Below are 55,944 nucleotides of genomic sequence, written 5' to 3' on the forward strand. Positions count from 1 at the left end.
AAAGTGACCCGCTGTAAGAGCGGAACCATAAGCCGCCATCACCGCAGCAACGGATATGTACACCACCACCACCCACCACCCCAACGGAACTTTGCCAAGAAATAACCGCCTGAATCCGGTAGGCTCACCCTTTTCATTCAAGGAGTTACTCCCCATGGCCAAAGCCACCGCCCGTCACATCCTCGTTTCCACTGAAGACAAGTGCAACGAACTCAAGGCCCAAATCGAAGGCGGCGCCGATTTCGCAGAGATCGCCAAAGCCAACTCCAGCTGCCCATCCAGCCGCGACGGCGGCAACCTGGGTTCGTTCGGTCCAGGCCAGATGGTCAAGGAATTCGACACTGTCGTCTTCAGCGCCCCGGTCAACACCGTGCAAGGCCCTGTGAAAACCCAGTTCGGCTACCACCTGCTGGAAGTCACCAGCCGCCAGGACTGATCCAGTCTGCGCTGATGCTCTAAACAACGGCCCGCCTTTAGGTGGGCCGTTGTGCATGTGATGACTGGCGACGCTGATGCCGTTAGCGTACAAATCCCTTATCTACTTCACACGGCGTTCAAGGCTGACAATGCGATTGGCTTTTTCCTACATTTTTAGTTCGACCCTGGCCCTGCTGCTGACCAGCACGGCCGTGATCGCGGCACCGCAACCGTACCTGACCGTGTACGGCGAACCGGCCAAGTACCCCGCCGGCTTTACCCATTTCGACTACGCCAACCCGAATGCCCCCAAGGGCGGTAGCCTGCGCCGCTCGGCCATCGAGATCGGGCGCTTTGACCACGTGTTGCCCTATATCGACAAAGGCATCGGGGTTTCCCAGGTCGACGGCTGGCTGTATGCGCCCCTGGCCCAGCGCTCCCTGGACGAGCCCTACACCGTTTACGGCCTGGTGGCCGAAAAAATGGAGCGCGCCGATGACGGCCTGTCGCTGCGTTTTTTCCTCAATCCCAAGGCACGTTTTGCCGACGGTAAACCCATCACTGCCGAGGACGTGCGCTACAGCTTCGACCTGCTGATGACCCAAGGCAGCCTGCGCTTTCGCACCCTGTTTGCCGACGTCAAGCACGTCGAAGTCGAAGGCGAACGCCAGGTACGCTTTGATTTCTCCAGCAATGAAAACCGCACCCTGCCCCTGGACATCGCCACCCTGCCGGTCTTCCCGGAACACTGGTGGAAGACCCGCGACTTCGCCAACGGCGGCGGCTATGAAGCGCCGCTCGGCAGCGGCCCCTATAAAGTCAGCAAGATCGACTCCGGCAGCACCATCACCTTTACCCGCGACACGAACTGGTGGGGCAAGGACCTGCCCGTCAGCCGTGGCCTGTACAACTTTGATCACCTGAGCCTGGAGTATTTCGGCGACACCGAAGTGGCCCGCCAGGTATTGCGCGGCGGTGCCTACGACTTCAACCGCGAGTTTTCCGCCACCGGTTACTCCATCGGCTACAACGGCCCGGCCCTGGATGACGGTCGCCTGCAACGCGCGCACTTGGCCAAGGAGATGCCGCAACCGGCCCAGGGTTATGTGTTCAATGTGCAAAAACCGATGTTCAAGGACCGCCGCGTGCGCCAGGCCCTGGCGATGCTGTGGGACTTCGAATGGGCCAACCGGCAGATGATGCGGAATATGTACATCCGCCAGCAAAGCTATTTCTCCAATAGCCCTTTGGCGGCCAGCCAGCCGCCTACCCCGGAAGAACTGGCGATTCTCGAACCCTTGCGCGGCCAGGTGCCCGACGAGGTGTTCACCCAGGTCTTCAAGGCGCCGATCACCGACGGCAGCGGCATGATCCGCGACAAACAGCTGCAGGCCCTGGCGTTGCTAGAGGAAGCCGGCTGGAAACCGGACGGCGACAAACTGGTCAACGCCGAGGGCGAGCCACTGGAATTTACCTTCCTCAACGCACAAAGCGGCCTGGAACGCCTGTTGCTGCCGTACAAACGCAATCTGGCGCAGATCGGCATCACCCTGAATATCCGTCGTATCGACTCCTCTCAGTATGTGAACCGCGTGATGGCACGGGACTACGACATGATCGTCACCGGTTTCCCGGTCACCACCTCGCCCGGCATGGAGCTGTACAACTACTTCGGCTCGGCCGCCGCGTTCGATCCCGGCGCCAACAACTATATGGTGCTCAAGGACCCGGCCGTCGACAGCCTGATCAAGGGCCTGGTCAAGGCCGACACCCAGGCGCAGATGCTCACATACGCCCACGCGCTGGACCGGGTGCTGCAATGGAATTACCTGTGGATCCCCAATTACTACCCGCCCGGCACGTCCGCCGCGTGGTGGAACCGCTTCGGCCGCCCGGCCATCGAGGCGAAAAACGACGAAGCCCTGGAAACCTGGTGGGAAATCAGCCCCACCCCACTGACCAACGAACAAATGAACGCTGAGCTGAAAAAACGCGGAGGTGCGCGCTGATGTTTGCCTATACCGTGCGGCGCCTGCTGCTGATCATCCCGACGCTGGTGATCATCCTGCTGGTGAATTTCGTGATCGTACAAGCGGCCCCCGGCGGCCCGGTAGAACAGGCCATCGCCCACTTGCAGGGCATCGGCGGCAGCGGTGGCGTCGGGGGGTCTTCCGGCGAAGGCATCGGCGGCGGCTCCCGCGCCAGCCGTGGCCTGGACCCGAAGTTGATCGCGGACATCGAAAAACAGTACGGCTTCGACAAGCCTGCGCCGGAACGCCTGTGGCTGATGCTCAAGAGCTACGCGCAGTTGGACTTTGGTAACAGTTTCTTTCGCGGCAAGACGGTGATCGACCTGATCCTGGAAAAAATGCCGGTGACCATCTCCCTCGGCCTCTGGGCCACGCTGATCACCTACCTGGTGTCGATCCCCCTGGGGATTCGCAAGGCGGTGCGCCATGGCAGCAGCTTCGATGTGTGGAGCAGCACCGCGATCGTCATCGGCTATGCGATGCCGGCGTTCCTGTTTGCGATGTTTCTGATCGTGGTGTTTGCCGGCGGTACGTCGCTGAACTGGTTCCCGGTGCGCGGGCTGGTCTCGGAGAACTTCGAAGACCTCAGCACCGTGGGCAAGATTGCCGATTATTTCTGGCACCTGGTGTTACCGGTTACCTCGTTGGTCATCGGTGGGTTCGCCACGCTGACCATCCTCACCAAAAACTCATTCCTCAATGAAATCACGCGCCAGTACGTGGTGACCGCGCGCGCCAAGGGCCTGAGCGAACGGCGCGTGTTGTACGGCCACGTATTTCGCAACGCCATGTTGCTGGTGATCTCGGGGATTCCCCAGGCGTTCATCGCCGTGTTCTTCGCCGGCTCCCTGCTGATCGAGGTGATCTTTTCCCTCGATGGCCTCGGCCGCATGAGCTACGAAGCCGCCGTCTCCCGCGATTACCCGGTGGTGTTCGGTTCGCTGTTCATCTTCACCTTGTTCGGCCTCTTGATAAAACTCATCGGTGACCTCTGCTACACCCTGGTGGACCCGCGTATCGACTTCGCCGCGAGGAACGCCTGATGCTTAAGCTGTCTCCCGTGGCGCGCCGCCGTTTCGAGCGCTTCAAGAAGAACCGTCGCGGCTGGTGGTCGCTGTGGCTGTTTATCGGCCTGTTTATCCTGACCCTCGGTGGCGAATTGATCGCCAACGACAAGCCGTTGGTGCTGAGTTTCAAAAACGAACTGTATTTCCCGGTGTTCAAGCGGTACACCGAGCAACAGTTCGGCGGCCAGCTACCGTTCCAGGCTGACTACCGCAGTGACTACGTCAAAAAACTGATCGAGCAAGACGGCGGCTGGATGCTGTTCCCGCCGGTCCCGTTCAGCGACGACACGCCCAACTACGAACTGACCCGCCCTGCCCCCAGCCCGCCCTCGGCGGTGAACTGGCTGGGCACTGACGACCAGTCGCGGGATGTGTTGGCGCGGGTGATCTTTGGCGCACGGGTGTCGATCCTGTTTGCCCTGGCGCTCACCGCGATCAGCGCCGCCATCGGTATTGCGGCCGGCGCATTGCAGGGCTATTACGGCGGCTGGGTGGATTTGATTGGCCAGCGCGTGCTGGAGGTGTGGTCCGGGCTGCCGGTGCTGTACCTGCTGATCATCCTGTCCGGTTTTGTCGAACCGAATTTCTGGTGGCTGCTGGGGATCATGGCGCTGTTTTCCTGGCTGGCCCTGGTGGACGTGGTGCGCGCCGAGTTCCTGCGCGGGCGCAACCTGGAATACGTCAAGGCTGCGCGGGCCTTGGGTTTGGGTGACGGCAAGATCATTCGCCGGCATATCCTGCCCAACGCCATGACCGCCACCTTGAGTTACCTGCCGTTCATCCTGACCGGCGCGATTTCTACCCTGAGCGCGCTGGATTTCCTCGGTTTCGGCATGCCGGCAGGCAGCGCCTCCCTGGGCGAGCTGATTGCCCAGGGCAAGCAGAACCTGCAAGCGCCCTGGCTGGGCCTGACGGCGTTCTTCACACTGGCGCTGATCCTGTCGCTGCTGGTGTTTATCGGCGAGGCATTGCGTGATGCCTTCGACCCACGCTCATGAGTGACCGCCTATGAACCTGATCGAAATCCGCGACCTCAGCGTCGCCTTCAGCGGCCAGACCGTGGTGCGCAACCTGAGCCTGGACGTACGCCCCGGCGAGTGCCTGGCGCTGGTGGGTGAGTCGGGCTCGGGCAAGTCGGTGACGGCCCACTCGATCCTGCAATTGCTGCCCGAAGCCGGCACTGAAACCAGCGGTTCTATCCAGTACCGCGGCCAGGAATTGATCGGCGCATCGGCGGCGACCCTGCAGAAGCTACGCGGCAACCGCATTGCGATGATCTTCCAGGAGCCGATGACCTCCCTGAACCCGTTGCACAGCATCGAAAAGCAGATCGGTGAAACCCTGCTGTTGCACAAGGGCCTGGGTGGCAAGGCGGCCCAGGCGCGCATTCTGGAATTGCTTGACCTGGTGGGCATCCAGAAACCCCAGGAGCGGCTCAAGGCCTATCCTCATCAACTGTCCGGCGGGCAACGCCAGCGGGTGATGATCGCCATGGCCCTGGCCTGCGAACCGGAACTGCTGATTGCCGACGAACCCACCACCGCGCTGGATGTGACCGTGCAGCGCAAGATCCTGCTGCTGCTCAAGTCCCTGCAACAACGCTTGGGCATGTCGCTGCTGCTGATCAGCCACGACCTCAACCTGGTGCGCAGCATTGCCCAGCGCGTGTGCGTGATGCGCGCAGGCGAGATTGTCGAACAAGCCGACTGCCAGAGCCTGTTCAATGCGCCGCAACACCCGTATAGCCGCCTGTTGCTGGATGCCGAGCCGGACGGTGATGCGCTGTGCAGTGACGAACGCGAAACCGTGTTGCAGGTGGACGACCTGAGCGTGCAATTCCCCCTCGGTGGCGGGTTGTTCCGGCGCAAGACCTACCTGCGTGCTGTAGACGGCATCAGCCTCAGCGTGCAGCGCGGCAAGACCCTGGGGATTGTCGGCGAGTCCGGCTCGGGCAAATCCACCCTGGGCCAGGCGATCCTGCGGCTGCTGGACTCCACGGGCAGCATCCGCTTCCAGGGTGAAGCCCTCGACCCGCTGAACCACCAGCAGATGCGCCCATGGCGCAAGCAGATGCAGGTGGTGTTCCAGGACCCTTACGGCAGCCTCAGCCCGCGCATGACCGTGGAGCAGATCATCAGCGAAGGCCTGGAGGTGCATGCGCCGTGCAGCCTGGCCGACCGCGATGCGCAAGTAGTGCAGGTGCTCAAGGATGTGGGGCTCGACCCTGCCAGCCGTCACCGTTACCCCCATGAGTTTTCCGGCGGCCAGCGCCAACGCATTGCCATCGCCCGCGCCTTGGTACTCAAGCCGGCGCTGATGCTACTCGACGAACCCACCTCGGCCCTTGACCGTACCGTGCAAAAACAAGTGGTGGCGCTGCTGCGTGAACTGCAGGAGAAGTACGGCCTGACTTACCTGTTTATCAGCCATGACCTGGCGGTGGTGCGCGCGATGGCACATGACATGATCGTGATCAAGGACGGCAAGGTGGTGGAGCGCGGCGCCAGCCATGAGGTGTTCGATGCACCGCAGCACCCCTACACCAAAGAGCTACTGGCAGCAGCCCATATCCCCCTGTAGGAGCGAGCTTGCTCGCGAGAAAACCACAGGCAACACGGGGTATCGATTAACGCTGCGTCATCGTTGACGTTTTTCGCGAGCAAGCTCGCTCCTACAGGATTATCGCGTATGAGTACCAGCCTCACGGATTACCAACAGGTTCGCGGCCTGGCCATCCAGTCGCTGTTCGAGATCATCGAACAGTCCAGCGAAGGCACGGTGATTGTCGACCGCGACGCAAACATCGTGTGGATGAACGAGCGCTACGCCAAGCGCTTTGGCCTGAAAAGCGCCGACGAAGCCATCGGCCAGCCCTGCGAGCAGGTGATTTCCAACAGCCTGTTGCGCCAGGTGGTGCGCAATGACCAGCCGATCCTGCTGGATATCCAGGACACGCCCAAAGGCCCCCTGGTGGTGATGCGTTTGCCGATCCACAACGATGCCGGCGCGGTGATCGGCGCGATTGGCTTTGCGTTGTTCGATGAACTGCGCAATCTGTCACCGCTGATCGAGCGCTACCTGAGCATGCAGCAGGAGCTGGCCTCGACACGCTCGTTGCTGCGTTCACGCCAGAGCAAATACAACTTCGCCCACTTTATCGGCACCAGCGCCGCCAGCCTCGAAGTGAAACGCCGGGCGCGGCGCAGTGCCAGCGCCGAGTCGCCAGTGTTGCTGCTGGGCGAGACCGGCACCGGCAAGGAGCTGCTGGCCCAGGCGATTCACGGCGCTTCAAGCCGTGCGCATAAGGCTTTTGTCAGCATCAACAGTGCAGCGATTCCCGCTGACCTGCTGGAAGCCGAGTTCTTCGGCACCGCGCCGGGTGCGTTTACCGGCGCCGACCGCAAGGGCCGTGCGGGCAAATTTCAGATTGCCCAGGGCGGCACGCTGTTCCTCGATGAAATCGGCGACATGCCCCTGCCGTTGCAAAGCAAATTGCTGCGGGTGTTGCAGGAAAAGGAATTCGAGCCGGTGGGCTCCAACGAAATGCTGCACAGCGATGTGCGGGTGATCGCGGCCACGTCGATGGACCTGGAAGCGGCGATCAAACGCGGTGAATTCCGCGCCGACCTGTATTACCGGCTGAATGTACTGCCCATCCAGGTGCCGCCGTTGCGTGAGCGGCTGGAAGATATTCCAGCGTTGAGCGAGGCGATTCTTGAGGAGTTGCGCAGCCAGCATGAGCTGGACCGTGAAGCCCTGGCGCTGCTGGCGCAGCATGCGTGGCCGGGGAACATCCGTGAGCTGCGCAATGTGTTGGAGCGGGCGGCACTGCTAAGTGATGACCTGGTGCTGAATGCCAGGGAGATTCGGGCGGCGATTGGCACCTTTACTCCGGTGGAACGTGGCAGCGCCGTCGCGACGGTTGAGGGGGAAAGTTTCAACGCGGCGCGGGAACGGTTTGATCGGCAGATCATCACGGCAGCGTTGAGGGCATGTGAGGGCAATGTGGTGGAGGCGGCCAAGCAGTTGGGGCTTGGACGGTCGACGCTGTACAAGAAGATGGTGGCGTTGGGAATAAACGAATCTCCATAACGAGACAAAAGTCTCAATTTAAAGACAGCCCACTGTAGGAGCGAGCTTGCTCGCGAAAAACCAAATTACACTGCGTTTGTTCAGGCTCCCCGCGTTATCGTTGACGACCTTCGCGAGCAAGCTCGCTCCTACAGGGGGCTCCTTTGTCTCCAAATGGAGACACACCTCAATAAATAAAAATAAAATCTATATATTTCAATAACTTAACTAGTTGGCACACATCTCGCTATAGCCTCTCCCCACCGTTACACCCCACAAAAATAACAATCCGATGGAGACACACCATGAGTGTGATCATTGCCCTGGCAGCGCTCGCGCTGCTGATGCTGGCTGCTTACCGTGGCTATAGCGTTATCCTGTTTGCCCCCATCGCCGCGCTCGGCGCTGTCCTGCTCACCGACCCGTCCGCCGTCGCGCCTGCCTTTACCGGCGTGTTCATGGAGAAGATGGTCGGCTTTATCAAACTGTATTTCCCGGTGTTCCTGCTCGGCGCGGTGTTCGGCAAGCTGATCGAGCTGTCTGGCTTTTCACGCTCCATTGTCGCCGCTGCGATCCGGCTGCTCGGCACCCGCCAGGCGATGCTGGTGATCGTGTTGGTCTGCGCCCTGCTCACCTACGGCGGCGTGTCGCTGTTCGTGGTGGTGTTTGCGGTGTACCCGTTCGCGGCGGAGATGTTCCGCCAGAGCAATATCCCGAAACGCCTGATCCCGGCGACCATCGCCCTCGGCGCGTTCTCGTTCACCATGGACGCCCTGCCAGGCACGCCACAGATCCAGAACATCATCCCCAGCACCTTTTTCAACACCACCGCCTGGGCGGCGCCGTGGCTGGGCCTGATCGGCACGATCTTCGTGTTCTGCGCCGGCATGCTGTACCTGGCGCGCCAGCGCAACAAGGCGCAACGGGCCGGTGAAGGCTACGGTACCGAGCTGCGCAACGAGCCGGAAACCGCCGATAACCTGGCACTCCCCAACCCGTGGATCGCGCTGTCACCACTGATCCTGGTGGGTGTGATGAACCTGCTGTTCACGCATTGGATCCCGCAGTGGTACGGCAAGACCCACAGCCTTGCCCTGCCAGGCATGACCACCCCGGTAACCACCGAAATCGCCAAGCTCACCGCGATCTGGGCGGTGCAAGCGGCGTTATTGGTGGGCATCGTCATGGTGCTGGTGTTCGGTTTCTCGGCAATCAAAAGCAAGCTCGCCGAAGGCAGCAAAAGTGCGGTCAGCGGTGCATTGCTGGCGGCGATGAACACTGCGTCCGAGTACGGCTTTGGTGCCGTGATCGCCTCGCTGCCGGGCTTTCTGGTGCTGGCGGACTGGCTCAAGGGCATCCCCAACCCGCTGGTCAACGAAGCGATTACCGTGACCCTGCTGGCCGGCATCACCGGCTCCGCATCGGGCGGCATGAGCATCGCCCTGGCAGCCATGTCCGAGAGCTTTATTTCGGCGGCCCATGCGGCCAATATCCCCCTTGAAGTACTGCACCGCGTCGCGGCCATGGCCAGCGGCGGCATGGACACCCTGCCCCACAACGGCGCGGTGATCACGCTGCTGGCGGTCACCGGCCTGACGCACCGCGAAGCCTACAAGGACATTTTCGGCATCACGATCATCAAGACCCTCGCGGTGTTCGTGGTGATCGGTACTTTCTACGCCACCGGCATTGTGTGAGGTTTTCATGACGACATTGAACGGCAAGACCGCCCTGGTCACCGGCTCCACCAGCGGCATCGGCTTGGGGATTGCACTGAGCCTGGCCAAGGCCGGCGCCAACCTGATCCTCAACGGTTTTGGCGACGCCAGCGCGGTGATCGCCCAGGTGCAGGCCTTCGGCGGCAAGGTCGGCCATCATCCGGCCGACGTCAGCGACCCGGCGCAGATCGCCGACATGATCGCCTACGCCGAGCGTGAATTCGGCGGCGTGGATATCCTGGTGAACAACGCCGGCATCCAACATGTGGCGGCGGTGGAAGACTTCCCGGCGGAGCGCTGGGACTCGATCATTGCGATCAACCTGTCGTCGGTGTTCCACAGTACACGCTTGAGCTTGCCGGGCATGAAAGCCAAGGGCTGGGGGCGTATCGTCAATATTGCCTCGGTGCATGGCCAGGTCGGTTCGGTGGGCAAGGCGGCGTATGTGGCGGCCAAACACGGCGTGATTGGTTTGACCAAGGTCGTTGGCCTGGAAACCGCTACCAGTAACGTCACCTGCAACGCCATCTGCCCCGGCTGGGTGCTGACGCCGTTGGTGCAGAAGCAGATTGATGACCGTGCCGCCGCTGGCGTTGACCCACAGCAGGCGCAGCATGATCTGCTGGCGGAGAAGCAGCCGTCGCTGGAGTTTGTCACCCCGCCGCAACTGGGCGAGCTGGTGCTGTTCTTGTGCAGCGCCGCCGGCGCCCAAGTACGGGGCGCGGCGTGGAATATCGACGGCGGCTGGCTGGCACAATAACAAGAGGCCCACTATGTCCGAGATCCTCTGGCAACCCTCCCCGGAACGCATCGCCCACACGCGGATGGACCAGTTCCGGCGCTACATCAACCAGCGCTACAGCGTGCAGCTCAGCGACTACCCGGCGCTTCACCAGTGGAGCATCGACCAGCGCGCGGATTTCTGGCGGGCGATCGTGGAATACTTCGACGTGCAATTTCGCAGCCCGCCCACGGCGGTGCTGATAGAAGACGCCGAGATGCCCAGCGCCCAGTGGTTCCCCGGTGCGACCCTGAACTTTGCCGAGCATCTGCTGCGCCGCCGCGACGATCACCCCGCCGTGGTCGCCCTCAGTGAAGACGGCCAGCGCGAGCAATTGACCTACGCCGAACTGGCCGCCCATGTCGCTGGCCTGCAAAACAGCCTGCGGGCGGCCGGTGTAGTCCAGGGTGATCGCGTCGCGGCGTGTATGCCCAATACCTGGCAAACCCTGGTGGGCATGCTTGCCACCACCAGCCTCGGCGCAATCTGGTCGTGCTCATCGCCGGACTTCGGCACCCAGGGCGTGATCGACCGGTTCGGCCAGATCGAGCCCAAGGTGCTGATCACCTGCGCCGGTTATCGCTATGCCGGCAAAACCATCGACCAGACCACCAAGCTCAATGAAATCCTCGAACGCCTGCCGTCCCTGGAGCAGTTGATCATCGTCCCGTACGCGCGTCCCCAGGCAAGGATCGAGGACTATCAGACCCACGCCCGCGTCGCGCTGTGGCAGGACTTCTATCAGCCCGACGGCGCGCCTGAATTCGTCGCGGTGCCGTTCGATCATCCGCTGTACATCCTCTATTCCAGTGGCACCACCGGCGTGCCCAAGTGCATCATCCACGGCACCGGCGGCGTGCTGCTCACCCACCTCAAGGAACACGGCCTGCATGCCGACCTGTCCCGCGAGGACTGCCTGTTCTACTACACCACCTGCGGCTGGATGATGTGGAACTGGCTGGTGTCGGTTTTGGCGATTGGCGCCACGGCGGTGCTGTATGACGGTTCGCCGTTTCACCCAGGCCCCGAGCGGCTGATCGACCTGATTGATGCCGAGAAGATCAGCGTGTTCGGTACCAGTCCCAAGTTTCTCGCCACCTTGGAAAAGGCCGGCTCGCAACCGCGCCTGAGCCACAATTTGAGCAGTCTCAAAGGCTTGATTTCGACCGGTTCGCCACTATCGCCCCAGAGCTACGACTACGTGTACCGCGAGATCAAGGGCGAGCTGTGCCTGTCGTCCATGTCCGGCGGCACCGATATCGTCTCCTGTTTTGTGATCGGCAACCCGGTGCTGCCGGTGCGTCGCGGTGAAATGCAGTGCAAGAGCCTGGCGATGGCCATTGAGGTGTGGGACGACCAGGGCCAGCCGCTGGTCGGCGAAAAAGGCGAGCTGGTGTGCACCCGGCATTTCCCGGCCATGCCCATCGGCCTATGGAACGATCCGGAGCGCAAGAAACTGCTCGCTTCGTATTTCAGTCTGTTTCCCGGCGTCTGGGCCCAAGGGGACTACGCCGAACAGCGCCCCAACGGCAGCCTGCTGATCCACGGGCGCTCCGACGCGGTGCTCAACCCCGGCGGCGTGCGGATCGGCACGGCTGAGATCTATCGCCAGGTGGAAAAAGTCCCACAGGTGCAGGAAAGCCTGGCCATCGGCCAACGCTGGCAGGACGACGTGCGCGTGGTGCTGTTCGTGCGCCTCAACGAGGGTGTCGAGCTGGACGACGCGCTGGAGCAGCAGATCCGCCAGGTGATCCGCGCCAACACCACACCGCGCCACGTACCGGCGAAGATCCTCGCTGTCACCGATATCCCCCGCACCATCAGCGGCAAGATCGTCGAATTGGCGGTGCGCAATGTGGTGCACGGCGAGCCGGTGAAGAACACCGACGCCCTGGCCAACCCGCAGGCACTGGAGCAGTTTCGCGACCGACCTGAACTGGCGAACGGATGAAAGGTTTCAGCGCTGACGTACTCATTTGAAGACAAACCCCGAATGCATGCTATTTTTCGGGGGTAGTCACCCATTCCCAAGTCACGGGATAATGGGTGTTGTCATCTTTCAAAGCGTTACGCTCAGGGCTTTTTCATGATTGGAACATCCACCGGTAGCGAAGCCGCCGCATTGATTGCGCGGCTGGACTGGGCGCAAAGCCCGCTCGGTGAGGCCAGTAGGTGGCCGCAAAGCCTGCGCACCGCCGTGGATATCGTCGTCCACTCGCCGATGCCGATGCTGCTGCTGTGGGGCGACCAACTCACGCAACTCTACAACGACGGCTTCGCCCAGTTGGCCGGCAACAAACATCCTGAAGCAATGGGTCAACCGGCGCATCAGACCTGGCCGGAGCTGGAAAGCTTTACCGCGCCGATCTATGACGCCGTACTCAGCGGCCAGGTGCGCACCTTCAGCGAGCAGCGTTTCGTGCTGCAGCGCAACAATCGCGACACGGAAATCTGGCTGGACCTGACCTACAGCCCGATCCGCGATGAAAGCACCCGTGTGGCCGGCATCCTCGTCACCGCCATCGAAACCAATGAACGCCGCAAGGCCCAGCACAACACCGAGCAACGCTTGCAGTTGGCCTTGGCCGCCACCGACGCGGTGGGCACCTGGGACTGGGACATCGGCGAAGACCGCTTTATCGCCGACGCGCACTTCGCCTACTTGCACGGCGTCGACCCCAGCGATGCGCGCCTGTTGCCAATCAGCGATTACCTGCACGGGGTACACCCGGAAGACCGTGGCATGGTGGCGCGCAGTATCAAGCACTGCATCACCTTCGGCACCGAGTACGCCGAGGAATACCGCCTGTTGCAGGCCGACGGCCAGGTACGCTGGGTGTTCGCCCGTGGCCGCTGCTACAAGGATCATCAAGGCCGGCCGACACGGTTCCTCGGCGCCGCACTGGACCTGACCGAACGCAAACACACCGAACAGGCCCTGCGCCAGAGCCAGACCGAGCTGCAGTTGATCATCAACGCCATGCCGGTGCTGATCGGTTACGTCGACCACGAACAGCGTTTCCGCCTGAACAACAGCGCGTACCTGGAATGGTACGGCATGACACCCCAGGAGCTGTACGGCAAGACCATCCGCGAAGTCCTCGGCGACGAGGTGTATGCGGGACGTGAAGACAAGATCGCCGCCGCGCTCAAGGGCAAGGCGTGCAGCTTCATGACCATCACCCCGCACCGCGACGGCCGCCCACGCCACGCCTTGATGAAGTACCTGCCGCGCTTCAGCAATGACGGTTCGGTGAATGGTTTCTACATCTTTGTGATCGATGAGACGGAACGCAAACTCACCGAAGAAGCCCTGCGTCACCTCAACGAAAACCTCGAAGAACGTGTGGCCCAACGCACTCAGGCGTTGGCCGAAGCCAACCAGCGCCTGCAAAACGAGATGTACGAGCGTGAGCGTGCCGAAGACGCGCTGCGCCATGCGCAGAAAATGGAGGCCGTGGGTCAGCTCACCGGCGGGATTGCCCACGATTTCAACAATATGCTCACCGGCATTATCGGCAGCCTGGACCTGATGCAGCGCTACATCGCCGCCGGGCGCAGTGACGAGATCGGCCGTTTTACCGATGCCGCCGTGTCCTCCGCCCATCGCGCCGCCGCCCTCACCCACCGTCTGCTGGCGTTCTCACGCCGCCAGTCGCTGGACCGGCGCCCGCTGGACCCGAACCAATTGGTCGCCTCCCTGGAAGACTTGTTCCGCCGCACCAAAGGCGCGCACATTGCGCTGAAGGTGCAACTGGGCCACGACATCTGGGCGGTGAATACCGACGCCAGCCAATTGGAAAACGCCCTGCTCAACCTGGTGATCAACGCCCGAGACGCCATGCCCGACGGCGGCGAACTGCTGATCGAAACCGCCAACAGCTACCTGGACGACACCGACATCACCACCCTTGAACCGGTCAAGGCCGGCGACTACGTGATGCTCGGCGTGTGTGACAACGGCACCGGCATGGCGCCGAAGATCCTGGCCAAGGCGTTCGATCCGTTCTTCACCACCAAGCCCATCGGCCAGGGCACCGGCCTGGGGCTGTCGATGATCTATGGCTTTGCCCAACAGTCCGGCGGCCACGTGACCATTCATAGCGAACCGGGCCAGGGGACCTGCGTGCGTCTGTACCTGCCGCGCCTGTATGGCACTGCACTGGAAAGCAGTTTGCCCGCCAGCCTCGGTGAAGCACCGGTGGCCCTGGCCGGCGAAGCCGTAGTGGTGGTCGAAGACGACCCGGCGGTGCGCATGCTGGTGGTCAATGTGCTCGATGAGCTGGGCTACACCGCGCACCAGGCGGCGGATGCACGGGCGGCACTGCCGCTGCTGGAGTCGGATTTGCGCGTGGATTTGCTGGTGACCGACGTTGGCCTGCCGGGCATGAACGGCCGGCAACTGGCGGAGATCGCCCGCCAACACCGCCCCGGACTGCGCGTATTGTTCATGACCGGTTATGCCGAAAAAGCCGCCGAACGCCAAGGTTTCCTGGAGGACGGCATGGACATGGTCGCCAAGCCGTTTTCCATCGACCTGCTGGCCACGAAAATCCGCAGCATGATCAGCGTGGTTGAATGAGTTCAGGCATAATCGCGCGCCGTTGCACGTACCTGGTAGAGATCAATGAAAGCCCAAGCCCGTCATATCCTGGTGAAAACCAGCGAAGAAGCCGAACAACTCAAGCAGCGCATCGCCAAGGGCGAAGCCTTTGATGTGCTGGCCAAGAAGTACTCCACTTGCCCGTCGGGCAAACGTGGCGGCGATTTGGGTGAAGTGCGGCCAGGGCAGATGGTGGGGGCGATTGATGCGGTGATTTTCAAGAAGCCGGTGAAGGTGGTTCACGGGCCGATCAAGAGCAAGTTTGGGTATCACCTGGTGCAGGTCTTCTACCGCGATTGACAGGCATGTAGCCGGCTCATTGTGGCGAGCGGGCTTGTCCCGCGTTGGAGTGCGCAGCGCTCCCGCTTTTTTAGGGGCCGCTGCGCAGCCCAACGCGGGGCAAGCCCGCTCGCCACAGGAAGCCCGCTCGCCACAACAGATCCGCTTAACCTTTGGGAATGAGTGCGCCGGGCACTTGGATGACCCGACTGGCCAGCCGATGCCCGGCCAGCGCAGCTTCCTCCGGCGAGCCTCCCTTCAGCCGGCAGGCCAAATACGCCGCACTGAACGAATCCCCCGCCGCTGTCGTATCCACCACCTTTTCCACCTTCAGCGCCGGCACGGCAAAGCGCTCGCCCTTGCAACGAATCAGGCATTCATCCGCCCCACGCTTAAGCACCACCTCTTCAATCCCCGGATACGCCGCGAACACCTGTTCACTGTCGGCATAACCAAACAGCGCACGCTCGTCATCCTCAGTCAGCAAGGCGATATCCACCTCGGCCAACACACGGTGATACGCCACGCGGGCCGCTTCAACACTGGCCCAGAGGCGCGGCCGATAGTTGTTGTCGAACACCACCTTGCCCCCTCGCCGACGGGCCTCGACCAGGGTTTGCAGCAAGCGCTCACGGCCGATGTCACCCAACACCGCCAGGGTGATGCCGCTGAAATACACCACGTCGTAGTCCGGCAAAGCAGCCAGTATCGGCTCGGCGGCGGGCGTGGTGAAACAGTCACGCACAGCCGCTTCGTTGCGCCAGTAGAGGAATTTGCGTTCGCCATTGGCGTCGGTCTGGATGCAGTACAAACCCGGCAAACGTCCGGGCAGGCGCTGGACCCTTTCCAGGCCCAGGCCTTCCTGCGTCCATTGCTGGCACATGGCATCGCTGAAGCTGTCATCGCCCAGGGCGGTGACGTAGTCGACGCTGCCGGTGTTGCCCAGCTCGCGGCGCAGGTACACCGCCGCATTCAAGGTGTCGCCGCCGAAGCTCTGGCGCAGGCTACCGTCAGCGCGGTGTTGCAGTTCGATCATACATTCGCCGATCAGGGCGATGCGTGGGGACAAGCGGGTCATGGCTTTACACTCAGAATCGGGTTTCCAGGGATTCGATCACCTGCAACTGCTCATCCACCATGCAGCCAACCTGCCACTTGTCGAACGTCAAACAAGGATGGGACGTGCCAAAGGAAATGATGTCACCAATACGCAACTCAACCCCCGGCGCCACGGTCATGAACGCATGCTGGTCCATCACCGCCGTGACCTTGCACGCGCCCACGTCATCACCTTCTGCCGGCAAAATACCGGCCTTGTAGCGTTTGAGTGGCACCGGCAAACCGGCGTCGTAGGCCACGTCGCGCTTGCCCAGGGCGATCACCGCAAAACCCGGCTCGGGCAACGATTGCACATGGGCCCAGACTTCCAGGGCCGGGCGCAGGCCTTCACTGAGGTCGCTGCGACGGTCCAGCACGCAGCATTGCGCCTCTTTGTAGATACCGTGGTCATGGGCCACGTAGCTGCCGGGGCGCAATACGCTGAGGAAGCGGCCAGCAGCGTTCTGTTCTTCAAACGACTCGGCAATCAGGTCGTACCAGGCCGAACCCGACGCCGTGACGATGGGCTTGGGCAGGTCGAAAGAACCATTGTTCTGCAGGTCCACGGCCAAGCGCACCAGGCTCGCGGCGAAGGCGCGAATGCCGCTGATCGCATGCTCGCCATGGATCACGCCTTCGTAGCCTTCGATACCGGTGAGGGCCAGGGCCGGCTGGGCCTTGATCGCCTTGGCCAGGTCGCGGACTTCCTGCTCGCTGCGGCAGCCGCAACGGCCGCCGACCACGCCATATTCGATCATCACGTTCAGGCGCAGGCCACGGGCGGCGAAGAACAGCCCCAGGTCAGCAACGTTGTCCGGGTGATCGACCATGCAGTGGAAGTCGAAGTCCTTGTCGGCCAACAGGTCAGCGATCAACGCCATGTTCGGCGCGCCCACCAGTTGGTTGGCCATCAGCACGCGACGCACGCCACCGGCATACGCAGCGCGGGTCTGCACGGCATTTGCCAGGGTAATTCCCCAGGCACCCGCTTCGATCTGGCGCTGAAACAGCGCCGGCATCATGCTGGTCTTGCCATGGGGCGCCAGCTCCGCGCCACTTTTGCTGACGAACTCCTGCATCCAGCGGATGTTGTGTTCCAGGGCGTCACGGTGCAGTACCAGAGCAGGCAGGCTGACGTCACGGACCAGGTGGGCCCCGACGGCGGCGGCGCCCTTTTCAACGGCATTGATGGCAGACATGGAAAACTCCTATTCGTTGATACGCCGGGCCAGGTTGTTGGCGCTGTCGATCAACACCCGGCGATAGTCGTTGTAGTTTTTTGTGGCATCGGCGCGTGGGGCGACGATGCACAGCGTCGCGATGCTGATGCCTTGCGCGTCCCGCACCGGGGCGGCAAAGCAATGGGTAAAGGTGTCGGCCACGCTGTCGAAGGAGAAGAAGCCATCGAGGGTGGCCTGACGGATTTGCGCCAGGAAGGTCTCCAGCGGCAGGCGCTGACCGTCCGGCAGGATGAAGTCGTCGTGATCGATCAGGTCGATGATCTGCTGGTCGCTCAAGTGCCCCAGCAACAGGCGTCCGGAAGCGGTCCACGGGATCGGCGCGTTTTCGCCGATGTCCGAGGAAATACGGAAATGCCGCTCGCCTTCACGCATCAGCGCCACCGTGTATTTGCGCCCGTTGAGCAGGCACATCTGCGCGGTTTCGTGGGTCTGGCTGACGATTTCCTGCAAGGCATGGTCGGCCTCGCGGGTCAGGTCGAAATGGCGCAGGTGCGCCTGGCCGAGAAAATACAGCTGACGGCCGAGGTAGACGTGACCGTCCTTGCCCACCGTTTCCAGGATGCGCCGCTCAAGCAGCGACGCCACCAGTTCGTAGACAGTGGACTTGGGGCTGCCGATGCCACTGGCAATATCATTCGGGCGCAGGGGCTGGCCGATTTCCTTGAGAAAATCGAGGATATCGAATGCACGGTCCAGGCCTTTGGCGCGGCGTTTGATGGTGTCTTCGGTCATGGCAATCATCTGTCCCAAATTGGTTGAGGCCCCTGTAGGAGCGAGCTTGCTCGCGAAAAACCCAAGGACAACGCATTCATCCAGACTACGCGCGTCATCGTTGACGATCTTCGCGAGCAAGCTCGCTCCTACAGAGAAAGCGGCGGGCAATTTAGCCTTTTTTCTTGTACGCCACGCAATCGATCTCGACCTTGCAATCGACCATCATATTGGCCTGCACACAGGCGCGCGCCGGGGCGTGTTCCGGGGTGAAGTATTCGCCGAACACTTTGTTGAAGCTCCAGAAGTCCCGCGGGTCTTCCAGCCACACGCCGACGCGTACGACATCTTTCAATTCGTAACCGGCTTCTTCAAGGATCGCCACCACGTTGCGCATGGTTTGGCGCGTCTGCTCGATGATGCCGCCGGTGATGATTTCGCCGTCCACCGCAGGCACTTGGCCTGAGACGTACAACCAACCATCGGCTTCCACCGCACGGGCGAAAGGACGGGGTTGGCCACCGCCGGCTGTGCTACCGGCACCGTAACGAGTAATGCTCATAAAAAAGGCTCCTGATTAAAAACGAATGTTCTTGAGAAATTCCGCCAGGCGCGGCGATTGCGGGCGTTCGAAGATATCCTTCGAGGTGCCCTGTTCTTCAATGCGGCCCTGGTTCATGAAAACGATCTTGTCCGAGACTTCATAGGCAAAGCGCATTTCGTGGGTGACCAGCAACATGGTCATGCCCTCTTCGGCCAGGCCCTTGATCACGCTGAGCACTTCGCCCACCAGTTCCGGGTCGAGGGCCGAGGTGACTTCGTCGAACAGCATCAGGCTGGGGTTCATGGCAATGGCGCGGGCAATGGCCACACGCTGTTGCTGGCCGCCGGACAGCTGACCGGGGAAGTGATTGCGCCGCTCCAGGAGTCCTACGCGGTCCAACCATTTTTCCGCGAGTGCGACGGCTTCGTCCTTGCCCATTTTCTTGACCTTGAGCAAGCCGAGGGTGACGTTCTGCAAGGCCGTCAGGTGCGGGAACAGGTTGAATTGCTGGAACGCCATGCCGGTCATCGCACGGTGCTGGGCAATCACGCGCTCAGGGTGGCGCACGCGCTTGCCGGCAATTTCGCTGTAGCCGATGGACTCGCCATCCAGGGTGATCTGGCCGCCCTGGAACTCTTCCAGCAGGTTGACGCAACGCAACAGCGTGGTCTTGCCCGAGCCACTGGAGCCGATCAAGGTCACCACATTGCCGCGCTGCATGGACAGGTCCACGCCCTTGAGCACTTCCACCTGGCCGTATTGCTTACGCAGGCCACGGATGTTCAGCAGCGGTTGGTTGGTTTGAGGTTGGTTCATGGCAAGGCCACCCGCTTTTCAATGTAGCGCCCGAATAACTCGATGGCGTAGTTGATGACAAAGAACATAAAGCCTGCGAACAGGTAGAACTCCAGGGTCATGAAGGTGCGCGCGATCACTTGCTGGGTACTGAGCAGCAACTCGGCCACGCCGATCACCGACAGCAAGGTCGAGGCCTTGACGATTTCCGTGGAGGAGTTGACCCAGGTTGGCAAAATCTGACGCAGCGCCTGGGGCAGCAACACATAGCCCAGGGATTGGTAGAACGTCAGGCCGATCGCCTTGCCCGCTTCCAGTTGTCCACGGGGAATGGCTTGCAGCGCGCCGCGCACGATTTCCGAAACATGGGAACCGCAGAACAGCGTCAAACCGACCGCGCCGGCCTGGAACGCGGTGATCTGCCAACCGAGCGCCGGCAGCATGTAGAAACACGCCAGCACCAGCACAAACACCGGCGTGCCACGGATCAGGTCGACATACAGACGAAACGGTGCACGCATCCAGAACTTGCCGTAGGTCAGGATCAACCCGGCGAAAATGCCGATCAGGGTGCCGAAGATAATCGCCAGCGCCGACACATAAACACTGGCCTGAAAGCCCGCCCACAAAGTATCCCGGGCGATCCACAACTCATGCAGCCAGCTTGGGGACTCGTACATGAAAGCCCTCCTTAACGACGGATCGCCAGACGCTGTTCCAGGTAACGGAGCAGCATGGCAATGAGGTAACAGGCAGCCACGTAGAGCGCCGTCGTGACCAGCCAGGTTTCAATCACCCGGTAGCTTTCGACATTGATCTTGCGGGCGTAATAGGTCAGCTCCGGCACCGCGATGGCGGCGGCGAGCGACGTGTCCTTGAACAGCGAAATGAAGTTGTTCGACAGCGCGGGCAGCACGTTGCGCAGCATCACCGGCACGGTGATGTAGGCGCGGATGCGCCACTCGCCCAGGCCGATGGCCAGCCCGGCTTCGCGCAAGCCCTTGGGAATATTCAACAGCCCGGCGCGGAATACTTCGGTCAGGTAAGCACCGGCGTACAACGACAAAGTGATGATGAACGACGGGATCTTGTCCAGACGGATCCCGAGGCTAGGCAACGCAAAGTAGATCAACAGAATCAACACGAGGATCGGCGTATTGCGCACCACCGTCACGTACACCGAGGCGAAAACACGCAACGCGCGGTGCTTGGAGAGCATGGCAAACGCCATCATCAGGCCGATCACGCAGCCGATGGCGATCGACAGCAGCGCCAGCTCAAGGCCCAGGCCGAGCCCCGCCAGCAAGCTGGGGAAATCGCGCCACACGGCGGCAAAGTTCAACTGATAGTTCATGGTCAGCAGTACCTGATTGGGGCGTCGTCAGCGACGCCCCAGGTTTTCGATTTACTTGAACTCAACCGGGAAGCCGATTGCGGGTTCCGGCAGATCCACACCGAACCATTGCTTGAACGAGGCCTTGTAGGTCGGGAACTCCACGCCGGTCATGGCTTCATGCAGCGCGGTGTTGACGAAGTTCAGCCAGTCCTGGTCGCCACGCTTGACGGCGCAGGCGTAGGTCTGCGGGCTCCAGGCGTACGTCGGGCTGCGGTAGCGGCCGGGGTTCTGCACCATCAGGTACTTGACCGAGGACTGGTCGGTGGCGGCGGCATCGGCGCGACCGGAGTTCACGGCCTGGTACATCAGGTCGACGCTGTCGTATTGGTCGACCTTGGCCTTGGGCAACGCCTGGTGCACCAGCTCTTCGGCATACACGTTTTGCAGCACAGCCACGGTGACGCCGTCGCCGCCGGCCTGCAGGTCTTCAATTTCTTTGTACTTGCTGTTGTTCGGCAGCAGCAGGCCCACACCTTCGCGGTAGTACGGCAGGGTGAACGCGACCTGCTGGGCACGGCTGGCGGTGACGGTGATGAACTGGCAACTCATGTCGACCTTGTCGGTCAGCAGATTGGGAATCCGGGCGTCAGACGACTGCACCACGAACTCGACCTTGCTTGGGTCATTGAACAAACCCTTGGCCACGATGCGGCCGATATCGATATCAAACCCCTGCAACTTGCCATCCGCTCCCTGGAAGTGCCACGGCGCATTGGTACTGCCTGTACCCACGATCAAGTGCCCACGCTTGAGCACATCATCGAGCTTGCTGTCCGCCGCCTGCACGATGCTGGCGAGGGAAGCCGATGCGGCGAAGAGAAAAACACACGCTTTAAACACGGAAGGTCGGTGATGCATGACAAGCACTCCAGGAGTTGTGTATTCCGCTATACCGGAACTTAGTATGTAACAACGGAATAGACAGCAGAAAGTGTGCCACACGCGGTAACAGAAAAAAACGACATGTATAAATCTGTGTTAAATCAACTAGATAAAAGAGGATATGGAGTAAGGCGTTAAGCCAGCACCTGAAATCACTTTGCTACCCAAGGCCCCACACAGCGGTGACAGGCCCCACTTGCGTGCGCCACAAAGGCGTTACCGCGCACCGTTGCAGTGCGTCTGGCGCGTGGAAAAATCCCCACGCTGGGCTAGCCTTGGCACATTCATTCCGACAAGGACTCCGCCCTGATGACGTTCCGCCTCACCCTGGTTTTGCTTTCCTTTCTGGTGGCTGGCAGTGCTTCGGCCAGTAACGACCGCCGCGCGTGCAAGGAAGAACTGCGCAAGCTCAACGCCGCCCTGAGCACCAACTACACCAGCCAGAATCACCACGGCTACCGCCAGGCGAAGGCTTCAAGGGATAACCTTGAATACAAGAAGTGCGCAAGCCAGGCGCGCAAGGCGCGGGAACGCTTGGAGCGCGACACGGACCTGTGAAAGTTGACAGTAGACGCAAGGCGTTTGCCGATTTAGCGTGAGCCAAACGACTTACGGATGAGCGCCAATGGACTATGTCAATGCCGTCATCGAGGACAAGGCAGCCTTTGAGCGGGCGCTGGACACACCTCTTGCCGTGTTTGTGGTGTTTGTGTCACCCGGCTGTACCGCTTGCGAGGACGCGCTGCCACGCTTTGTGCGTTTGATCGAACCCTACCGAGCACAGATCAAGGTGCTGATTCTCGACTGCACAGACACCCCCCGACATCCGGCCGTCACCCGAGTGCCGACGCTGCTGGTCTACCAGAACAGCACCTTATTGGAAACGCTCCCCGGCCTCGGCGAGCGCGCCACTCTGGATATATTGAACAAATACGCCTGACCCCCCGCACTGGCGAGACACCGACCAGCGTCTACGCTGCTCAATGCCGTCTCAGCCGATCCAGGGTCAGCAATGTTCAAGACCATAGAAGCCGAAGTCCTCAAGAAACAGCCCTCACCCGCCCTGCAACTTGAGTTCGCCCAGCATGATTTCGAGCGACTCAAGCCTTTCTGCCTGTTGATCTACATCGCGAGCATCTGCATCTGGCTGGTGTTCGACCTGATTGTCAGCTTTCCGGGCGGCCAGGGTTTTACCGGGCTTTCGATGCTCTTTCTCGCGCTGCTGACCATCAACACCATTACCCTGGGATTTACCCGCGACGCCCGGCACTTCCAGTGGATCAACCTGATATTCGTCGCGGTCATCGCCCTCGGCACCCGCCTGCTGATCGAAGGCTTGCCGATGGATCTGCACCCCAGCTGGCTGATCCTGGCAGCGTCGAGCGTCCTCTACAGTGCATCGGTGCTACCGCTCAAGCATTGGTCGTTCATCGCGACAATGCTGATCACCTGGGCATTGCTCAACCCGTTTCACCTGGCCCAGCTCTCGTTACTGGAAGTGCGTGGCGCCTTGGTGACCTTCTATTCGGTGTTCCTGACCTTCCTGACGCTCTACAGCTTCCTGAAACTGCGCCAGGCCAAGCTGCATAACTTCATCATGTCCAGATTGCTGCTGGATCAGGCGTACCTCGATACCCTCACCGAAATCCCCAACCGTCGCTCCTTCATGACCAGCGCCGGGAAAAAGCTCAGCCAACAGCCCAAGACGCACGATCACTACCTGGCGATGATCGACATCGACAACTTCAAGAGGGTGAATGATGTGTATGGCCACGACATCGGCGATGAAGTCCTCAAGCGCGTAGCCCAGGACATCAAGACGGTCATGGTCGACTTCGACTACGCCCGGCTGGGCGGCGAAGAGTTCGGGATCTATCTGGCAGGCGTGCGCCGCGAGGATGCGGCGCACTTGGCGGACTTGCTCTGCGCCCGAGTGCGTGAGCAAGCGACCCAGCACCCGGTGACCATCAGCATCGGCCTGGCCCGGGTGGAGGATGGTGAAACCCTGAACCAGGCACTGATCAAGGCGGACCAGGCGCTGTATGTGTCAAAGCACGCCGGCAAGGACCGCTTTACGTTTCACGCGCCATAGACACCTGGGTCACGCGCCGCTCCTCCACGGCCGCCACACTCAGGCGCCAGCCTTCATGCACCAGGCTGTCGCCCACCACGGGCAGGCGATCCAGCAGGCTCATCACCAGGCCGGCCAAAGTCTGGTAATCATCGGTCGCAACCGCGTTGAAGCCCGTACGCTGACGCACTTGATTAAGGTTCAGTGCACCGTTGGCGCGGAAACCTGCCCCCTCCTCGACAATATCCGGCCCCTCGATTTCGCTGGCGTCCGGCAACTCACCGGCGATGGACTCGAGAATATCGGTCATGCTCAACACGCCCATGAAGTCACCGAACTCGTTGATCACGAACGCAATGTGGGTGGATTCCTGACGCATCTGTTCCAGCGCGTTGAGCACCGAGAAACTGTCCAGCAGGTTGATCGCCCGGCGGGCCAGGTGCTCCAGGTTCGGCTCGTTACCGGCCAGGTATTCCTTGAGCAGCTCTTTCTTGTGCACGAAACCCAGCGGCTCATCCACGGCGCCATTGCGGATCAACGGCAGGCGCGAGTAGGACGAATGCATCAGTTTCAGGCGAATACTGTCGGGATCGTCCGCCAGATCAATCCAGTCGACCTTGGCCCGCGGTGTCATCAGTGTGCGGATCGGCCGTTCGGCCAGTTGCAGCACGCCACTGATCATCACTCGCTCGCGCCGATCAAACAGCGGGCCTTGCGCAGCATCCGGCTCACCCAACAGATCGGCAACCTCATCGCTCACCTCTTCTACCGCCAGGCTACGACCGCCGAGCAAGCGCATCACGGCATGGGCTGTACGCTCACGTACTGGCAACACACCTTGCGCCGACTTCTTGCGGCGGGCCCGGGCGATCTGGTTGAACAACTCGATCAGGATCGAGAAACCAATCGCTGCGTACAGGTAACCCTTCGGAATATGGAAGCCCAGGCCTTCGGCGGTCAGGGCAAAACCGATCATCATCAGGAAGCCCAGGCACAGCATGATCACCGTCGGGTGCGCATTGACGAAGCGGGTCAATGGCTTGCTCGCGACGATCATCACGCCGATGGACACGATCACCGCGATCATCATCACCGCCAGCTCGTCCACCATGCCCACGGCGGTAATCACCGCGTCCAGGGAGAACACCGCATCCAGCACCACGATCTGCGCCACGATCGGCCAGAACATTGCGTAGGCGGCATTGCCCGTGCGCTGGGCCACGTGGCCTTCGAGGCGCTCGTGCAATTCCATGGTGGCCTTGAACAACAGGAACACACCACCAAACAGCATGATCAGGTCGCGGCCCGAGAAGCTCTTGTCGAACACCTCGAACAGCGGCTGGGTCAGGGTCACCAGCCAGGAAATACTCGCCAGCAGGCCCAAGCGCATCAGCAATGCCAGGGACAGGCCGATCAACCGCGCACGGTCACGCTGCTCCGGCGGCAGCTTGTCCGCCAGGATCGCGATAAACACCAGGTTGTCGATACCCAGCACCAGTTCCAGCACAATCAAGGTCAACAGGCCGAGCCAGGCCGTTGGATCCGCTAACCATTCCATTTATTGAGTCTCTTCAGTGATCGATTTTCAGAACGCCGGGCACGGCAAGGCGCGGTCAGTGGACCGGTACAAGGTTAGCAGTCGGAATACGGGATGTTTCAGAGGGAACAGCGGCAGCGCAAGTCTTGGGGAAAGACGACTGGGGGGCTCCGAGAGGGTGTTCATGCAAGTCCTGAAATTACAAAAGGACTTGAATCCTACATCTGAAACACAAAATTCCTACAACGCAAAACTATTACAAAATCTGTAATCTCACCTGTAGGAGCCGGCAAGCCGGCTCCTACAGGGGCATCGTGGTGTCAGGACTTACGGGTAGCGTCATCCAACGCCAGGATGGTGTGCGCATTGGTCACCGTAGTGGCCAGCGTATTGATCACCCCCGACCGCAACGCCCCCAGCGTCGCCGCCGCCTTGGTATTTTCGCTGGCAATCGCCACCACATCCGGGATGCGAAACAACTCCTGCACCGTCAACCCGATCACCCGCCCCTGGATCGCGTTGACCGCCGGCTGCCCATGAATGTCGATGAAGTCATAGCCCATCATGTCGCCCACGGTGCCGGACAACCGGGCCTGGGCGATTTCCTGCGGTGAGAACCAGCCCATGCGCACCATGTTGCTGTTCTCACTCATGTCGCCAATACCGATCAACGCAATATCCGCGCGCCGCGCCCGATCCAGCGTGGAGCGCACGGTGTCGTTATTGATCAGCACCCCGCGCAACTCCGGGTTCGCCACCAGGGCAGGGGCATACAAGCTTTCACTCTCCCCCCCGAAGCGCAGCGCCAGGCGCCGGCAGATATGGTCGGGGTTCATGTATTCGCCGGCCTTGAGCGAACCACCGATGGCGCAGACAAATGTGCAATTGCGTGTCACCGGCAAGAATACGTTGTCGGCAACGGCGCCGACGTTGCGCCCCATGCCCACAGCGACAATCATGCCATCGCTCAGCGTCTTGTTCAGGTAGTTGGCCACCAGACTGGCAACGGCCGAGCGCTGGGTGTCGGGATCGCTGTGGTCCACGGCAATCAAGGCGCGGTCCAGCTTGAAGCGCTGCACCAATGCCTGCTCCAGCTCGTTGTTCATGGCCGGGTGCTGCAGCACGCGCACCTCGACGATGCCCTCATCGCGCGCACGCTTGAGCAGGCGGCTGACTTTCGCCCGCGACAGGTCGAAGCGCTTGGCAATGGCTTCCTGAGTGACGTTCTCAAGGTAATAGAGCATTGCCACTTCGGTCATCTGATCGATATCGCTGGCAATGCGCTGGGTACTGTCACTCATGGGGACGGGCTTCCGTTTCGGCGTCAAAGGCGCATTCTCCCGACTCTTGCCCCGTTTAGTCCACTACTGATGCCCGTCGCGCTCGATCGCATTGATGCGCTCGACCTTGGCGCCGGAACGCGCCGACTCGAACTCCGACTCCAGGAACGATTTGACGATGCTTTTGGCCAGCTCCGCACCGATCACCCGCGCGCCGATGGACAGGATTTGCGCATCGTTGCTCTTGCGCGCCCGCTCCGCCGAATAGGTGTCATGGGCCTGCGCCGCACGAATGCCCAGTACCTTGTTGGCGGAAATGGCCATGCCGATCCCGGTGCCACACACCAGCACCCCCAGGCGCTGCTGCCCGGCATTGATCGCGTTGGCCACGGCCAGGGCGATGTCCGGGTAAAGCACCGGGGCGATGGAATGGGTACCGAAGTCGGTCACCGGGTAACCCAGCGCCTCGATATGACGCTTCAACAGCTCTTTGAGCTCAAAACCCGCTTCATCGCATCCGATAGCCACCGGGAAAGGTGTGTTCATGGCGTCTGGCTCCGCTGCCGTGATCGTACTTATGACTGATCATATGATCACTCAATGAAATTTCGCTCAGTCATTTCGCCGCCAACCACCCCTCACTGTCAAGCATGATTTAACTGACCTACCAGTCAAAGGCGCCTAAAAAGGCCTTTCTGACGAATAAGACGAGATTCAGCGCTTTTACATGAAAGAGATTGACTGATCAGAATTTCATTTGATACACATATGATCACAGCGAAACATGACTGTGCGACCTAATAAGAATTCACAGCACGAGGACACGCCGATGGCCACGCCATTACTGCTCCAGGCTGAACACGTCGCCAAGGCTTACGCCGGGGTCCCTGCCCTGCGTGACGGGCGCCTCTCTCTGCGGGCCGGCAGCGTCCACGCCCTGTGCGGCGGCAATGGCGCAGGCAAATCGACATTTCTGAGCATCCTGATGGGCATCACCCAACGTGACGCCGGCAGCATTCTGCTCAACGGCGCACCGGTGCAGTTCAACCGCCCGAGTGAAGCGCTGGCAGCGGGGATCGCGATGATCACCCAGGAGCTGGAACCTATCCCCTACATGACCGTCGCCGAGAACATCTGGCTGGGGCGAGAACCACGCCGCGCCGGTTGCATCGTCGACAACAAGGCCCTGAACCGGCGCACCCGCGAATTGCTGGAAAGCCTGGAGTTCGACGTCGATGCCACCACCCCCATGCACCGCTTGAGCGTCGCGCAGATCCAACTGGTGGAAATCGCCAAGGCCTTCAGCCATGACTGCCAGGTGATGATCATGGACGAACCCACCTCGGCCATCGGCGAACACGAGGCGCAAACCCTGTTCAAGGCCATCCGCCGCCTGACGGCCCGGGGCGCCGGCATTGTGTATGTGTCGCACCGCCTTAGCGAACTGGCGCAGATCGCCGACGACTACAGCATCTTCCGCGACGGCGCCTTCGTCGAAAGCGGACGCATGGCGGACATTGATCGCGACCATCTGGTACGCGGCATCGTCGGCCAGGAATTGACTCGCATCGACCACAAGGTCGGTCGCGAATGCGCGGCCAACACGTGCCTGCAAGTCGACAACCTGAGCCGCACCGGGGAGTTCCACGACATCAGCCTGCAATTGCGCCAAGGCGAAATCCTCGGCATTTATGGCTTGATGGGCTCGGGGCGCAGCGAGTTCCTCAACTGCATCTATGGCCTGACGGTCGCGGACTCCGGCAGTGTCACCCTGCAAGGCAAGCCCATGCCGATCGGGCTGCCCAAGGCGACCATCAATGCCGGCATGTCGCTGGTCACCGAAGACCGCAAGGACAGTGGCCTGGTGCTCACCGGCAGCATTCTTTCCAACATCGCCCTGTCGGCCTACAAGCGCCTTTCGAGTTGGTCGTTGATCAATGCGCGCAAGGAAACCCAATTGGCCCAGGACATGGTCAAGCGCCTGCAGATCAAGACCACGTCCCTGGAATTGCCGGTGGCGTCCATGAGCGGCGGCAACCAGCAGAAAGTGGTGCTCGCCAAATGCCTGTCCACCGAGCCGGTCTGCCTGCTGTGTGACGAACCGACCCGAGGCATCGACGAGGGCGCCAAGCAGGAGATCTACCACCTGCTCGACCAGTTCGTACGGGCCGGTGGCGCGGCCATCGTGGTGTCGTCGGAAGCGCCGGAGCTGCTGCATTTGAGTGATCGCATCGCCGTATTCAAGGGCGGTCGGCTGGTGACCATCAGCACCGACACCGCCCTTTCCCAGGAAGCCTTGTTGAGTCTTGCCTCATGAATGCCAAAACCCTCGCAGCACCTGTCACTGCCGCGCCGCGCAATCGCCTGCGTCTGTCCCTCGACCGTTTCGGCCTGCCGCTGGTGTTTATCCTGCTGTGCGTGGTGATGGCGTTCTCCAGTGAATACTTCATGACCTGGCGCAACTGGATGGACATCCTGCGCCAGACCTCGATCAACGGCATCCTTGCGGTGGGCATGACCTATGTGATCCTGACCAAGGGCATCGACTTGTCCGTGGGCTCGATCCTGGCCTTTGCCGGCTTGTGCAGCGCCATGGTCGCAACTCAGGGTTACGGCTTGCTGGCGGCGGTCAGTGCCGGGATGTTTGCCGGCGCGATGCTCGGCGTGGTGAACGGCTTCATGGTCGCGAACCTGTCGATCCCGCCATTCGTGGCCACCCTGGGCATGCTCAGCATCGCGCGCGGCATGACCTTTATCCTCAACGATGGCAGCCCGATCACCGACCTGCCCGACGCCTACCTGGCACTGGGCATCGGCAAGATCGGCCCGATCGGCGTGCCAATCGTCATCTTCGCCGTGGTTGCACTGATCTTCTGGATGGTGCTGCGCTACACGACCTACGGCCGCTACGTCTACGCAGTGGGCGGCAATGAAAAGAGCGCACGCACCTCAGGCATCGGCGTGCGCAAAGTGATGTTTTCGGTGTACGTGGTCTCGGGCCTGCTCGCCGGACTGGCCGGCGTGGTGCTCTCAGCCCGCACCACCTCTGCCCTGCCCCAGGCCGGGGTGTCCTATGAACTGGACGCGATTGCCGCCGTGGTGATCGGCGGCACCAGCTTGTCGGGCGGCACCGGCAGCATTGTCGGCACGCTGTTCGGCGCGCTGTTGATCGGGGTGATCAACAACGGGCTGAACCTGCTCGGCGTGTCCTCTTATTACCAGCAGGTCGCCAAGGGCCTGATCATTGTGTTCGCAGTACTGATCGACGTGTGGCGCAAGAAAAAACGCTAGAGAACGACCCACAACAATAACCGGAGTTCTACTCATGAAACTTGGTACCACCTTGGCCGCCACAGCGGCCCTCTCCCTACTCGCCTGCAGTATCGCCATGGCCGCCGAGGGCAAGACCTACAAGGTCGGCGCAGCCGTCTACGGCCTCAAGGGCCAGTTCATGCAGAACTGGGTCCGCGAGCTCAAGGAACACCCGGCGGTCAAGGACGGCACCGTGCAGTTGACCGTGTTCGACGGCAACTACGACGCCCTCACCCAGAACAACCAGATCGAAAACATGGTGACCCAACGCTACGACGCCATCCTGTTCGTACCGATCGACACCAAGGCCGGCGTCGGCACCGTCAAGGCGGCCATGAGCAACGACGTGGTGGTCATCGCCTCCAATACGAAAGTAGCCGATGCCTCTGTACCGTATGTAGGCAACGATGATGTCGAAGGCGGCCGCCTGCAGGCCCAGGCCATGGTCGACAAGCTCAATGGCAAAGGCAACGTGGTAATTATCCAGGGGCCGATTGGCCAGTCGGCACAGATCGACCGTGAGAAAGGCGAGCTGGAAGTGCTGGGCAAACACCCGGACATCAAGATCATCGAGAAAAAAACCGCCAACTGGGACCGCGCCCAGGCCCTGGCGCTCACCGAAGACTGGCTGAACGCCCACCCCAAAGGCATCAACGGCGTGATCGCGCAGAACGACGACATGGCCCTCGGCGCCGTGCAGGCCCTGAAGTCCCACGGGCTGACCTCCAAGGACGTACCGGTCACCTCGATCGATGGTATGCCGGACGCGATCCAGGCAGCGAAGAAAGACGAAGTCACCACCTTCCTGCAAGACGCCCAGGCCCAATCCCAGGGCGCGCTGGACGTGGCGCTGCGCGCACTGGCCGGCAAGGACTACAAGCCGCAGTCGGTGATCTGGGAGCGCTATGCCAAGGACGTGAAATGGGGTGACGGCACGGCGAAGAACTACATCCTGCCGTGGGTGCCGGTCACCAATGCCAACGCCGATGCGCTGTACAAACAAGTCAGCGGCGGTAAATAACCCCCCCTGTAGGAGCGAGCTTGCTCGCGAAAAACTCAAGAGCACCGCGTTTAATCAAGATGCCCGCGTCATCGTTGACGCTCTTCGCGAGCAAGCTCGCTCCTACAACTACTGGAGTCATTCATGTCTGGATTCTGGAACCAAGCCTTCGACCTCACCGGCCGTTGCGCGGTGATTACCGGTGGCGCTGCCGGGATCGGCCTGGCCTGTGCCAGCCTGCTGGTAGAACGCGGTGCCCGCGTGGCGCTGCTGGACCGTGACCCGGCAGTGGTCGAGGTAGCCGCCAGCCTGGGCGCCGAGCATCTGGGCATCGCCGTCGACCTCGGCCAGATCCGCCAGATACAACCCACCATCGACACGGTTTTCGAACACTTCCAACGCCTGGATTACCTGATCAACAGCGCCGGCGTGGTCCTGCTGGACAAGGCCATCGACGTGAGCGAAAGCGCCTGGGACACCACCCTGGATATCAATCTCAAGGCCAGCTTCTTCGTGGCCCAGGCCTGCGCCCGGCACATGCTCGCCCAAGGCAGCGGACGCATCGTCAACCTCGCCTCCCAGGCCGCCGTAATCGGCCTGGACCGGCACGTCGCTTATTGCGCGAGCAAGGCGGCGATCGTCGGCATGACCAAGGTACTGGCCATGGAATGGGCACCCCACATCAACGTCAACGCCATCTCCCCGACCATTGTGGAGACGGCCCTGGGCAAGAAAGCCTGGGCGGGCGACGTGGGTGAAAAGGCCAAGTTGCAGATCCCGGCGGGCCGCTTTGCCCAGCCGGAAGAAATCGCCGGGCTGGCGTTGTACCTGCTCAGTGATGCGGCGCAGATGATCACCGGCGCCAACATGGTGATCGACGGCGGCTACAGCATTCAGTAATTCATCTTCCTGTCGTGAGGTTTTGTCATGTCCACCGTCACCGAACGCACACCCGAACAACTGTCCCCAGTCATCCCGAAAACCATGCAGGCCGTGGTGTGCCATGGCCCGGAAGATTACCGCCTGGAAACCGTCGACGTGCCTACGCCCGGCCCCGATGAAATCCTCACCAAAGTCGAGTTGTGTGGCATCTGCATGGGCGACATCAAGACCTATCGCGGCGCCCCGTCGTTCTGGGGTGACGCCGAACAACCCCGCTACGTGAAGCCGCCGATGATCCCCGGCCATGAATTCGTCTGCCGCGTGGTTGCCCTGGGCCCAGGCGCAGAGAAGCGCGGGGTGAAGGTCGGTGATCGGGTGATTTCCGAACAGATCGTGCCGTGCTGGGGCTGCCGCTTCTGCAACCACGGCCAATACTGGATGTGCCAGAAGCACGACCTGTATGGCTTCCAGAACAATGTGCAGGGCGCCATGGCCCAGTACATGATCTTCACCAAGGAAGGCATCATCCATAAAGTGCCGGAATCCATTGCCCCCGACGAAGCGATTTTGATCGAGCCACTGGCCTGCTCGCTGCACGCGGCGGAACGCGCCAATGTCGACCACGACGACATCGTGGTGGTCGCCGGCGCCGGCACCCTGGGCTTGGGCATCATCGGTGCCGTGCGCCTGCGCAATCCGAAAAAGCTCATCGTGCTGGACATGAAACCCGAACGTGCCGCCCTCGCCCTGCGCATGGGCGCCGACGAAGTCTGGAACCCGGCCGAGGTGGACGTACTGGCGAAAATCCGCGAGATCACCGATGGCTATGGCTGCGACATTTACATCGAGGCCACCGGGCACCACAAGGCGGTGAACCAGGGCCTGGCGATGCTGCGAAAACTGGGGCGTTTCGTCGAATTCAGTGTATTCAACGACGAGGCCACCGTAGATTGGTCGATCATTGGTGACCGCAAGGAACTCGACATTCTCGGCTCACACCTGGGGCCGTACATGTACCCACGCGCCATCGACTTTATCGGCAACCGCAAGATCGACATGCGCGACGTGGTGACCCACAAGTTTGCGCTGGCGGACTTCAAGGAAGCCTTTGCCGTCATGGAGCGCGGCGATAAATCGCTGAAGGTAGTCCTGGAGCCCTGACCACACCTCAACCGCTTCCGCCCTTACTGTAGGAGCGAGCTTGCTCGCGAAAAACCCACAGGCGCCACGGCCCATCTGATGGCCCTGCGTTATCGTTGGCGACCTTCGCGAGCAAGCTCGCTCCTACAATTAACAACAAGAACAGGAACCCGCGTTATGAATCGAGTCATCAACGATCCGGACCAGGTGGTCGAGGACATGCTGCGCGGCATTCTGGTCGCGCACCCCGAGCTGCGCCAGTTCGAGACCAACCCACGCGTCATCGTCAAGGCCAAGCCTTCTGCGCCCGGCCGTGTCGGCATTGTCACCGGCGGCGGATCGGGCCATGAGCCGGCCTTCCTTGGCTACGTCGGCCCAGGCCTGGTGGATGCCGTGGCGGTGGGCGAGATTTTTTCCTCACCCACCGCCAAGAGTTTTTTCGACGCCTTCCGCGCCGCCGACCATGGCGCAGGCGTGGCCTGCCTTTACGGCAACTACGCTGGCGACAACATGAACGTGAAGCTGGCGATGAAAATGGCCGCCAGCAAAGACATGCGCATCCGTACGGTGGTCGCCAACGACGACGTAGCGTCCGCCCCCAAGGCCGAGATTGCCAAGCGCCGGGGCGTGGCCGGGGAGATCTTCATGTGGAAGATCGGTGGCGCTGCTGCCGCTCAGCATTACGACCTGGACGGCGTGATCCGGGTCGCACAGAAAACCGTCGACCACTGCCGCTCGATTGGTATCGGCCTCACGCCGTGCACCATTGCGGCGGTGGGCAAGCCGAACTTCCAGATCCCTGACGGCCAGATGGAGCTGGGCATTGGCCATCATGGCGAACCGGGCATCGAGGTAATCCCCATCGAACCGGCTGCCGCCATGGCCGAACGCATGCTCGCGCCGATCCTCGCCGACCGCGACTTCAGCCAGGACGACAGTGTGGTAGTGCTGGTCTCGGGCCTGGGCGCCACGCCGGTCATGGAGCTGTATGTTTTCTATGCCGAGGTCGAAAAACAGCTCACGGCCAAAGGCTTGAAGATTCACCGTTGCTACGTCGGCAACTACTTCACCTCCCTGGAAATGATGGGGGTGACCCTGACCCTGCTCGGCCTCGACGCAGAGCTTGCCACCCTGATCGATCAACCCTGCCGCTCCATCGGCATGACCCAGGCGGAGTGAACCATGAGCCAGCATTTTTCCACCCGAGACGGCGGCGCCATCGTCAGCGACCTAGTCAGCGTGATCGTCGCCAACCGCGAATACCTCAGTGAAATCGACGGCGCCATCGGCGATGGCGACCACGGCATCAACATGGCCAAGGGCTTCGCCCATTGCGGGCGCACCATTGAAGGACGCCAACTGACCCTGGCCGAGGCGCTGGATGAGTTGACGCTCAGCTTGATGGAAGGCATCGGCGGCTCCATGGGGCCTTTGTATGGCAGCCTGTTTATCGGCATGGCCGATGAAGTGCGCAGCAGTGATGACATCGACGCCGCAACCTTTGCTCATTTGCTGCGCGGCGGCTTGACCTCGTTGCAGGACATTACGGACGCGGGTGTGGGCGATAAATGCCTGATGGACACCCTGATCCCGGCGGTTGAGGCTTTTGAGCGGGCGCACGCCTCAGGGGCTTCCTTCAGAGACGCACTGACTGCGATGAAAGCCGCCGCGTCACAGGGCCGCGACTCGACCAAGGACCTGGTGGCCAAGATCGGCCGCGCCAGTCGCCTGGGCGAACGTTCACTTGGCGTGCTGGATGCCGGCGCAGTGTCGTGCTGCCTGATCCTCACCCGTCTGGCCGATTCGGTGCAGCCGCGACTGTCTGCTTGACCTGCTGGATATACCGCGCGACCGCCGGCGCTTTTTCGAAGCGCCGGTGAATCAGCGACAGCCACGACGATGCGTCAGCGCCCTGAATGCTGCGGTACACCACGCCTGGCAAACTCACATGCCCGACCATGGACGCCGGCACCACCGCCACGCCCTGCCCGAGTGACACCAACGCCACCACCGCCACCAACCCACCGGGTTGCGGCCCCAGGCGCGGTGCGTAGCCACCTTGCGCGGCCACCTGCAAGGTGCCGCTGATCTGCTCCGGCAAGATGAATGTCTCGTTCTCCAAATGCTTGCAACCGATGGCCTTGAGCCCCAGCAGCCAGGAGTCCTGGGGCAGCGCCAAGACAAACCCCTCACTGTCCAGGCGCACCGCCTCGACCCCCTCCGGCAGCGTCATGGGCGAGCGGATGTAACCGATATCGACACGCCCGTCCGCTACCGCGCCAGGCAACGTCGCCATCGCACATTCGCGCACATTCACGCTCACATCCGGAAACGCCTGGCCGAACGCCTGCATTTGCCGCTGCAACAGGCCCGAATACACCGCCGACGCCACATAGCCCAATTCGATATGGCCGATCTCGCCACGTCCGGCGCGCTGAGCATTGCGCTGGGCAAACTCGAACTGGCGCACGGTAGCCTCGGCTTCGATCAATAAGGCAGCACCGGCTTCGGTCAGGCTGACTTCGCGTTGCTGGCGAATAAACAGACGCGTCCCCAGCGCCCCTTCCATGTCCTGGATCTGACGGCTTAGCGTTGGGGGCGCAATGCCCAATTGCTCCGCGGCCCGCGTGAAGTTGCGCTGGCGGGCAACGGCCAGGAAGTAGCGAAAATGACGAATATCCATAACAGCATTAGCTCAAAGGTAATGAAGTGCTTCACGGCGACTAACAAAGACATTGCCGGGAGGGAATAAGCTCACAGTACCTGAACACTAAAGAGCCCTTGCGATGTCCGTCAACCGCCTTCTCCGTATTGCCTGCAAGGTAATTCAACCATGAACCGGGTCAGTCCACGCCTCACACTGCTGACCGCATCCGGCGTTTGCTCGCTGATCGTGCTCGACACCAACATCGTCGCCGTGACGCTGCCCAGCATCGCCCGCGACCTGGGGGCGAACTTTGCCGACATCGAATGGGTCGTCAGCGCCTATATGCTGGCCTTTGCCGCACTGTTATTGCCCGCCGGCAGCATCGCCGACCGCTTTGGCCGCAAGAAGACCCTGATCTGGGGGCTGAGCATTTTTATCCTGGCCTCCCTGGGCTGCGGCGCCGCCCCCAACGCTGTATTCCTGGACATCGCACGCGCGATCAAAGGCGTCGGCGCCGCCCTGCTATTGACCTCGGCGCTCGCCTCCATCGGCCACACCTTCCATGACGACGTGGAACGGGCAAAAGCCTGGGCCTTCTGGGGCGCCTGCATGGGCGTGGCCATGACCGCCGCACCGACCCTGGGCGGCTTGATCACCGAGTACCTGGGCTGGCGCTGGATTTTCTATCTCAACCTACCGGTGGGCCTGGGGCTGATGGCGCTGGTGCTGCGCGCCATTGAGGAATCTCGCGATACCCAGTCGGCGCGACTCGATCCTTGGGGCAGCCTGGCCTTCAGCGCCGCCCTGCTGTGCCTGATCTGGGGGTTGATCGAAGCCAATCGCATCGGTTGGGACAACCCATTGACCTACGCCCGGCTCATAGGCGGCGCGGCCTTGCTGGGCGTATTTGTCGTCGTCGAACGTGTACAACAGCGACCCATGGTCGACCTGCAATTGTTCCGTCACCCGCGCTTTATCGGCGCCTTGCTGGGCATGTTCGCCTACTCCGGTTGTGCCCAGGTGATGATGACCTTGTTGCCCTTCTACTTGCAGAACGGCCTGGGGTTCTCCGCGATCGCCTCGGGCCTGGGCATGCTGCCGTTTGCGCTGACCATGCTGATCTGCCCACGCATTGGCGCCCGCCTGGCAGGGCGTTTCGCGCCAGCAACGATGATGGCGGCCGGCTTGACCCTGGTGGGCTGCGGCAACCTCTTGAGCGCCTGGGCGGTAAACGTAGGGGGTTACCTGTCCTTTGCCTTGGCGATTGCGGTGACAGGTGCCGGGGCGGGTCTGCTCAATGGCGATACGCAAAAAAACATCATGGCCTGCGTGCCGCGAGACCGTGCCGGGATGGCGTCCGGTATGAGCACCACCATGCGCTTCAGCGCGATCATGTTGGCGATCGGTGTGTATGGGGCGTTATTGAGCAGTCATAGCGAACAGTTGTTGAGCGCAAGCATCGACACACAATGGCAGGCTCAGGTTAACGGTATTGCTTCACGCGTCGTCGCGGGTGACATGCCGGCGGCGATGGGGTTGTTGCCGGAGTCGGCACGGCTGTTGGTGCAGCCGCTGGCACGGCAGGCATTTGTGGGCGGGTTCAGTGGTGTGCTGTGGGTGGCGGGGTTGTTGGGATTGCTGGGGGCGCTGGTGGTGGGGATATTAATGAGAAACCCCCTACCAGCAGTGCAACAGGCCTCACTGAAACCTGCGCACCGCTGAGCATTTTTACCAGAATCGCTGCTGGGTCAACCGGCTCCACCAGGTCAGTAGCACGCGGTCCACCGAACCACTGGCCGCCAGGCCTACGCGCTCCTGCAAGCTCTTGCGCTCGGCATAGTGCAGGTGGAACACCTCAGCGGTCTTGGCCTTGGTGGCCAGGTATTCGTCGCTGGTTTGCAGCTCATCGACCAGTTGCTTGTCGAGGGCTGCAACACCCAGCCACACTTCTCCGGTCGCGACGTCATCAATCGCCAACTGCGGGCGGTAACGCGCGACGAAGTTCTTGAACAGTTGATGGGTGATGTCCAAGTCTTCCTGGAACTTCTCGCGGCCCTTCTCGGTGTTTTCACCAAACACCGTGAGGGTGCGCTTGTACTCACCGGCAGTCAGCACTTCGAAGTCGATGTCGTGCTTTTTCAGCAGGCGGTTGACGTTAGGCAACTGTGCCACCACACCAATGGAGCCGAGGATGGCAAACGGTGCGCTGATGATCTTCTCGCCGATGCACGCCATCATATAGCCGCCGCTGGCCGCCACCTTGTCGATGCACACGGTCAACGGCACGCCGGCCTGGCGGATACGCGCCAGTTGCGACGAAGCCAGGCCGTAGCTGTGGACCATGCCACCGCCGCTTTCCAGGCGCAGCACCACTTCATCCTTCGGCGTGGCCAGGCTCAACAACGCGGTGATTTCATGGCGCAGGCTCTCGGTGGCCGACGCCTTGATATCGCCATCAAAATCCAGCACGAACACTCGTGGCTTGGCCTCGGCTTTCTGCTTGCCCTTCTTCTTTTCGGCCTTGCCTTCGGACTTGCGCAGGGCCTTGAGCTGGTCCTTGTCGAGCAGCGTCGACTCCAGGCGTTCACGCAAACCCTTGTAGAAGTCATTGAGTTTGCTGACCTGCAATTGACCGGCGGATTTGCGACGACCTTTGCTACGCAGGGCCGCGAAGCTGATCAGTACCACCAGAATAGCGACCACCAGAGTGACGGTCTTCGCCAGAAAGCTCGCGTATTCGGCCAAAAAATCCATGGTTCTCCTTACAAATGCAGTGCGCCAGGCGCGGATTGCCCAAGCATACCGACGGGGCTTGCCGGGAGCCAGTGCTCAAACCGCCACCAGGCGCCCTCCAACGCGCTTTTAAAACAAGCGTATGTTTTTTCATTGACAGCTCGCAGGCATCCTCATAACCTCGCCAGACTTTCAACGTACCGGGAAAACGGACGTGGGCAGCATCTATCTGATTCGACATGGCCAGGCCTCCTTCGGTGCAGACGACTATGACGTCCTGTCGCCCGTCGGCGTGGAACAGGCACAGGTGCTCGGCCGCCACTTGGCCGACATGGGCCTGGCGTTCGACCGCTGTGTGGCCGGCGATCTGCGCCGCCAGCAGCACACCGCCACCGCCGCGTTCGATCAGTACAGCGCCCTTGGCCTGCCGGTGCCGGCGCTGGAAATCGACAGTGCCTTCAACGAATTCGATGCCGACGCGATCATCCGCGCGCTGCTCCCCGATTTGCTCACCACCGAACCCGAAGCCCTGGAGATCCTGCGCAATGCCGCGCAGAACCGCAGCGAATTCCAGCGCATCTTCGCCCTGATCATCGAGCGCTGGCTGGCCGGCACCTATGATCCACCGGGGCTGGAGAGTTGGCTGGGCTTTGTGGAGCGTGTCCAGGGTGGCTTGCAACGCATTCTTGAAGCGGCGGACAACACGCAGAAAATTGCGGTGTTCACCTCGGGCGGCACCATCACCGCCCTGCTCCACCTGATTACCCGGATGCCTGCCGCGCAGGCCTTCGAACTGAACTGGCAAATTGTTAACACCTCGCTCAACCAGCTGAAATTCCGAGGTCGCGAGGTGGCACTGGCTTCCTTCAACAGTCATACCCACTTGCAACTGTTGAAGGCGCCGCAGCTCATCACGTTCCGATGAACTGCGGCCAACCGTGACCCCAAGGTCACTGGACTCTACCCTAAAGGATCGAAACCATGACTGACGTAGCCAAAGCTGTAGAAGCAATGAAAGCCAAATTCAACCCAGCCGCTGCCGACGGCCTGGACCTGGTGTTCGGTTTCCGTATCGACGACACCCAGAACTTCTCGCTGGTGGTGAAAAACAACACCTGCGAACTGCTGGAAGGCGAAAACCCAGACGCCCAGGTCACCCTGGTGACCGACGGCGAAACCATGGAAGGCATCGTCAGCGGCGAGACCGACGGCATGCAGGCCTTCATGAGCGGCAAACTGCGCACCGAAGGCGACATGATGCTGGCGATGAAGCTGAGCGAACTGTTTCCGGCTTGATTCACGGGCAACCCTGAATCCCGATCCCGCCCCTCGAGGCGGGATTTTTTTTGCCAACAATATAGCTGTAACCCCTACCGGGGAGTCGACATCGCCATGGCCGGTGGTAGCGATGAAGCCAGCCCATCAGTAAACCGATGCGTCGGTAATGATGGGCCAGCCTCCATGAATTAATAGGTAATCTGGCCTTGCCCGGCCACTTCAGCGGACTCCGCGTCGGGGCGTTTTACGCGCGTATGCTCCGGCATTTGATCAACCTGCTCGCCCCCAAAATCAGTAATGTGATCCAAAGAGTTGCTTTGACCAGAAGGGGCCGATGCAGAGGAAACGTTATCGATACTGGGCATTCTTTCACCTTCAGCTCTACCCAGCGGGATGCGGGTTTCTATGAGCAAGATATACGTGGCGCATCGCAACATTTGGTTCCATAAAAGCCTTTGCGACTGTGGTCGGCTATCAGCCCGCTTAGAAATCCCGAGAAGTGTCATAGCGTCATGACAACTCAGGGCCGAGGCTCATATCCCGCCGGATCAATGGGTCTTTCTTTAGGTTTGCCCTGCCCGCGCAGGTACAATGCCTCGACCAGTTTTTGCCGATCGACCTGGGGCAAGGTGCTGGCAAACTGCGCCAACGTGGTGTCCACCAAGGCACGAAGCGCCATATCCGCCTCGCGAGCCTTGGCCAATTCGGTGACCAGCACATCCCGGTCCAGCGTCGGTGCCTCCAACTGCTTGATCACCCCCAACCGCGCCTCCCGCCCGGCCATCACCAACGGCTGGCTATCGGCACGGTTATGACGCAACAACTGGCGCAGTTCCCGTCGCCGCTCCGGCGGCAACTTGACCATCGCCTGCCGCAACCCATGCTGGTTGACCACCGCCTCAACAGGCTTGGCACTGGCCATCCAGTGGTAAACCGCCCCGCCCACCCCCCCCATCAAAAACACATTGAGCAACACCGAGACCAGCAACCACGGTTTAAGGGATTGGGTACTCATTGCTCGGATTCCTCGGCATTGACGGTAAAGATGACTTGCGCATCGCCCTGGTCAAACACACTGGGTAATACCTCGGCGGACACCATCGGCAGCGGCACGCTCATGGACGCCACCAGCATGCCGGTGACAACCCCGGCAATGCCCACGCCCACCAGTCCCGCCGGTGACAGCCAAGCGGCATAGCGCGACCAGAACGACATCCGGCGCGGTGCTGACTGGCGGATTTGGCGGGCCAGCGCCGGGTCGGTGAATGCCAGCTGATGGCTGTCCAGCTGGGCGTCGAGCCAACTGGCCTGATCCAACACTTCACGGGCACTGACATTACCGCCGTCGAGCAGCGCCTGAGCCGCCCCGCGCTCAGCCAGGGGCCAACGCTGTAGGTTGGCGCCATAGGCGTCGGCCAGATAAGCAAATCGTTCGAGTGTCATGATGCTCCCCTTCCTGGGCGGGCAAGCCCGGGTGTATCGGCAAGTTGGCTGCGCAACTGGCGGCGGGCCCGCGACAGCAGGCTCTCCAGTGCCTCGACGCTGATATTCATCAGGGCCGCGGCGTCGATGTTCGACAGCTCCTGGTAGTACTGCAACACAATCGCCTCGCGCTGACGCGCGGGCAAAGCGGCCAACGCGGCGGCCATGCGCGCATTGCGGTCGGCGCTTTCCAATTGTTCATCCAGAGGCGGTGCGCTGTCCGCCAACTCCAGCGCCTCCTCCTCGTTCAAAGGACGTTCCCTGCGCCGACGCAAGCGGTCATGGCACAGGTTGAGCGCCACCCGATGCAGCCACGTGTCGAAACGCGCCTCGCCACTGCGCCAACGGGCCGCCTGGCGCCAGATGCGCAAGAAGCTTTCCTGGGCCACGTCCTTGGCTTCGTCGGCATCCCCCAGGATCCGACTGGCGAGTGCCAGCAGACGCGGCAGTTTGCGCGTCACCATTTCGTTGACGGCCGCAGGTTCGTTGTTGCCGATGCGTGCGAGCAGTTCAACGTCCGGATCAGAGTCTTTCAATCGGGCAATTCTCGGTCAGCGGTTCCAATGCCCTTCGCGCCAATACCAGTTGGGACCGTGGGCTTCCCAATGGCCGGGCTCCCACCGCGCATTGCGCATCACCGGCTGCCAGTGGCCTGGCACCCAGCCATAGCCGCGCCCTTCCCAGCGCCAGTGGCCACGGTCCCAGGCGTAACCTGGCCGCTCCACGGGGACCATTTCCACACGCTCCGGTGGCGGCGCCTGGCGGATGATGATTTCGGTCTGGGCAAACACCGGGGTGCTGACAAACGCGGCAAGGGCCAGCGGAGCAAGCAAGGCAAAGCGCAATGTGGCCAGGGGTCTCATGGCAACTCCTTCATGCAACGGGCGAAAGTGCCGGTTGCTGATGGGTTGAACGGGGCGTGTCGAAAAATCCGTCGCAGGACGCGCAGATTATTGTCGCAGGCAGTATTGCCCAGGGGATGAAGGCACTTGATGAAAGGTTTGCAAGCTTCGCGACGGATTTACGCAGGTGGCAACGTTGAAGGATTAACGCTGATCAACCCAAGAGGAAACACCATGTCCCGCCGACTTTATTTGCTGGTTGCCGCACTGCTGATCGCCAGCCTCAGCGGCTGCGTGATCGTGCCGGAACACCGCCATTGCTGCTGGCGCTATTACGGCGCGCTCGATACGCCGACCCACAGCGTCAACGGCTAGCCGACTGCCGCAAAACCCCGGCGCCCGGCCTTGATTTCGGTGCGCAACTCGCCAATCAGGTTTGAGATGGAACGGATGCTGTCCAAACCTTCGGGGGACACCCCGGTCAGCAGCAGGTCGACCCGGCCGGACACGGGCTCGAAGATATTGATGCGCAACGAGCCGTCGCTGTTGAGCGTGCAATCGCACGCCAGCGGCAGGAAACCCGAGGCCATGATGCGGTTGAATTCAGCGATTGAAATCATGACAAGTTCCCATCCCTGAGCCTCACGAGGTGTTGTGATGGAGACAGAGTAGATGAGGTTCTACAGGGCATGGAAGCATTAATGCAAAAGTGTTAGCCATGCCTCATTTCGCCCCGAAAACGCCGAATCACTGACGCCAGAAAACCCGCTTTTCGACCTCTCGTCTGCTGCTCCGGCGAGGGCTTGACTCAAAGCGTGGATCACAAGACGCTCTTGGCTTTTCGCCATCATCTGAGCCAATCCATCATGAGCATCGACCCTCCGAGCCAGCCCGACAGCGATGTGTACAAGACCTTGCTGGAGTCGACCAAGGCCATCCCTTGGCGCATTGATTGGCAGAGCATGACCTTCAGCTACATCGGCCCGCAGATCGAGACCTTGCTGGGTTGGACGCCGCAGAGTTGGGTGAGCGTGGACGACTGGGTGGAGCGCATGCACCCGGATGATCGTGAATACGTGGTGAATTTCTGCGTGTCGCAATCCCGCGCCGGGGTGGACCACGAAGCGGACTACCGCGCGCTGACCGTGAATGGCGACTACGTGTGGATTCGCGATGTGGTGCATGTGGTGCGCAAGGACGGCGAGGTCGAGGCGTTGATCGGGTTCATGTTCGATATCAGCGAGCGCAAGAAGACCGAAGAACACCTGGTGCGCCTGCAAAAACAACTTGAGGAATATTCCTACCAGGACGGCCTGACCGGCATTGCCAACCGGCGCATGTTCGACACCGTGCTGGAGCGCGAATGGGCCAGCGCCCAGCGCAGCCAATTGCCCCTGTCGCTGATCATTCTGGATATCGATTTTTTCAAGCAGTACAACGACCACTACGGCCATATCAAAGGCGATGAATGCCTGCGCCAGGTTGCAAATACCCTGTCCCAGGCGGCCAACCGACCACGGGATTTCATTGCACGTATCGGCGGCGAAGAGTTTGTGTGGTTGCTGCCGGAAACTGATGCGGATTCCGCCCGGCAGGTGGCGCAGCGTTGCTTGCACCTGATCCGCCAGCAGCAGATCGAGCATGGTTTTTCGGCGGTGTCGAACCTGCTGACCCTGAGCCTGGGCGTCGGTACGCGGATCGTGAAACCCGACAGCCCGATGCTGGGATTTGTCGAAGAGGTCGACAAGTTGCTGTATCAGGCCAAACGTAATGGGCGGATGCGCGCCGAGTTCGCTGGCGATGAAGTTTGACGCGAAGGTCAAATTAAAGGCAAAAAAAATCCCAAGTAGCTGATGGAAACTTGGGATTTAAAAATGCATAAACCGTGGGAGGTGAACGCCCGGCTATAGTAACGATTGTAAAAACCTGTAACAAGATTATTTTAATCCTTTCGTCGGATTAAAACCGCTGTAAGTCATTCAATAACCACACATTTTTTAAGGTAGCGCGGTCTATGAGTGCCACTTTTTGGTGCAACTACCGACACTATCTCCACTTATAAAAAAGGGTTATTGGATTAAAGCGGCGTCACACTATTGGATATACGTCCATTCAATTGCTTACACGCTTCGTGTATTTCAAGACTATTGGGCAGTACCGAACGCCTTACACTTTCTACCTGCCTGCACAATGCCAGCCGTTGGTTGGCGGCTTCCCGCTCGCGGTCAACCTCGGCGTTGAGCCGCACAAAATAGATCCCCAGCAACACTGCAGCACAGAGCACGGCGAGCACGAAGTAGCGAAAGCTATTGGACGATGGCGGCTCGGGTGGGTTCATGACGTTACTGCGCCCTGCTCTTCTCGTAACGCACGTCATCCCCGTCTACTGGACCGACCACGCTCCAACCCAGCCGCTGATAAAACCCGTTGGCACGGATTCCGTCACGGCCGTCGGTAATCAAGAACAACCGATCATGGTGTTCAAACAGCGCAGCCTCGGCCACGGCCATCAGTTGACGACCCAGGCCGAGGTTCTCGAAAGCCGGCCGCACGAACATCGCGAACACCTCGCCTTCGGCCTGATCGACCATGGCAAACGCGGCCGGTTGGCCATCCACCTCGGCGATCCAAACGCAAGGCGCCGCGCGGATACTGTCGGCCAGCACCTGCGGCGTGATACCCAGGTCGGCCATTTGCTCGACACTCAAATGGTTTTGCACCACCGAGGTGCGAATGGCGAAGAGCGTGTCGACATCGTCCTGCGTCGCCAGGCGGATGAGCGTTTGCATACTGGCCTCCCTAGTAGAGGGCGCAATTGTATGCAAATAGAAACACAGTGAATGTCGTGGATTTGTAAAACGCCCTACAGAGCCTCGCGCTGCTGCCGTCGGAATTGCCCCGGTGCCACGCCATGGGCCTTGCGGAAACACCGGGAAAAATACGCCTCATCGGTAAAACCGCAGCGGTGCGCGACAACGCCAATCATCTGCGCACTGTTGAGCAACAAGGTGCGCGCCAACTGCATGCGGCGGTCGAGCACCAGTTGCGAGAAGGGTTTGCCGGTTTCCTTGCGCAACAGGTGAGTGAGGTAGTTGGGCGACAGGAACGCCGCCGCCGCTGCATCCGTGAGGTTGAGGGTGGGTTCATGCAGGTGCTCGCGAATATAGCCCTGCACCCGCGCCAATGCATCCTTGCGTCCACGCCGCGTGGCATTGTTGGCAGCGAAGGCCTGCAACGGCTCGGCGTACTGTTCGCAGACCAGGCCGATCAGTTGAAACAAGTAGCCCTTGAGGCGTTCGCGGGCGCCGAAGGTGCGGTGGGCATCGAGTTCGCGCATGTGGGCAAGCCAGGTTTGCACCTGCTCGAACGCCGCGTCTTCGAGAATGAAGTCCAACTGCTCCTGGAAGCGAAACGGCGACAGCTCCGGCGCCTGGCCGATGGGAATGTCTTCCAGGTCCAGGGGATCGCAGGTGAGCTGCGGTAGGAAGAACGCCTGGCTGAAGTTGATCAGCATGAACTCGCCCTCTTCGGGATGGGGAATCACATGCAAGCGATGGGGCAGGATGAACGCTAGGGCTTTGCGCGGAAACGGCCGCACCGCGCCGCCGATATGCTGCACGGTGTCGCCGCCGAGGTTGATCTGGATCTGGAAATACTCATGGCGATGGGGGCTGGTCAGTGCCGCCCGCCCGCGTTTGTCGCGGATATAGAAGTCGGGGCGGTCGCTGCGTTGTTGCATGCCGTAAGTGGTGACGCGGGTGCCTGGCATAACGGTCTCTCGGGTGGCCTGGGCACCACTGTAGCCTCAACCCTGGCTGAGGGTGAAACGCAACTCGCCGATGCCGTCGATGCCGGCGGTGACGACATCGCCCGGTTGCAAGGTGCCGACGCCCACCGGGGTGCCGGTAAAGATCAAATCGCCGGCCTTCAGTGCAACGGATTTGGAGGCATGGCTGATCACTTCACTGACGGACCAGATCTGGTCGGCCAGGTCGCCGACTTGGCGCTGTTCGCCATTGACCTTGAGCCAGATTTTTCCGCTGGAGGGATGCCCTACAGCGCTCACCGGTTGCAACGCCGTGGTCGGCGCAGACTCATCGAAAGCCTTGGCCCATTCCCACGGACGTGAAAGCTTCTTCGCCTGGGCTTGCAGGTCGCGACGGGTAAGGTCGATGCCGACGCCATACCCCCAGATGTGGGAAAACGCCTGTTCCGGGCTGATGTCCACTCCGCCCTTGCCGATGGCCACCACCAGTTCCACTTCGTGGTGCAGGTCGGCGGTCAGCGGCGGATAGGCGATCACGCCTTCGGCCGGCACCACGGCATCCGCCGGTTTCATGAAGAAGAACGGCGGCTCGCGGTCCGGGTCATGCCCCATCTCACGGGCGTGTTCGCTGTAGTTACGGCCCACACAGAACACCCGGCGCAGCGGGAAGCGGGCTTCGCTGCCCTGCACGGCCAGGGATGGGATGGGCGTCGGGGTGAATACATAGTCAGTCATGGCTTGGGCCTCGTCGTTACCTGGCGCCAGTATGGCGAGTGGCGCCGGGGCGAAGTTGGACAGGTTTACGCAGATTTTGCACTGGCCGGTGCTTCAGATGGCCGATCCAACAGGCGATACAACGGCAGGCACGCCGCCTGGATCAGCAACATGCGGATCACCTGCATCGCCGTCACCAGGGTCACGGCCAGGCCCAGGGCCTCGGCGGTGAGGCTCATTTCCGGCGCGCTGCCGGGCATCATGCCCAAGGCCAGCGACAGCCACGGCATGCCCAACCCGGCACCGAGGGCCCAGGCGGCCAATGCGCTGGCGATCACCGAACCGGTCAATAGCAGCAGCACCTTGCCCAGCAGACCCGGTGCGCGCTGAAAGAAACTGCGGTCAAACGCAACGCCCAATGCGCAGCCGATCAGCAACTGGCCGCTGCCACTGAGCCAACCCGGCATGCTCATCGACAGGTGATTGCAGCCCACCCCCACCGCGCAAATCAGGAACGGCCCGAAGGTCCAGGGGTTAGGCAACTTGCACTGCTTGAAACCCAGGGCCGCCAGCCAGCCGACGGCGAGGATGAAGATCAGCCAGGGCCAGATCACCGGCAATGGCGCATGCGCAGCGACGGGGGGCATGCCGAAAGTGGCGACAGCCGGCACCGTCAAAAGAATCAGCAACAATCGGATGCTATGGGCGGCGGCAATAAAACTGGTGTCCGCCTGGCGTTGGCGGCCCAGGTGCACCATCTCGCTGGAGTTGGCCGGCATCAAGGCGAAGAACGCTGTGCTGAGCGGCACGCCCCAGCGATGCAGGATCAGCACCGAACACAGCGCCAGTACCAGCGTGAGCAACACCGCCGTGACGATCAGCCCAAGGTGGGCCGCCACTTGCTGCATCACCGGCAGGGTGAAATGACAGCCGATGGCAACCGCCACGATGAGTTGCCCGGCTTGGCGGCCATGGGGAATTTCCGGCACCAGGCTGCCGGCGCAACGGGTCAGCATCACGGCGACCAGCGAACCGATCACCCAGGGCAACGGCCACCCCGCCCAACTGGCAAGACTGCCGCCCAGCGCGCCGATAATCAGTGTGAAGAGCCAATGGTTGGGCATGGAGGGGGACTCGGCATGGAGAAGAATGCCGACAGGCTATAGACTTGCTCTCATCACAGAAAATATCTATTTGTGAAGCCAGTCATCACTCTTTGTTATGCGAGCCGTCATGAACCTGAAAGCGCTGGAGTACTGCGTCGAGATCGCCCGCCAAGGCAGCTTCACCAAGGCCGCCCAGGCGTTGCACGTTGCACAGCCGGCGCTGAGCATGGCGGTGAGCCGGTTGGAGGATGAGTTGGGCGTGGCCCTGTTCAACCGCGCGACGCGGCAGATCAGCGTGACTGCCGAAGGCCAGCTGTTCCTGGCACGCGCCGAGGCGTGCCTTGAAGGCTTGGCCGGTGCCCGCCGTGAATTGCAGGACCTGACCCAACTGCACAGCGGCGAAATCCGCGTGGGCGTGCCGCCCATGTACGGCATCCGCCATATTCCCGACCTGCTGATGCAATTTCGCGCCCAATACCCTGGAATTGCCATGCATGTGGTGGAAGGCAGCGCCGATGACATCAGCGAACGCCTGGCCACGCGGGACATCGATGTGGCGTTGTTGGAATCGCGGCGGGTTGATCCGGCGTGGGAGTCGGTGCTGCTCGGCAGCGATGAGATGGTGTTGTGCATGGCCGAAGATCACCCGCTGGCGGGCCTCTCGTCTATCTCGGCGCAGCGGTTGCAACACGAACCGATGCTGGTGTTCGACAACACCTTCCTGCAACGCCATCTGCTGGACGCCTTTTGCAGCAACGCCCGCGTGCGTTTCAACATCGCCTTGGAAAGCAACTTCGTGCCGCTGGTGATTACCGCCACGCGCAACGGCATGGGCGTGTCCACCCTGCTGCGGTCGGTGCAGGAGCAAGAGCCAGGGTTGGCCGGCGTTTCATTCGAGCCGGCGCAGTTCATGCACTTCAACCTGTGCTGGCGCGCCAGCGAATACCTGTCCCAGGCCAATCGGCGGTTTATTGAGACGGCGAAGGTGTATTTCCAGGAAGACGCCAGCTCGCCGCTGTCACGTTAAGCCGTTATTTGCGTGCGACTTTGTAGCGCACGCAATCCTGATAGAAGCCCTGGCGGATCGCCTCGGGTTTGAGCCGTGAACGGCTGTCGTAGGTCTGTTCGGTAATGCCCATGGCCATCATGCGCATCCAGGATTTGCTGAACTTCATGCTTTGGATCTTCTGCCGCGCCGCGTATAACGACACGCCCGACAGCTTGAGTTCCTGGGCCCTGGCGGCGGTGCCGGCGCCCCAACTGCACATGTACTTGTCACCCTCGCGCAGCTCCCGTGCCTGCACGGCAGCCGCGCCGCCGGCCAGGGAGCAGGCGATCAGCATGATTCCAACAGAGCGCATTTGCATCCTCACCTAACCACCTGAAAATAAAAGCGATTCTGGCGAGGATTTGGTTACAAAGGGGCCATTAAATTGCCTTATTACGCAAGGTTTCAGTTGGCCGCAGCCGGCGTGGTGCGAAAGGTGATGCCCAGGCGGTTGAAGGCGTTCATCAAGGCAATGCCGTAAGTCAGGTCGGCCAGCTCCTTGGCGCTGAACTCGGCGGCGGCCGCTGCGTACTCTGCGTCCGAGACGTCGCTGCGGGTGACCGCTTCAGCGAAAGCCAGGGCGATGCGTTCGCGGGCGGTGAACACATCACGAGCGTCGTGCCACACCGGCACCAGCACCAGCTTGTCAACGGCCAGGCCTTGCTTGAGCAGGTCGCGCGAGTGCATATCGATGCAGAAGGCGCAGCCGTTGATCTGCGAAACACGCAGGTACACCAGGTCGATCAGCGTCTTGGGCAGGCCGCAGTTTTGCAGGTAGACATAAACGCCGCCGAAAGCCTTGTAGCCTTCCGGGGATGCTTGGGTGTAATCGAGGCGAGTGGTCATGATAAATCCTGTCGAGGTTGAGTGAAGGCACCATGTTGCAGCGCCATGGCTCACCTCTGAAGAGCCAAGAATGGGCCCGGTGACCGGACCATGATGGTCTAGTCAAATGTTGCAGTTATGGTCCTTGGGTACAGGTCATGCAGCCGCTACAGTTAAGGCAGCCGCGACCAGGAAATCTCCCCCCATGCACACGTTGCCCCCTTTGGACCCTACCTCGGCCGAGCCGATCTACCGTCAGCTTTACTGGCGTTTTCGCAGTGCCATCGCCGAAGGCCTGCTCAAGCCCGGCGAGCGTGTCCCGGCGGCGCGGGCGCTGGCCAAGGAGTTGGGGCTCGCGCGCGGTACCATCGACAGCACTTATGCATTACTGACCGCCGAGGGTTACCTTGAACCACGCGGCCAGGCGGGCACGGTGGTGGCGCACGGTATCCAGAGCGCCCAGCCTACGCCGGTGGTCATCACGCCCTACAACGCGGTGCGACAACAGTCACACGTACTGCCCTTTCAGATGGGCCTGCCAGCGCTGGACGCTTTCCCACGCAAGATCTGGTCGAAAATCGCCGCCCGCTGCGTGCGCGCCACGCAACTGGCGGACATGGGCAACCCGCCGGTCTACGGCCTGCCTTCGCTGCGCACCGCTATCGCCAGTTACTTGCAGGTGGCCCGAGGAATCCACTGCACGCCGGAGCAGATCTTTGTCACGTCGGGCTACCGCAACACGCTGAGCCTGGTCACCCATGCGTTGCTCTCACCCGGCGACGCGGTGCTGGTCGAAGACCCTGGTTATCTGCCCACACGACCGCTGCTGGACCACTTGCAGATCAAGTCCATCCCCATACCTGTGGATCAGGACGGCCTCTGCGTACAGCACCTCAGCGCCGCCCGCGCCGTGGTCGTCACCCCGGCCCATCAAAGCCCGCTGTGTGTGTCGCTGTCGCTGCCGCGCCGCCTGGAACTGCTGGACTGGGCCCGCCGTGAACAGGCCTGGATCATCGAGGACGACTACGACGGCGAGTACCGTTACGTCAGCCGCCCATTACCTGCCCTCAAGAGCCTGGACCGCGAGGGTCGGGTGCTTTACGCGGGTACCTTCAGCAAAGTGCTGTTCCCCGGCATTCGCCTGGCGTATCTGGTTGTGCCCGTTTCCCAGGTCGGGCGTTTCGAGCAGGTCAGCCAGAGCTTCCTCGGCAACTGCCCGGAACTGACCCAGGCCATCGTCGCCAGTTTTATTGCCGAAGGGCATTTCGCCCGGCACATCCAGCGCATGCGCAAGCTGTACGGCGAGCGCCGCGAAGCCACCGCCAACGGGTTGCGCAAGGTATTGGGCGCGCATATTTCCATTGATGCACAACCTGGCGGGATGCACCTGATCCTGCGGTTCAAGACCCCGCAATCAGACCGTCTGCTGGTGCAGAAACTGGCGAGCGTCGGTCTCTTCGCAGAAGCCTTGAGCGAATGGAATGTCGTGCAGCAAACCGGTCCCGGCCTGCTGTTGGGGTTTGCCAACATCGACTCCCAGGCCAGCGCCGAAGCATTGGGCCGGCGCCTCCTGGAATGCTGGGTGGCCTAGTCATCAGGCGATTTCTTGGCGCTGTGCTTGTCGGCCAACAGGCGTGAAACTGCAACGCCCTACCCCCAACCAGGAATTCTGATGCGCAGTCTCACGGTGTTTTGCGGCTCCAACTTCGGCACCCACCCTCGCTACAGTGAAGACGCCAAAGCCCTGGGCCGTGAAATCGCCTGGCGCGGTATTCGCCTGGTCTACGGCGGCAGTGCCAAAGGCCTGATGGGCGTGATTGCCGACAGCGCACTGGCCGAGGGTGGCGAAGTGATCGGCGTCATCACCCGATTGCTGCATGAACTCGGGCACATGCATCCTGGGCTCAGCGCCTATGAAATCACCGAAGACATGCGCAGCCGCAAAGCGCGCATGAGCGAACTGGCCGATGGGTTTATCGCCCTGCCCGGCGGCCTAGGCACCTTTGAAGAATTGCTGGAAGCGATGACCTTGACGCAATTGGGCGAGCACCACAAAGGCGTGGCCTGCCTGAATACTGCACAGTTCTTCGCGCCATTGCAGAGCCTGTTCGCGCACGGCGTGCAGGAAGGCTTCATCAAGGCAGAACACTGCCAGATGCTGATCGTCGAAGACAACCCCGGCGCCCTGCTCGATGCACTTGGGCAGTGGCAGGCGCCGGTGGTCAACAAATGGATCGAGCCCGCTAAGCGCTAGCCCGTTTCGGCCTTGGCGATGCTGCTCCCGAATCCTTTCGCCAAGGCCTTTTTTTACTTCACCACTGGTAGGTCGCGCTCGCCTGCACGGTGCGCTGCGAGCCATACCAGCACCACGAATAGGAGTAGCAGGACGCAACGTACTCTTTATTCGCCAGGTTGGTGGCATTGAGCGCCAGGCGCAGGTTGTCCTTCAGGCTGGTGATGTTCGGGATGTCGTAGTGCACGGCTGCATCGAACAGGGTGTAGCCCGGCACCTTGAGGGTGTTAGCCGTATCGCCCCAGGACGAGCCAACATACCGAGCCCCCGCACCGGCACCGAAGCCCTTGAGGTTGCCATCGTGGAAGGTGTAATCGGCCCACGCCGAGGCGGTGTGACGTGGCACGCCGTAGGTGGTGGTGCCTTCAGCCGCGATGGCCGGGCCTACGCCGATGTCGCTGATGGGCGCATACCGCACGGTGTTGTTGGACTTGCTGATGCGGTTGTCCAGGTAGGCGTAGGCCGCGGTGATGTCCAGGTTGTCGTTGAGGCTGGCCTTGCCTTCCAGCTCAAAGCCACGGGATTGCACTTCACCGTCCTGGCTCTGGCAACGTCCGGAGCCGCACAGATGAGTCGGGTCCGGGTCGGTGGTCAGCACGTTGGTCTGGCGCAGGTCGAAGATCGCCGCGGTGATAAAGCTGTTGCTGCCTGGCGGCTGGTACTTGATGCCGATTTCGTACTGCTTGCCTTCGGTCGGCTTGAACACTGAACCGCCGTAGCCGGTGCCCGACTGCGGGTTGAATGACTCGGCGTAGCTGGCATAGGGTGCCAGGCCATTATCAAACAGATAGACCAGGCCGATACGGCCGGTAAACGCCTTGCTGTCCAGGGACGACTCGGATTTGGCGCCGGTGCGAATCGTCTTGGTGCTGCTGTCCGTGCTGGCCCAGTCATAGCGCCCGCCCAGCAACAGGACCCATTTGTCCCACTTCATCTGTTCTTGCAGGTACACGCCAGTCTGCTCACTGCGCGAGGTACCGTCGGTGGTGTAGGCCGGCACCGGGACCGCCGCGCCATAGACCGGATTGAAGATATCCAGGGTCGGGCCAGCGGTGTAAACGCCCGAGCCGGACTTGGTGTCGGTGCTGGTGTTCTGGTAATCAAGCCCCATCAACAAGGTGTGCTGCAACGGGCCGGTGTCGAATTTGGCCTGCACCTGGTTGTCGAGGGTGTAGGCATCCAGGTCGACATCGCTGGCAATGGTCGAACGGCGGATGGTGCGGTAATCCGCCATCAGGTAGTTGCTGTAGAGACTGCGATACTGGCCTTCGCTGCGCAGGTAGCGCGCATTCTGGCGCACGGTCCACACGTCATCGAAGTGATGCTCGAATGCCCAGCCGATGCTGTAGTACTCGCGGTCACTTTTCTCGAAATTCTTTTCGCCGTCGTAGAAGTCCACATCGATGCTGCGCCCGGTTGGGCTGTGCAGCACCGAGCCCCAGGCCGGCACCGAACCGTAGGACGCGCCTTTGGGGTCCTTCTGGAAATGCCCGAGCAGGGTCAGCGAGGTCGCGTCGTCCGGGCGCCAGGTGAAGGCGCTGGAGAGCGACTGGCGGCGCGTTTCGGTGTGTTCTACCTGCCCGTCGGCATCGTCGAAAAGCCCGGCCACGCGGTAGGAATACACGCCCTGATCGTCCAACGGGCCGCTCAAATCGAAGGTCGTGCGTTTCTTGTTGAAGGTGCCGTATTCCACACCCACTTCGTGAAACGGCGTGTCCAGCGGGCGTTTGCTGACCATGTTGATCACGCCGCTCGGCGTACCCTGCCCGTAAAGCACCGAGGCCGGACCGCGCAGCACTTCAACGCGTTCCAGGTCAAAGGCGTCCTTTTGCGGCAAGGCGTCACGGCTCGAGGGCATGCGCAGGCCATCGAGATAAGTGGCCGGAGAGAAACCCCGGATAGTCAACTGGTCCAGGCGCGATGCGGTGGCGCCACGGGTTTCCGGAATGACGGCGGCGCTGTAGCGCAGGATCTGGTTGAGGCTCTCGGCGTTTTGCGCACGCATCTGGTCTTTGGTGACGATGGAGATCGACTGCGGGGTTTCGATCAGCGCGGTGTCGGTCTTGGTGCCCGACAAGCTGCGCGTGGCCACATAACCGGACACGGGCCCGGTCGGGCTTTCAGTCTGGTATGCGCCGCTGATGGTGGTGGCCTGCAACTCCATGGCCCCGCCGTTATCCGGGATGGCTTCCAGGCGGTAGCGGTCGGCGGAGAGTTTCAAGGCTTGCAAGCCGCTGCCGGCGAGCAACTGGTTCAGTGCCACATCAGTATCGTACTGCCCACTCAGAGCCTTGCTGCGCTTGCCACGGGTCAGGCTTGCATCAAACGCCAGCACCAGGCCCGCCTGCTCGGCCAGGCTATTGAGCGCCTGGCTCAAGTCACCGGCGGGAATCGAGAAACTGCGCACGGCGCTGCTGGTCTCTTCGGCAAAGGAAGGCTGGACGGTCAGCAACGGCACGGCGGCAAAAGCCATCGCCACTGACAAGGCCAGTGGGTGCAAGGGACGAGCAAGGCGCGACATGGGAAATCCTGCGTAAGGGAGGTTCTATAAACCATGACGGCCATGTCGGGAAATCGGGCAAGGATGAGAGCGATTTTTATTTAAGCTGCCGCGCTGCAATCAGCTTTGTCGCTTTTTCGTGTAGCCCTTTGGGTTGGTTTTTTGCGGCTTTTTCCCGTGATCAGTCAGCCATTTCTGAATTTCTCAACCGTTCATCCCGCTGCGTTTTGCTGCGGCATGCTCCGACGCCTTGCCCTTTGCCGAGACGTCACGGATGACCCCCCCTTCCCACATTGCCCTGATCGAATTTGAGCTGGATGGCTTCCATCAGAGCCTGGTGATTTATCGCCAGCAGATGGACGCCTGGTATTCGCGTGCGCTGGATTCGGTGAGCCATGGGCTAGACATGCCGTCGCTGCTGGGGATGGATCGGGTGTTGCGGGTGGGGGATTCGCAGCGGGTGGTGAGCATTGCGGATGCCGACTTTTCGACCGTGGTCCAGTGCGCGGTGGGCGGCGAGCTGAAGATCGACAGCCTGTTCGAGTCGGTGTATGACGTGCCGATTGGCAACATCCCGGTGGAGGTGATCGGGCTGGATGACGGCAGTTCCGCGGTGGTCATGCTGGATGAACAAGGCAAAGGCTCGCACCACTGTGCCGCGGGTGGCCGGTATCAGGTGCGAGTGCAGGGCGGCGTTTCTGCTGAGCAAGTGGACGCGTTGTTTGCGTCTTACGCTGGGCTGACCGGGGATCTGGAGCAGTGGCTTCGGGCGCAGTGGTCGGGTTTTAAACCGCGCTGGGAGCAGTCCACCGCCAGCGCGATTGGCAGCGGCGTACTGGCGGGCAGTTGGGCGGCGATTCGTGATGTGTGGGACAGCATCAAGCGGGTGCAGGCGATTCTTGATGACCCGCTGAAGTACGTCGAGCAATTGGGTGATCAGGCCGCCAAGTTGGCGCAGCTCGCCACCGATGCGCCCAAAGTCATGGAACAGGCGATGCTGCTGGCCAGTGATGAAGCGGCGCTGTTCCTGATGCTGCGCACGGCGATGATCTGGTTGGACGCATTGCCGCCCGGTCAAATGGCTGAGATGGCGGCTGGGTTTGTGGTGTCGTTGCTGATTGACCTGGTGATTGGCGTGGTGTTGACCATCGCCCTGCCAGCGGCGGGTGTGGCGTATTTGAGCCTGCGGTTGGTCAAGTATGGCGGGCAGATTCTTGAGGCGGCGACGGGTTTTGTCAGGGGACTTTTGGGGATTCTGACGAAGTTCATGCAGGCCGTGGATCGCTACAAGGCGGTCGCGGTTCGCGGGGTGGTTGGTGGGTTGAAGCAAGGCAGGCTGCAGATGCGCTGGAAGGCGCGGCAGAACGCGATGCTGAAGCAGGCGGAGCATGTGGATGATGTGCCTGCGGTTGGGAAGAATCCGGCTGGGGATGCGGCGGCGTCTTCGGACAAGACGGCCACCAACGGCTGCCCGGTGTCGATGGTCACGGGCGAGGAACTGCTGACCCTCACCGATGGCGCGTTAGATGGGATCTTGCCGTTTGAGTGGACCCGGTTGTATCGCACCAGTGCGGTGGAAGTGGATTGCGGGCTGGGGTTTGGTTGGAGTCACTCGCTGGCGCATCGGTTGAGTGTTGCCGGGAATTCGGTGGTGTGGACCGATCATGAGAATCGCTCGACTACCCTGCCCTTGCCTTCTGTTACTCGGCCTGCGATTACCAACAGCCTGGCTGAAGCGGCGATCTATCTCGGTACTTTTCCCGATGAATTGATACTTGCCCAAGCATCTCATTTCTACCACTTCCGCGACGGTGTGCTGACGGCGATCAGCGATGCGTATGACAACCGGTTGCGC

General features: G+C 61.2%; 57 protein-coding genes. 30 read left to right on the top strand and 27 right to left on the bottom strand.

The features are described 5' to 3' along the window. The first annotated feature begins 154 nt into the window (after positions 1-154). From CI807_RS24530 to CI807_RS24580, 11 genes are all read left to right on the top strand, one after another. Entirely contained in the window at positions 155-436 is a 282-nt protein-coding gene (locus tag CI807_RS24530) for a peptidylprolyl isomerase (RefSeq protein ID WP_010210937.1), read from the top strand. A gap of 130 nt (positions 437-566) precedes the next feature. Next, on the top strand, positions 567-2,426 hold the full coding sequence (locus tag CI807_RS24535; protein ID WP_095016596.1) for an extracellular solute-binding protein: 1,860 nt from the start codon (positions 567-569) through the stop codon (positions 2,424-2,426). Further along, positions 2,426-3,490: a microcin C ABC transporter permease YejB gene (locus CI807_RS24540; RefSeq protein WP_095016597.1), complete on the top strand. Its 1,065-nt coding sequence runs from the start codon at positions 2,426-2,428 to the stop codon at positions 3,488-3,490. Before CI807_RS24535 ends, CI807_RS24540 begins: the two co-directional genes overlap by 1 nt. Then, positions 3,490-4,512, top strand: a complete 1,023-nt coding sequence (locus CI807_RS24545; protein WP_177409602.1) for an ABC transporter permease — start codon at positions 3,490-3,492, stop codon at positions 4,510-4,512. Before CI807_RS24540 ends, CI807_RS24545 begins: the two co-directional genes overlap by 1 nt. Before the next feature lie 10 nt (positions 4,513-4,522). Continuing rightward, the gene (locus tag CI807_RS24550) at positions 4,523-6,094 is read left to right on the top strand and encodes an ABC transporter ATP-binding protein (RefSeq protein ID WP_095016599.1); all 1,572 of its coding nucleotides are present in this window, start codon (positions 4,523-4,525) and stop codon (positions 6,092-6,094) included. 108 nt (positions 6,095-6,202) lie between these two features. After that, on the top strand, positions 6,203-7,606 hold the full coding sequence (locus CI807_RS24555) for a sigma-54-dependent Fis family transcriptional regulator (protein WP_095016600.1): 1,404 nt from the start codon (positions 6,203-6,205) through the stop codon (positions 7,604-7,606). 284 nt (positions 7,607-7,890) lie between these two features. Continuing rightward, positions 7,891-9,282: a GntP family permease gene (locus CI807_RS24560; RefSeq protein ID WP_095016601.1), complete on the top strand. Its 1,392-nt coding sequence runs from the start codon at positions 7,891-7,893 to the stop codon at positions 9,280-9,282. Positions 9,283-9,289: 7 nt separating this feature from the next. Next, positions 9,290-10,063, top strand: a complete 774-nt coding sequence (locus tag CI807_RS24565) for a 3-hydroxybutyrate dehydrogenase (protein WP_095016602.1) — start codon at positions 9,290-9,292, stop codon at positions 10,061-10,063. A 13-nt stretch (positions 10,064-10,076) separates the two neighbouring features. Then, the gene (locus CI807_RS24570; protein WP_095016603.1) at positions 10,077-12,035 is read left to right on the top strand and encodes an acetoacetate--CoA ligase; all 1,959 of its coding nucleotides are present in this window, start codon (positions 10,077-10,079) and stop codon (positions 12,033-12,035) included. Positions 12,036-12,170: 135 nt separating this feature from the next. After that, the gene (locus tag CI807_RS24575; RefSeq protein WP_095016604.1) at positions 12,171-14,666 is read left to right on the top strand and encodes a PAS domain-containing sensor histidine kinase; all 2,496 of its coding nucleotides are present in this window, start codon (positions 12,171-12,173) and stop codon (positions 14,664-14,666) included. A gap of 45 nt (positions 14,667-14,711) precedes the next feature. Beyond that, positions 14,712-14,987, top strand: a complete 276-nt coding sequence (locus tag CI807_RS24580; RefSeq protein ID WP_003174397.1) for a peptidylprolyl isomerase — start codon at positions 14,712-14,714, stop codon at positions 14,985-14,987. Positions 14,988-15,132: 145 nt separating this feature from the next. Here the strand turns inward: CI807_RS24580 and CI807_RS24585 are convergent, their stop codons facing one another. From CI807_RS24585 to CI807_RS24620, 8 genes are all read right to left on the bottom strand, one after another. After that, entirely contained in the window at positions 15,133-16,044 is a 912-nt protein-coding gene (locus tag CI807_RS24585; RefSeq protein ID WP_095016605.1) for a sugar kinase, read from the bottom strand. 10 nt (positions 16,045-16,054) lie between these two features. Continuing rightward, positions 16,055-17,263 carry an amino acid deaminase gene (locus CI807_RS24590; RefSeq protein WP_095016606.1) on the bottom strand — a complete coding sequence of 403 codons (1,209 nt, stop codon included), beginning with the start codon at positions 17,261-17,263 and terminating at the stop codon, positions 16,055-16,057. Between the two features lie 9 nt (positions 17,264-17,272). Next, positions 17,273-18,037 carry an IclR family transcriptional regulator gene (locus CI807_RS24595; protein ID WP_016976583.1) on the bottom strand — a complete coding sequence of 255 codons (765 nt, stop codon included), beginning with the start codon at positions 18,035-18,037 and terminating at the stop codon, positions 17,273-17,275. A gap of 151 nt (positions 18,038-18,188) precedes the next feature. Beyond that, on the bottom strand, positions 18,189-18,578 hold the full coding sequence (locus CI807_RS24600; RefSeq protein ID WP_010210958.1) for a RidA family protein: 390 nt from the start codon (positions 18,576-18,578) through the stop codon (positions 18,189-18,191). 15 nt (positions 18,579-18,593) lie between these two features. Beyond that, positions 18,594-19,376, bottom strand: a complete 783-nt coding sequence (locus CI807_RS24605; protein ID WP_065907741.1) for an amino acid ABC transporter ATP-binding protein — start codon at positions 19,374-19,376, stop codon at positions 18,594-18,596. Beyond that, positions 19,373-20,035 carry an amino acid ABC transporter permease gene (locus CI807_RS24610; RefSeq protein WP_095016607.1) on the bottom strand — a complete coding sequence of 221 codons (663 nt, stop codon included), beginning with the start codon at positions 20,033-20,035 and terminating at the stop codon, positions 19,373-19,375. The genes CI807_RS24605 and CI807_RS24610 overlap by 4 nt, the downstream gene beginning before the upstream one ends. Before the next feature lie 11 nt (positions 20,036-20,046). Continuing rightward, positions 20,047-20,709, bottom strand: a complete 663-nt coding sequence (locus CI807_RS24615; protein ID WP_010210962.1) for an amino acid ABC transporter permease — start codon at positions 20,707-20,709, stop codon at positions 20,047-20,049. A 51-nt stretch (positions 20,710-20,760) separates the two neighbouring features. Then, positions 20,761-21,609 (bottom strand): transporter substrate-binding domain-containing protein, encoded by an 849-nt coding sequence (locus tag CI807_RS24620; protein WP_028616419.1) that lies wholly within the window; start codon positions 21,607-21,609, stop codon positions 20,761-20,763. Positions 21,610-21,942: 333 nt separating this feature from the next. Here CI807_RS24620 and CI807_RS24625 point away from each other — a divergent pair, with 333 nt between their 5' ends. The 3 genes from CI807_RS24625 (at position 21,943) to CI807_RS24635 (ending at position 23,725) form a co-directional block, all read left to right on the top strand. Then, positions 21,943-22,191, top strand: coding sequence for a hypothetical protein (locus CI807_RS24625; protein ID WP_016976588.1), 249 nt, complete (start codon positions 21,943-21,945; stop codon positions 22,189-22,191). Positions 22,192-22,258: 67 nt separating this feature from the next. Continuing rightward, a complete protein-coding gene (locus tag CI807_RS24630; RefSeq protein ID WP_095016608.1) occupies positions 22,259-22,573 on the top strand; it encodes a thioredoxin domain-containing protein in 315 nt (104 codons plus the stop codon). A gap of 72 nt (positions 22,574-22,645) precedes the next feature. Beyond that, a complete protein-coding gene (locus CI807_RS24635; RefSeq protein ID WP_095016609.1) occupies positions 22,646-23,725 on the top strand; it encodes a GGDEF domain-containing protein in 1,080 nt (359 codons plus the stop codon). Here CI807_RS24635 and CI807_RS24640 read toward each other — a convergent pair. The 3 genes from CI807_RS24640 to rpiB form a co-directional block, all read right to left on the bottom strand. Then, positions 23,706-25,262, bottom strand: coding sequence for a TerC family protein (locus CI807_RS24640; RefSeq protein WP_095016610.1), 1,557 nt, complete (start codon positions 25,260-25,262; stop codon positions 23,706-23,708). The genes CI807_RS24635 and CI807_RS24640 overlap by 20 nt on opposite strands. 299 nt (positions 25,263-25,561) lie before the next feature. Continuing rightward, positions 25,562-26,542 (bottom strand): sugar-binding transcriptional regulator, encoded by a 981-nt coding sequence (locus tag CI807_RS24645; protein ID WP_028616426.1) that lies wholly within the window; start codon positions 26,540-26,542, stop codon positions 25,562-25,564. Positions 26,543-26,605: 63 nt separating this feature from the next. Beyond that, positions 26,606-27,067: a ribose 5-phosphate isomerase B gene (gene rpiB, locus CI807_RS24650; RefSeq protein ID WP_016977123.1), complete on the bottom strand. Its 462-nt coding sequence runs from the start codon at positions 27,065-27,067 to the stop codon at positions 26,606-26,608. 283 nt (positions 27,068-27,350) lie between these two features. On the opposite strand from rpiB, the gene CI807_RS24655 reads away from it, so the two are divergent. The 7 genes from CI807_RS24655 (at position 27,351) to dhaL (ending at position 34,685) form a co-directional block, all read left to right on the top strand. Then, positions 27,351-28,838: a sugar ABC transporter ATP-binding protein gene (locus CI807_RS24655; protein WP_095016611.1), complete on the top strand. Its 1,488-nt coding sequence runs from the start codon at positions 27,351-27,353 to the stop codon at positions 28,836-28,838. Continuing rightward, positions 28,835-29,812, top strand: coding sequence for an ABC transporter permease (locus tag CI807_RS24660; protein ID WP_016977121.1), 978 nt, complete (start codon positions 28,835-28,837; stop codon positions 29,810-29,812). Before CI807_RS24655 ends, CI807_RS24660 begins: the two co-directional genes overlap by 4 nt. A 34-nt stretch (positions 29,813-29,846) precedes the next feature. Beyond that, a complete protein-coding gene (locus CI807_RS24665; protein ID WP_095016612.1) occupies positions 29,847-30,854 on the top strand; it encodes a substrate-binding domain-containing protein in 1,008 nt (335 codons plus the stop codon). A 123-nt stretch (positions 30,855-30,977) separates the two neighbouring features. After that, positions 30,978-31,733, top strand: coding sequence for an SDR family oxidoreductase (locus CI807_RS24670; protein ID WP_095016613.1), 756 nt, complete (start codon positions 30,978-30,980; stop codon positions 31,731-31,733). A 27-nt stretch (positions 31,734-31,760) separates the two neighbouring features. Then, positions 31,761-32,876, top strand: a complete 1,116-nt coding sequence (locus tag CI807_RS24675) for an alcohol dehydrogenase catalytic domain-containing protein (protein WP_095016614.1) — start codon at positions 31,761-31,763, stop codon at positions 32,874-32,876. Between the two features lie 156 nt (positions 32,877-33,032). Continuing rightward, positions 33,033-34,034 carry a dihydroxyacetone kinase subunit DhaK gene (locus CI807_RS24680; protein ID WP_095016615.1) on the top strand — a complete coding sequence of 334 codons (1,002 nt, stop codon included), beginning with the start codon at positions 33,033-33,035 and terminating at the stop codon, positions 34,032-34,034. Between the two features lie 3 nt (positions 34,035-34,037). Continuing rightward, positions 34,038-34,685 (top strand): dihydroxyacetone kinase subunit DhaL, encoded by a 648-nt coding sequence (gene dhaL / locus CI807_RS24685; RefSeq protein ID WP_095016616.1) that lies wholly within the window; start codon positions 34,038-34,040, stop codon positions 34,683-34,685. Here the strand turns inward: dhaL and CI807_RS24690 are convergent. Then, positions 34,642-35,538 (bottom strand): LysR family transcriptional regulator, encoded by an 897-nt coding sequence (locus CI807_RS24690; RefSeq protein ID WP_095016617.1) that lies wholly within the window; start codon positions 35,536-35,538, stop codon positions 34,642-34,644. The genes dhaL and CI807_RS24690 overlap by 44 nt on opposite strands. 150 nt (positions 35,539-35,688) lie before the next feature. Here CI807_RS24690 and CI807_RS24695 point away from each other — a divergent pair, with 150 nt between their 5' ends. Continuing rightward, complete coding sequence (locus tag CI807_RS24695) at positions 35,689-37,224, top strand: MFS transporter (protein WP_095016618.1); 1,536 nt, start codon at positions 35,689-35,691, stop codon at positions 37,222-37,224. 6 nt (positions 37,225-37,230) lie between these two features. On the opposite strand, the gene sohB is transcribed toward CI807_RS24695, so the two are convergent. Continuing rightward, the gene (sohB, locus tag CI807_RS24700; protein WP_095016619.1) at positions 37,231-38,256 is read right to left on the bottom strand and encodes a protease SohB; all 1,026 of its coding nucleotides are present in this window, start codon (positions 38,254-38,256) and stop codon (positions 37,231-37,233) included. A 193-nt stretch (positions 38,257-38,449) separates the two neighbouring features. Here sohB and CI807_RS24705 point away from each other — a divergent pair, with 193 nt between their 5' ends. Beyond that, positions 38,450-39,160: a histidine phosphatase family protein gene (locus CI807_RS24705; RefSeq protein ID WP_095016620.1), complete on the top strand. Its 711-nt coding sequence runs from the start codon at positions 38,450-38,452 to the stop codon at positions 39,158-39,160. Positions 39,161-39,216: 56 nt separating this feature from the next. After that, complete coding sequence (locus CI807_RS24710) at positions 39,217-39,531, top strand: SCP2 sterol-binding domain-containing protein (protein ID WP_095016621.1); 315 nt, start codon at positions 39,217-39,219, stop codon at positions 39,529-39,531. A 170-nt stretch (positions 39,532-39,701) separates the two neighbouring features. On the opposite strand, the gene CI807_RS24715 is transcribed toward CI807_RS24710, so the two are convergent. The 5 genes from CI807_RS24715 to CI807_RS24735 form a co-directional block, all read right to left on the bottom strand. Next, positions 39,702-39,878: a hypothetical protein gene (locus CI807_RS24715; RefSeq protein ID WP_157742077.1), complete on the bottom strand. Its 177-nt coding sequence runs from the start codon at positions 39,876-39,878 to the stop codon at positions 39,702-39,704. A 155-nt stretch (positions 39,879-40,033) separates the two neighbouring features. Beyond that, positions 40,034-40,528, bottom strand: a complete 495-nt coding sequence (locus tag CI807_RS24720) for a periplasmic heavy metal sensor (protein WP_095016623.1) — start codon at positions 40,526-40,528, stop codon at positions 40,034-40,036. After that, positions 40,525-40,956, bottom strand: coding sequence for a hypothetical protein (locus CI807_RS24725; RefSeq protein WP_095016624.1), 432 nt, complete (start codon positions 40,954-40,956; stop codon positions 40,525-40,527). The genes CI807_RS24720 and CI807_RS24725 overlap by 4 nt, the downstream gene beginning before the upstream one ends. Continuing rightward, complete coding sequence (locus CI807_RS24730; RefSeq protein WP_095016625.1) at positions 40,953-41,531, bottom strand: RNA polymerase sigma factor; 579 nt, start codon at positions 41,529-41,531, stop codon at positions 40,953-40,955. Before CI807_RS24730 ends, CI807_RS24725 begins: the two co-directional genes overlap by 4 nt. Before the next feature lie 15 nt (positions 41,532-41,546). Beyond that, on the bottom strand, positions 41,547-41,858 hold the full coding sequence (locus CI807_RS24735; RefSeq protein WP_095016626.1) for a YXWGXW repeat-containing protein: 312 nt from the start codon (positions 41,856-41,858) through the stop codon (positions 41,547-41,549). Positions 41,859-42,071: 213 nt separating this feature from the next. On the opposite strand from CI807_RS24735, the gene CI807_RS31515 reads away from it, so the two are divergent. After that, entirely contained in the window at positions 42,072-42,212 is a 141-nt protein-coding gene (locus CI807_RS31515) for a hypothetical protein (RefSeq protein ID WP_016977107.1), read from the top strand. Here CI807_RS31515 and CI807_RS24740 read toward each other — a convergent pair. Next, positions 42,209-42,457, bottom strand: a complete 249-nt coding sequence (locus CI807_RS24740) for a DUF1652 domain-containing protein (protein WP_095016627.1) — start codon at positions 42,455-42,457, stop codon at positions 42,209-42,211. The two genes, CI807_RS31515 and CI807_RS24740, sit on opposite strands and share 4 nt — an antisense overlap. Positions 42,458-42,703: 246 nt before the next feature. Between CI807_RS24740 and CI807_RS24745 the strand changes: the two genes are divergently transcribed. After that, positions 42,704-43,648, top strand: coding sequence for a diguanylate cyclase domain-containing protein (locus tag CI807_RS24745; protein WP_095017618.1), 945 nt, complete (start codon positions 42,704-42,706; stop codon positions 43,646-43,648). 266 nt (positions 43,649-43,914) lie between these two features. On the opposite strand, the gene CI807_RS24750 is transcribed toward CI807_RS24745, so the two are convergent. From CI807_RS24750 to CI807_RS24770, 5 genes are all read right to left on the bottom strand, one after another. Next, complete coding sequence (locus CI807_RS24750; RefSeq protein WP_095016628.1) at positions 43,915-44,175, bottom strand: hypothetical protein; 261 nt, start codon at positions 44,173-44,175, stop codon at positions 43,915-43,917. A gap of 4 nt (positions 44,176-44,179) precedes the next feature. Next, the gene (locus CI807_RS24755; RefSeq protein WP_095016629.1) at positions 44,180-44,626 is read right to left on the bottom strand and encodes a GNAT family N-acetyltransferase; all 447 of its coding nucleotides are present in this window, start codon (positions 44,624-44,626) and stop codon (positions 44,180-44,182) included. A 74-nt stretch (positions 44,627-44,700) separates the two neighbouring features. Then, positions 44,701-45,606, bottom strand: coding sequence for an AraC family transcriptional regulator (locus CI807_RS24760; RefSeq protein WP_095016630.1), 906 nt, complete (start codon positions 45,604-45,606; stop codon positions 44,701-44,703). Between the two features lie 36 nt (positions 45,607-45,642). Then, positions 45,643-46,338 (bottom strand): fumarylacetoacetate hydrolase family protein, encoded by a 696-nt coding sequence (locus tag CI807_RS24765; RefSeq protein ID WP_095016631.1) that lies wholly within the window; start codon positions 46,336-46,338, stop codon positions 45,643-45,645. A gap of 65 nt (positions 46,339-46,403) precedes the next feature. Further along, positions 46,404-47,441 carry an AbrB family transcriptional regulator gene (locus CI807_RS24770; RefSeq protein ID WP_095016632.1) on the bottom strand — a complete coding sequence of 346 codons (1,038 nt, stop codon included), beginning with the start codon at positions 47,439-47,441 and terminating at the stop codon, positions 46,404-46,406. A gap of 109 nt (positions 47,442-47,550) precedes the next feature. Between CI807_RS24770 and CI807_RS24775 the strand changes: the two genes are divergently transcribed. After that, on the top strand, positions 47,551-48,450 hold the full coding sequence (locus tag CI807_RS24775; protein WP_068938018.1) for a LysR family transcriptional regulator: 900 nt from the start codon (positions 47,551-47,553) through the stop codon (positions 48,448-48,450). A 4-nt stretch (positions 48,451-48,454) separates the two neighbouring features. Here CI807_RS24775 and CI807_RS24780 read toward each other — a convergent pair whose 3' ends face one another. Further along, complete coding sequence (locus CI807_RS24780) at positions 48,455-48,784, bottom strand: hypothetical protein (RefSeq protein WP_025999890.1); 330 nt, start codon at positions 48,782-48,784, stop codon at positions 48,455-48,457. A gap of 92 nt (positions 48,785-48,876) precedes the next feature. Continuing rightward, positions 48,877-49,317 carry a carboxymuconolactone decarboxylase family protein gene (locus CI807_RS24785; protein ID WP_095016633.1) on the bottom strand — a complete coding sequence of 147 codons (441 nt, stop codon included), beginning with the start codon at positions 49,315-49,317 and terminating at the stop codon, positions 48,877-48,879. A 184-nt stretch (positions 49,318-49,501) separates the two neighbouring features. Here CI807_RS24785 and CI807_RS24790 point away from each other — a divergent pair, with 184 nt between their 5' ends. Then, positions 49,502-50,887 (top strand): PLP-dependent aminotransferase family protein, encoded by a 1,386-nt coding sequence (locus CI807_RS24790; RefSeq protein ID WP_095016634.1) that lies wholly within the window; start codon positions 49,502-49,504, stop codon positions 50,885-50,887. Between the two features lie 81 nt (positions 50,888-50,968). After that, positions 50,969-51,550 carry a TIGR00730 family Rossman fold protein gene (locus CI807_RS24795; RefSeq protein ID WP_095016635.1) on the top strand — a complete coding sequence of 194 codons (582 nt, stop codon included), beginning with the start codon at positions 50,969-50,971 and terminating at the stop codon, positions 51,548-51,550. Between the two features lie 58 nt (positions 51,551-51,608). Here CI807_RS24795 and CI807_RS24800 read toward each other — a convergent pair whose 3' ends face one another. After that, positions 51,609-54,110 carry a TonB-dependent siderophore receptor gene (locus CI807_RS24800; protein ID WP_095016636.1) on the bottom strand — a complete coding sequence of 834 codons (2,502 nt, stop codon included), beginning with the start codon at positions 54,108-54,110 and terminating at the stop codon, positions 51,609-51,611. A gap of 253 nt (positions 54,111-54,363) precedes the next feature. Here CI807_RS24800 and CI807_RS24805 point away from each other — a divergent pair. After that, a partial coding sequence (locus CI807_RS24805) for a DUF6531 domain-containing protein (protein WP_256578619.1) occupies positions 54,364-55,944 on the top strand: 1,581 nt, incomplete at its 3' end.

The organism is Pseudomonas sp. NS1(2017), assembly GCF_002269425.1.
Taxonomy (GTDB): Bacteria; Pseudomonadota; Gammaproteobacteria; order Pseudomonadales; family Pseudomonadaceae; genus Aquipseudomonas; species Aquipseudomonas reactans.

Coding starts and splice junctions, on each gene's coding strand:
- CI807_RS24530 (WP_010210937.1), top strand. CDS start 155: ATGGCCAAAGCCACCGCCCGTCACATCCTCGTTTCCACTGAAGACAAG.
- CI807_RS24535 (WP_095016596.1), top strand. CDS start 567: ATGCGATTGGCTTTTTCCTACATTTTTAGTTCGACCCTGGCCCTGCTG.
- CI807_RS24540 (WP_095016597.1), top strand. CDS start 2,426: ATGTTTGCCTATACCGTGCGGCGCCTGCTGCTGATCATCCCGACGCTG.
- CI807_RS24545 (WP_177409602.1), top strand. CDS start 3,490: ATGCTTAAGCTGTCTCCCGTGGCGCGCCGCCGTTTCGAGCGCTTCAAG.
- CI807_RS24550 (WP_095016599.1), top strand. CDS start 4,523: ATGAACCTGATCGAAATCCGCGACCTCAGCGTCGCCTTCAGCGGCCAG.
- CI807_RS24555 (WP_095016600.1), top strand. CDS start 6,203: ATGAGTACCAGCCTCACGGATTACCAACAGGTTCGCGGCCTGGCCATC.
- CI807_RS24560 (WP_095016601.1), top strand. CDS start 7,891: ATGAGTGTGATCATTGCCCTGGCAGCGCTCGCGCTGCTGATGCTGGCT.
- CI807_RS24565 (WP_095016602.1), top strand. CDS start 9,290: ATGACGACATTGAACGGCAAGACCGCCCTGGTCACCGGCTCCACCAGC.
- CI807_RS24570 (WP_095016603.1), top strand. CDS start 10,077: ATGTCCGAGATCCTCTGGCAACCCTCCCCGGAACGCATCGCCCACACG.
- CI807_RS24575 (WP_095016604.1), top strand. CDS start 12,171: ATGATTGGAACATCCACCGGTAGCGAAGCCGCCGCATTGATTGCGCGG.
- CI807_RS24580 (WP_003174397.1), top strand. CDS start 14,712: ATGAAAGCCCAAGCCCGTCATATCCTGGTGAAAACCAGCGAAGAAGCC.
- CI807_RS24585 (WP_095016605.1), bottom strand. CDS start 16,044: ATGACCCGCTTGTCCCCACGCATCGCCCTGATCGGCGAATGTATGATC.
- CI807_RS24590 (WP_095016606.1), bottom strand. CDS start 17,263: ATGTCTGCCATCAATGCCGTTGAAAAGGGCGCCGCCGCCGTCGGGGCC.
- CI807_RS24595 (WP_016976583.1), bottom strand. CDS start 18,037: ATGACCGAAGACACCATCAAACGCCGCGCCAAAGGCCTGGACCGTGCA.
- CI807_RS24600 (WP_010210958.1), bottom strand. CDS start 18,578: ATGAGCATTACTCGTTACGGTGCCGGTAGCACAGCCGGCGGTGGCCAA.
- CI807_RS24605 (WP_065907741.1), bottom strand. CDS start 19,376: ATGAACCAACCTCAAACCAACCAACCGCTGCTGAACATCCGTGGCCTG.
- CI807_RS24610 (WP_095016607.1), bottom strand. CDS start 20,035: ATGTACGAGTCCCCAAGCTGGCTGCATGAGTTGTGGATCGCCCGGGAT.
- CI807_RS24615 (WP_010210962.1), bottom strand. CDS start 20,709: ATGAACTATCAGTTGAACTTTGCCGCCGTGTGGCGCGATTTCCCCAGC.
- CI807_RS24620 (WP_028616419.1), bottom strand. CDS start 21,609: ATGCATCACCGACCTTCCGTGTTTAAAGCGTGTGTTTTTCTCTTCGCC.
- CI807_RS24625 (WP_016976588.1), top strand. CDS start 21,943: ATGACGTTCCGCCTCACCCTGGTTTTGCTTTCCTTTCTGGTGGCTGGC.
- CI807_RS24630 (WP_095016608.1), top strand. CDS start 22,259: ATGGACTATGTCAATGCCGTCATCGAGGACAAGGCAGCCTTTGAGCGG.
- CI807_RS24635 (WP_095016609.1), top strand. CDS start 22,646: ATGTTCAAGACCATAGAAGCCGAAGTCCTCAAGAAACAGCCCTCACCC.
- CI807_RS24640 (WP_095016610.1), bottom strand. CDS start 25,262: ATGGAATGGTTAGCGGATCCAACGGCCTGGCTCGGCCTGTTGACCTTG.
- CI807_RS24645 (WP_028616426.1), bottom strand. CDS start 26,542: ATGAGTGACAGTACCCAGCGCATTGCCAGCGATATCGATCAGATGACC.
- rpiB (WP_016977123.1), bottom strand. CDS start 27,067: ATGAACACACCTTTCCCGGTGGCTATCGGATGCGATGAAGCGGGTTTT.
- CI807_RS24655 (WP_095016611.1), top strand. CDS start 27,351: ATGGCCACGCCATTACTGCTCCAGGCTGAACACGTCGCCAAGGCTTAC.
- CI807_RS24660 (WP_016977121.1), top strand. CDS start 28,835: ATGAATGCCAAAACCCTCGCAGCACCTGTCACTGCCGCGCCGCGCAAT.
- CI807_RS24665 (WP_095016612.1), top strand. CDS start 29,847: ATGAAACTTGGTACCACCTTGGCCGCCACAGCGGCCCTCTCCCTACTC.
- CI807_RS24670 (WP_095016613.1), top strand. CDS start 30,978: ATGTCTGGATTCTGGAACCAAGCCTTCGACCTCACCGGCCGTTGCGCG.
- CI807_RS24675 (WP_095016614.1), top strand. CDS start 31,761: ATGTCCACCGTCACCGAACGCACACCCGAACAACTGTCCCCAGTCATC.
- CI807_RS24680 (WP_095016615.1), top strand. CDS start 33,033: ATGAATCGAGTCATCAACGATCCGGACCAGGTGGTCGAGGACATGCTG.
- dhaL (WP_095016616.1), top strand. CDS start 34,038: ATGAGCCAGCATTTTTCCACCCGAGACGGCGGCGCCATCGTCAGCGAC.
- CI807_RS24690 (WP_095016617.1), bottom strand. CDS start 35,538: ATGGATATTCGTCATTTTCGCTACTTCCTGGCCGTTGCCCGCCAGCGC.
- CI807_RS24695 (WP_095016618.1), top strand. CDS start 35,689: ATGAACCGGGTCAGTCCACGCCTCACACTGCTGACCGCATCCGGCGTT.
- sohB (WP_095016619.1), bottom strand. CDS start 38,256: ATGGATTTTTTGGCCGAATACGCGAGCTTTCTGGCGAAGACCGTCACT.
- CI807_RS24710 (WP_095016621.1), top strand. CDS start 39,217: ATGACTGACGTAGCCAAAGCTGTAGAAGCAATGAAAGCCAAATTCAAC.
- CI807_RS24715 (WP_157742077.1), bottom strand. CDS start 39,878: ATGCCCAGTATCGATAACGTTTCCTCTGCATCGGCCCCTTCTGGTCAA.
- CI807_RS24720 (WP_095016623.1), bottom strand. CDS start 40,528: ATGAGTACCCAATCCCTTAAACCGTGGTTGCTGGTCTCGGTGTTGCTC.
- CI807_RS24725 (WP_095016624.1), bottom strand. CDS start 40,956: ATGACACTCGAACGATTTGCTTATCTGGCCGACGCCTATGGCGCCAAC.
- CI807_RS24735 (WP_095016626.1), bottom strand. CDS start 41,858: ATGAGACCCCTGGCCACATTGCGCTTTGCCTTGCTTGCTCCGCTGGCC.
- CI807_RS31515 (WP_016977107.1), top strand. CDS start 42,072: ATGTCCCGCCGACTTTATTTGCTGGTTGCCGCACTGCTGATCGCCAGC.
- CI807_RS24740 (WP_095016627.1), bottom strand. CDS start 42,457: ATGATTTCAATCGCTGAATTCAACCGCATCATGGCCTCGGGTTTCCTG.
- CI807_RS24745 (WP_095017618.1), top strand. CDS start 42,704: ATGAGCATCGACCCTCCGAGCCAGCCCGACAGCGATGTGTACAAGACC.
- CI807_RS24750 (WP_095016628.1), bottom strand. CDS start 44,175: ATGAACCCACCCGAGCCGCCATCGTCCAATAGCTTTCGCTACTTCGTG.
- CI807_RS24755 (WP_095016629.1), bottom strand. CDS start 44,626: ATGCAAACGCTCATCCGCCTGGCGACGCAGGACGATGTCGACACGCTC.
- CI807_RS24760 (WP_095016630.1), bottom strand. CDS start 45,606: ATGCCAGGCACCCGCGTCACCACTTACGGCATGCAACAACGCAGCGAC.
- CI807_RS24765 (WP_095016631.1), bottom strand. CDS start 46,338: ATGACTGACTATGTATTCACCCCGACGCCCATCCCATCCCTGGCCGTG.
- CI807_RS24770 (WP_095016632.1), bottom strand. CDS start 47,441: ATGCCCAACCATTGGCTCTTCACACTGATTATCGGCGCGCTGGGCGGC.
- CI807_RS24775 (WP_068938018.1), top strand. CDS start 47,551: ATGAACCTGAAAGCGCTGGAGTACTGCGTCGAGATCGCCCGCCAAGGC.
- CI807_RS24780 (WP_025999890.1), bottom strand. CDS start 48,784: ATGCGCTCTGTTGGAATCATGCTGATCGCCTGCTCCCTGGCCGGCGGC.
- CI807_RS24785 (WP_095016633.1), bottom strand. CDS start 49,317: ATGACCACTCGCCTCGATTACACCCAAGCATCCCCGGAAGGCTACAAG.
- CI807_RS24790 (WP_095016634.1), top strand. CDS start 49,502: ATGCACACGTTGCCCCCTTTGGACCCTACCTCGGCCGAGCCGATCTAC.
- CI807_RS24795 (WP_095016635.1), top strand. CDS start 50,969: ATGCGCAGTCTCACGGTGTTTTGCGGCTCCAACTTCGGCACCCACCCT.
- CI807_RS24800 (WP_095016636.1), bottom strand. CDS start 54,110: ATGTCGCGCCTTGCTCGTCCCTTGCACCCACTGGCCTTGTCAGTGGCG.